The 57,671-nt window shown below is 59.7% G+C and carries 49 protein-coding genes, 1 tRNA gene and 1 pseudogene (1 of these 51 running past the window's edge); 24 read left to right on the plus strand and 27 right to left on the minus strand.

Going from position 1 to position 57,671, the window contains the following annotated elements:
- Window positions 1–30 precede the first annotated feature (30 nt).
- Window positions 31–106, plus strand: a tRNA-Lys gene (locus AACY11_RS17095).
- Between the two features lie 271 nt (window positions 107–377).
- Window positions 378–1,436, plus strand: coding sequence for a quinolinate synthase NadA (gene nadA / locus AACY11_RS17100; protein ID WP_201228252.1), 1,059 nt, complete (start codon window positions 378–380; stop codon window positions 1,434–1,436).
- A gap of 136 nt (window positions 1,437–1,572) precedes the next feature.
- On the opposite strand, the gene AACY11_RS17105 is transcribed toward nadA, so the two are convergent.
- From AACY11_RS17105 to arcD (AACY11_RS17160), 12 genes are all read right to left on the minus strand, one after another.
- A complete protein-coding gene (locus AACY11_RS17105; protein ID WP_339465249.1) occupies window positions 1,573–2,061 on the minus strand; it encodes an RDD family protein in 489 nt (162 codons plus the stop codon).
- A 97-nt stretch (window positions 2,062–2,158) separates the two neighbouring features.
- The gene (locus AACY11_RS17110; RefSeq protein WP_003227496.1) at window positions 2,159–2,371 is read right to left on the minus strand and encodes a cold-shock protein; all 213 of its coding nucleotides are present in this window, start codon (window positions 2,369–2,371) and stop codon (window positions 2,159–2,161) included.
- 405 nt (window positions 2,372–2,776) lie between these two features.
- Window positions 2,777–3,901: a glycine cleavage system aminomethyltransferase GcvT gene (gene gcvT, locus AACY11_RS17115; protein ID WP_339495390.1), complete on the minus strand. Its 1,125-nt coding sequence runs from the start codon at window positions 3,899–3,901 to the stop codon at window positions 2,777–2,779.
- A gap of 41 nt (window positions 3,902–3,942) precedes the next feature.
- Window positions 3,943–5,319 carry an L-serine ammonia-lyase gene (locus tag AACY11_RS17120; protein ID WP_339495391.1) on the minus strand — a complete coding sequence of 459 codons (1,377 nt, stop codon included), beginning with the start codon at window positions 5,317–5,319 and terminating at the stop codon, window positions 3,943–3,945.
- A gap of 202 nt (window positions 5,320–5,521) precedes the next feature.
- On the minus strand, window positions 5,522–8,374 hold the full coding sequence (gene gcvP, locus AACY11_RS17125) for an aminomethyl-transferring glycine dehydrogenase (protein ID WP_339430968.1): 2,853 nt from the start codon (window positions 8,372–8,374) through the stop codon (window positions 5,522–5,524).
- Between the two features lie 11 nt (window positions 8,375–8,385).
- Entirely contained in the window at window positions 8,386–8,769 is a 384-nt protein-coding gene (gene gcvH / locus AACY11_RS17130) for a glycine cleavage system protein GcvH (protein ID WP_339430967.1), read from the minus strand.
- 437 nt (window positions 8,770–9,206) lie between these two features.
- Complete coding sequence (locus AACY11_RS17135) at window positions 9,207–10,715, minus strand: sigma-54-dependent transcriptional regulator (protein WP_339430966.1); 1,509 nt, start codon at window positions 10,713–10,715, stop codon at window positions 9,207–9,209.
- A 199-nt stretch (window positions 10,716–10,914) separates the two neighbouring features.
- Window positions 10,915–11,277: a DUF5064 family protein gene (locus AACY11_RS17140; protein WP_339495392.1), complete on the minus strand. Its 363-nt coding sequence runs from the start codon at window positions 11,275–11,277 to the stop codon at window positions 10,915–10,917.
- Window positions 11,278–11,339: 62 nt separating this feature from the next.
- On the minus strand, window positions 11,340–12,269 hold the full coding sequence (gene arcC / locus AACY11_RS17145) for a carbamate kinase (RefSeq protein WP_339430964.1): 930 nt from the start codon (window positions 12,267–12,269) through the stop codon (window positions 11,340–11,342).
- A gap of 191 nt (window positions 12,270–12,460) precedes the next feature.
- Window positions 12,461–13,471, minus strand: coding sequence for an ornithine carbamoyltransferase (locus AACY11_RS17150; protein WP_339430963.1), 1,011 nt, complete (start codon window positions 13,469–13,471; stop codon window positions 12,461–12,463).
- A 112-nt stretch (window positions 13,472–13,583) separates the two neighbouring features.
- The gene (arcA, locus tag AACY11_RS17155; RefSeq protein ID WP_339465252.1) at window positions 13,584–14,840 is read right to left on the minus strand and encodes an arginine deiminase; all 1,257 of its coding nucleotides are present in this window, start codon (window positions 14,838–14,840) and stop codon (window positions 13,584–13,586) included.
- A gap of 35 nt (window positions 14,841–14,875) precedes the next feature.
- Window positions 14,876–16,303 carry an arginine-ornithine antiporter gene (gene arcD / locus AACY11_RS17160; protein WP_339495393.1) on the minus strand — a complete coding sequence of 476 codons (1,428 nt, stop codon included), beginning with the start codon at window positions 16,301–16,303 and terminating at the stop codon, window positions 14,876–14,878.
- Window positions 16,304–16,729: 426 nt separating this feature from the next.
- Between arcD (AACY11_RS17160) and arcD (AACY11_RS17165) the strand changes: the two genes are divergently transcribed.
- A complete protein-coding gene (gene arcD, locus AACY11_RS17165; protein WP_339430960.1) occupies window positions 16,730–18,157 on the plus strand; it encodes an arginine-ornithine antiporter in 1,428 nt (475 codons plus the stop codon).
- A 149-nt stretch (window positions 18,158–18,306) separates the two neighbouring features.
- Here the strand turns inward: arcD (AACY11_RS17165) and AACY11_RS17170 are convergent, their stop codons facing one another.
- The 9 genes and pseudogenes from AACY11_RS17170 to gap form a co-directional block, all read right to left on the minus strand.
- Complete coding sequence (locus AACY11_RS17170) at window positions 18,307–19,656, minus strand: CoA transferase (protein ID WP_339430959.1); 1,350 nt, start codon at window positions 19,654–19,656, stop codon at window positions 18,307–18,309.
- 129 nt (window positions 19,657–19,785) lie between these two features.
- The gene (locus tag AACY11_RS28445; RefSeq protein ID WP_401159821.1) at window positions 19,786–20,541 is read right to left on the minus strand and encodes a methyl-accepting chemotaxis protein; all 756 of its coding nucleotides are present in this window, start codon (window positions 20,539–20,541) and stop codon (window positions 19,786–19,788) included.
- A 102-nt stretch (window positions 20,542–20,643) separates the two neighbouring features.
- Window positions 20,644–21,924 (minus strand): annotated as a pseudogene (locus AACY11_RS28450) (PDC sensor domain-containing protein); the annotation flags it as partial.
- A 187-nt stretch (window positions 21,925–22,111) separates the two neighbouring features.
- Window positions 22,112–22,507: a YbaN family protein gene (locus AACY11_RS17180; RefSeq protein WP_339430957.1), complete on the minus strand. Its 396-nt coding sequence runs from the start codon at window positions 22,505–22,507 to the stop codon at window positions 22,112–22,114.
- A gap of 70 nt (window positions 22,508–22,577) precedes the next feature.
- Window positions 22,578–23,174 carry a biliverdin-producing heme oxygenase gene (locus AACY11_RS17185; RefSeq protein ID WP_339495395.1) on the minus strand — a complete coding sequence of 199 codons (597 nt, stop codon included), beginning with the start codon at window positions 23,172–23,174 and terminating at the stop codon, window positions 22,578–22,580.
- 110 nt (window positions 23,175–23,284) lie between these two features.
- Window positions 23,285–25,870, minus strand: a complete 2,586-nt coding sequence (locus AACY11_RS17190; RefSeq protein WP_339495396.1) for a TonB-dependent receptor — start codon at window positions 25,868–25,870, stop codon at window positions 23,285–23,287.
- 122 nt (window positions 25,871–25,992) lie between these two features.
- Complete coding sequence (locus AACY11_RS17195) at window positions 25,993–26,958, minus strand: FecR family protein (RefSeq protein ID WP_339430954.1); 966 nt, start codon at window positions 26,956–26,958, stop codon at window positions 25,993–25,995.
- 124 nt (window positions 26,959–27,082) lie between these two features.
- Window positions 27,083–27,601 carry an RNA polymerase sigma factor gene (locus tag AACY11_RS17200; protein ID WP_339430953.1) on the minus strand — a complete coding sequence of 173 codons (519 nt, stop codon included), beginning with the start codon at window positions 27,599–27,601 and terminating at the stop codon, window positions 27,083–27,085.
- A 190-nt stretch (window positions 27,602–27,791) separates the two neighbouring features.
- Complete coding sequence (gene gap / locus AACY11_RS17205) at window positions 27,792–28,793, minus strand: type I glyceraldehyde-3-phosphate dehydrogenase (protein ID WP_339430952.1); 1,002 nt, start codon at window positions 28,791–28,793, stop codon at window positions 27,792–27,794.
- Between the two features lie 220 nt (window positions 28,794–29,013).
- Between gap and edd the strand changes: the two genes are divergently transcribed.
- From edd to AACY11_RS17260, 11 genes are all read left to right on the plus strand, one after another.
- Window positions 29,014–30,840, plus strand: coding sequence for a phosphogluconate dehydratase (gene edd / locus AACY11_RS17210; RefSeq protein WP_339430951.1), 1,827 nt, complete (start codon window positions 29,014–29,016; stop codon window positions 30,838–30,840).
- Window positions 30,837–31,796: a glucokinase gene (locus tag AACY11_RS17215; RefSeq protein WP_339495397.1), complete on the plus strand. Its 960-nt coding sequence runs from the start codon at window positions 30,837–30,839 to the stop codon at window positions 31,794–31,796. The genes edd and AACY11_RS17215 overlap by 4 nt, the downstream gene beginning before the upstream one ends.
- Window positions 31,797–31,910: 114 nt before the next feature.
- Complete coding sequence (locus tag AACY11_RS17220) at window positions 31,911–32,642, plus strand: response regulator (RefSeq protein ID WP_221730715.1); 732 nt, start codon at window positions 31,911–31,913, stop codon at window positions 32,640–32,642.
- Window positions 32,632–34,101, plus strand: coding sequence for an ATP-binding protein (locus AACY11_RS17225; protein WP_221730716.1), 1,470 nt, complete (start codon window positions 32,632–32,634; stop codon window positions 34,099–34,101). The genes AACY11_RS17220 and AACY11_RS17225 overlap by 11 nt, the downstream gene beginning before the upstream one ends.
- A 227-nt stretch (window positions 34,102–34,328) precedes the next feature.
- Window positions 34,329–35,588, plus strand: a complete 1,260-nt coding sequence (locus AACY11_RS17230) for a D-mannose isomerase (protein WP_339495398.1) — start codon at window positions 34,329–34,331, stop codon at window positions 35,586–35,588.
- Between the two features lie 131 nt (window positions 35,589–35,719).
- On the plus strand, window positions 35,720–37,021 hold the full coding sequence (locus AACY11_RS17235; RefSeq protein WP_339430948.1) for an ABC transporter substrate-binding protein: 1,302 nt from the start codon (window positions 35,720–35,722) through the stop codon (window positions 37,019–37,021).
- Between the two features lie 156 nt (window positions 37,022–37,177).
- Complete coding sequence (locus tag AACY11_RS17240) at window positions 37,178–38,086, plus strand: carbohydrate ABC transporter permease (protein WP_339430947.1); 909 nt, start codon at window positions 37,178–37,180, stop codon at window positions 38,084–38,086.
- A complete protein-coding gene (locus AACY11_RS17245; protein WP_221730720.1) occupies window positions 38,079–38,924 on the plus strand; it encodes a carbohydrate ABC transporter permease in 846 nt (281 codons plus the stop codon). Before AACY11_RS17240 ends, AACY11_RS17245 begins: the two co-directional genes overlap by 8 nt.
- 2 nt (window positions 38,925–38,926) lie before the next feature.
- Entirely contained in the window at window positions 38,927–40,087 is a 1,161-nt protein-coding gene (locus AACY11_RS17250) for an ABC transporter ATP-binding protein (RefSeq protein ID WP_339430946.1), read from the plus strand.
- A 106-nt stretch (window positions 40,088–40,193) separates the two neighbouring features.
- Window positions 40,194–41,543 (plus strand): carbohydrate porin, encoded by a 1,350-nt coding sequence (locus AACY11_RS17255; RefSeq protein ID WP_221730722.1) that lies wholly within the window; start codon window positions 40,194–40,196, stop codon window positions 41,541–41,543.
- A 114-nt stretch (window positions 41,544–41,657) separates the two neighbouring features.
- Entirely contained in the window at window positions 41,658–42,512 is an 855-nt protein-coding gene (locus AACY11_RS17260; protein ID WP_339430945.1) for a D-hexose-6-phosphate mutarotase, read from the plus strand.
- Between the two features lie 147 nt (window positions 42,513–42,659).
- On the opposite strand, the gene AACY11_RS17265 is transcribed toward AACY11_RS17260, so the two are convergent.
- Complete coding sequence (locus tag AACY11_RS17265; protein ID WP_171057240.1) at window positions 42,660–43,520, minus strand: MurR/RpiR family transcriptional regulator; 861 nt, start codon at window positions 43,518–43,520, stop codon at window positions 42,660–42,662.
- A gap of 226 nt (window positions 43,521–43,746) precedes the next feature.
- On the opposite strand from AACY11_RS17265, the gene zwf reads away from it, so the two are divergent.
- From zwf to AACY11_RS17285, 4 genes are all read left to right on the plus strand, one after another.
- Window positions 43,747–45,213: a glucose-6-phosphate dehydrogenase gene (gene zwf, locus AACY11_RS17270; protein WP_339430944.1), complete on the plus strand. Its 1,467-nt coding sequence runs from the start codon at window positions 43,747–43,749 to the stop codon at window positions 45,211–45,213.
- Window positions 45,200–45,913 (plus strand): 6-phosphogluconolactonase, encoded by a 714-nt coding sequence (gene pgl / locus AACY11_RS17275; RefSeq protein ID WP_339495399.1) that lies wholly within the window; start codon window positions 45,200–45,202, stop codon window positions 45,911–45,913. Before zwf ends, pgl begins: the two co-directional genes overlap by 14 nt.
- A gap of 17 nt (window positions 45,914–45,930) precedes the next feature.
- A complete protein-coding gene (locus AACY11_RS17280) occupies window positions 45,931–46,596 on the plus strand; it encodes a bifunctional 4-hydroxy-2-oxoglutarate aldolase/2-dehydro-3-deoxy-phosphogluconate aldolase (protein WP_075945403.1) in 666 nt (221 codons plus the stop codon).
- Between the two features lie 188 nt (window positions 46,597–46,784).
- Window positions 46,785–47,510 (plus strand): intradiol ring-cleavage dioxygenase, encoded by a 726-nt coding sequence (locus AACY11_RS17285; RefSeq protein WP_339430942.1) that lies wholly within the window; start codon window positions 46,785–46,787, stop codon window positions 47,508–47,510.
- Between the two features lie 5 nt (window positions 47,511–47,515).
- Here AACY11_RS17285 and AACY11_RS17290 read toward each other — a convergent pair whose 3' ends face one another.
- Entirely contained in the window at window positions 47,516–48,697 is a 1,182-nt protein-coding gene (locus tag AACY11_RS17290) for an aminotransferase class V-fold PLP-dependent enzyme (RefSeq protein WP_339495400.1), read from the minus strand.
- Between the two features lie 29 nt (window positions 48,698–48,726).
- Window positions 48,727–48,963 carry a DUF3820 family protein gene (locus tag AACY11_RS17295; RefSeq protein WP_003227425.1) on the minus strand — a complete coding sequence of 79 codons (237 nt, stop codon included), beginning with the start codon at window positions 48,961–48,963 and terminating at the stop codon, window positions 48,727–48,729.
- A 205-nt stretch (window positions 48,964–49,168) separates the two neighbouring features.
- Here AACY11_RS17295 and AACY11_RS17300 point away from each other — a divergent pair, with 205 nt between their 5' ends.
- Window positions 49,169–49,636 (plus strand): ferritin-like domain-containing protein, encoded by a 468-nt coding sequence (locus AACY11_RS17300; protein ID WP_339495401.1) that lies wholly within the window; start codon window positions 49,169–49,171, stop codon window positions 49,634–49,636.
- 123 nt (window positions 49,637–49,759) lie between these two features.
- Here the strand turns inward: AACY11_RS17300 and AACY11_RS17305 are convergent, their stop codons facing one another.
- Both AACY11_RS17305 and AACY11_RS17310 read right to left on the minus strand, forming a co-directional pair.
- Complete coding sequence (locus tag AACY11_RS17305) at window positions 49,760–50,230, minus strand: MaoC family dehydratase (RefSeq protein WP_071553717.1); 471 nt, start codon at window positions 50,228–50,230, stop codon at window positions 49,760–49,762.
- Between the two features lie 42 nt (window positions 50,231–50,272).
- A complete protein-coding gene (locus AACY11_RS17310; protein ID WP_339430939.1) occupies window positions 50,273–51,217 on the minus strand; it encodes an alpha/beta hydrolase in 945 nt (314 codons plus the stop codon).
- Window positions 51,218–51,456: 239 nt separating this feature from the next.
- Here AACY11_RS17310 and fadD2 point away from each other — a divergent pair, with 239 nt between their 5' ends.
- Together fadD2 and fadD1 are read left to right on the plus strand one after the other, a co-directional pair.
- Window positions 51,457–53,145, plus strand: a complete 1,689-nt coding sequence (gene fadD2, locus AACY11_RS17315) for a long-chain-fatty-acid--CoA ligase FadD2 (RefSeq protein ID WP_221730730.1) — start codon at window positions 51,457–51,459, stop codon at window positions 53,143–53,145.
- A 360-nt stretch (window positions 53,146–53,505) separates the two neighbouring features.
- On the plus strand, window positions 53,506–55,203 hold the full coding sequence (gene fadD1 / locus AACY11_RS17320) for a long-chain-fatty-acid--CoA ligase FadD1 (protein WP_339430937.1): 1,698 nt from the start codon (window positions 53,506–53,508) through the stop codon (window positions 55,201–55,203).
- A 77-nt stretch (window positions 55,204–55,280) separates the two neighbouring features.
- Here fadD1 and AACY11_RS17325 read toward each other — a convergent pair whose 3' ends face one another.
- Window positions 55,281–55,658 (minus strand): hypothetical protein, encoded by a 378-nt coding sequence (locus AACY11_RS17325; RefSeq protein ID WP_007969330.1) that lies wholly within the window; start codon window positions 55,656–55,658, stop codon window positions 55,281–55,283.
- 196 nt (window positions 55,659–55,854) lie between these two features.
- Here AACY11_RS17325 and AACY11_RS17330 point away from each other — a divergent pair, with 196 nt between their 5' ends.
- The 3 genes from AACY11_RS17330 to def all read left to right on the plus strand — a co-directional run.
- A complete protein-coding gene (locus AACY11_RS17330) occupies window positions 55,855–56,046 on the plus strand; it encodes a CsbD family protein (RefSeq protein ID WP_339430936.1) in 192 nt (63 codons plus the stop codon).
- Between the two features lie 164 nt (window positions 56,047–56,210).
- A complete protein-coding gene (locus AACY11_RS17335) occupies window positions 56,211–57,161 on the plus strand; it encodes a YihY/virulence factor BrkB family protein (protein ID WP_339430935.1) in 951 nt (316 codons plus the stop codon).
- 2 nt (window positions 57,162–57,163) lie between these two features.
- Window positions 57,164–57,671: the 5' portion of a peptide deformylase gene (gene def / locus AACY11_RS17340; RefSeq protein WP_339495402.1), read on the plus strand. The gene runs 32 nt beyond the window's last position; the window shows 508 of its 540 coding nt (coding positions 1–508); the start codon lies at window positions 57,164–57,166; the stop codon falls past the right edge of the window.

Consider the following 57,671-nt stretch of genomic DNA (forward strand, 5'->3'; position numbering starts at 1 on the left):
AAATCAGTATTATACGCGCCACCACACAGCGGGTCGTTAGCTCAGTTGGTAGAGCAGTTGGCTTTTAACCAATTGGTCGTAGGTTCGAATCCCACACGACCCACCATATTTGGCGGTTTAGAAAATCCGGAAGGCCCACGAAAGTGAGGATTTCCGGGTTTTTTTTTGCCTGCAATTCGGGCACATGTTCCTTCACTGTCCACAGTTCTGACACAGGTCAGAATCATCTTTTGTATCCTCCGGATATTCTGTAGCCTTGCGCAGCTTCAACGTTGTCCGTGCCTGATACTACTCACTCTCCCGGCGGTACCCTCAAGCGGTCCGGAGCCGGGTGTATACTCGACTTTCGCGCGAAAGCGCCTGCAGGTCTTGCGAACATGACGCAGATTTCCGAACGCCTTCTGGTTCAAGCCCACCTCGATGCCAAACAGCCCAAACCGCTGACTGCCGAGGAAGAGGCCTACTACCGTTCCGCCATTGCCGCCGAGCTCAAGGCTCAGGACGCTGTGCTGGTGGCCCACTTTTATTGCGATCCGGTGATTCAGGCCCTGGCCGAAGAAACCGGCGGCTGTGTGTCCGACTCCCTGGAGATGGCTCGCTTCGGCAACGCCCACCCGGCCAAGACTGTAGTAGTCGCCGGTGTGAAGTTCATGGGCGAGACCGCGAAGATTCTCAATCCTGAAAAACGTGTGCTGATGCCAACCCTGGACGCGACGTGTTCGCTGGATCTGGGTTGCCCGGTCGACGAGTTTTCGGCGTTCTGCGATCAACATCCGGAGCGCACGGTGGTGGTTTATGCCAACACCTCCGCCGCCGTTAAGGCTCGGGCTGACTGGGTCGTGACGTCGAGTTGCGCGCTGGAGATCGTCGAAAGCCTGATGGACAACGGCGAGACCATCATTTGGGGGCCGGACAAGCACCTAGGCACCTACATCCAGCGCAAGACCGGCGCCGACATGCTGCTGTGGGACGGTGCCTGCATCGTTCACGAAGAGTTCAAGTCCAAGCAGCTCGAAGACATGAAAGCGTTGTACCCGGACGCAGCCATTCTGGTGCACCCGGAATCGCCGACGTCGGTGATCGAGCTGGCAGACGCCGTTGGCTCTACCAGCCAGTTAATTGCTGCTGCGCAGAGCCTGCCGAACAAGACGCTGATCGTCGCCACCGACCGGGGTATCTTCTATAAGATGCAGCAGCTATGCCCGGACAAGGTCTTCATTGAGGCGCCAACGGCCGGTAACGGCGCCGCGTGCCGCAGTTGCGCACATTGCCCTTGGATGGCCATGAACACCCTTGAGCGCACGCTCAGGAGCTTGAAGGAAGGGACGAACGAGATCTTTGTTGATCCGGCGCTGATTCCGCAGGCGATTCGGCCACTCAAACGCATGCTGGATTTCACCCAGGCAGCGCGGATGAAGCTGGCGGGTAACGCCTGAGATCTTTCTGCCACGCACAAAAACCAGTGGGAGCGGGCTTGTTCGCGAATGCGGTACCTCAGTCGACTCAGATAGAGACTGATGCACCGCTTTCGTGAGCAAGCCCGCTCCCACTTTGGTTTTCGGTCTTTGGAAATTATTTGTGCTTCTTGGGGATCCGGACGATGCGGGTATCGGAATAGATGTCGTGCCAGGTGCGCTTCTGCTTGTCGTACAGCGACCAGAAGAACCCAAGCCCCACGCACAGCCACGAAGCGATCGACACCATGAAGCGCAGCAGCGCCTGCCACAGGCTGATCGCGCTGCCGTCGGCGTTCTGCACACGAATCCCCCACACTTGCATACCCAGCGTCTGCCCGCCGTGGGTCCAGAACTTGGCGAAGAACGCGAACAGCACCAGCAGCAGTACCGTAGAGTAAAGCGGATCGCCATCCATTTTCCCGGCGTCGGTCAGCACGCGCAGGCGTTCTTCACCGATGATTGCCGCCTGGATCAGCTTGTAAACGAATCCGGTGACGATCAGCAAGGCAGTACACAGCAGGAAGTCATAGAACATCGCTGCCAGTCGACGGCCAAGGCCAACGGCAGGAAAGTCGCCCTGGGGAGTGAGCAGATGTTTCGACATGGCAGCCTCTGGACGCAAATGGAAGCGCCATTTTACGGATTCGCGCACACAAAAAAGCCCCTGATATCAATATCAGGGGCTTTTTCGTTACAGAAGATCAGGCTTCTGCTTGTACTTCGTCAGCCTGCATGCCTTTCTGGCCCTGCACAGCAACGAAAGTCACTTTCTGGCCTTCTTTCAGGCTTTTGAAGCCGTTGCCCTGAATGGCACGGAAATGCACGAACAGATCCGGACCGCTTTCTGGAGTGATAAAACCAAAACCTTTCTCGTCGTTAAACCACTTGACGGTACCGCTCTGACGTGTGGACATTTCTTATTTCCTTTGACGCAAAAAATTAATGACAGTCTCCTTCTCATGAAAGAGTACTGGGGCTGGTTGCAGGAGAGTAAGAAGACGTCGAACGGGATGTAGCTAACTTGTAGGCTACTGCCCAGGTCACGATTCCAAGCTGACCCATGCAAACACAGTGGGGAAACTCTACGCCAACTTCGGGAGAAAAAACAAGCCCTGTGAAGTGCCCGGTTTTGCTGAGCCTGCAGGAACTTAATCGGTTGGTTAGTACAGGCTTAGATGATGGGCTTGTTCAGTTGTTTTCGAACGTTATAAGCAACGTTCATATTCGAATCGATTGATAGATGGTGCACTGTTTTATGGCGATTGCGTTACACATTAGTGCACGCATAACGCAATCGCGTTACTTATAGAAACAGTCAATCAGCCGCGATAGTAGCGTTGTGGAACAAATGGCATTTTGCTTACAAGCATTTGCACCTTTTTCCCACGAACAATGGCCCAAACCGGTGTCTCAAGCGTGACATACGCGCTGTCGAGGTAACCCATCGCCAACGGCCCACCCAACGTCGGACCAAAGCCGCCACTGCAGACGCTGCCGATGATGTCGCCCGCCTCATTGACGATTTCTGCGCCTTCACGCACCGGGGTGCGTTCCTGCGGCAGCAGGCCGACGCGCTTGCGGGCGACGCCATTGTGTTGCTGTGCGAAAACGTTCGATGCCCCCGGGAAACCGCCGGCCCGCGCGCCATCGGCGCGACGTGGCTTGGAGATCGCCCACAGCAGGCTGGCTTCAATGGGTGTGGTTTCGGTGTTCATGTCGTGGCCGTACAGGCACAGGCCGGCTTCCAGGCGTAGCGAATCACGAGCGCCGAGGCCGATGGCCTGAACGTCCGGTTCAGCCAGCAAGGCGCGGGCGAGTTTTTCGGCATCGGCGGCCGGCACCGAGATTTCGAAACCGTCTTCACCGGTGTAACCCGAACGGCTGACAAAGCAGTCGACACCCAGCAGATTGACGCGGGCGAACTGCATAAAGGTCATGTGCGCCACTTGCGGAGCAAGGCGCGCCAGCACGGTAGCGGCCGCCGGACCTTGCAGGGCGAGCAGGGCGCGTTCTTCGAACAGCGCCGTAATGGTGCACTGATCGCCGATGTGTTTTTGCAGGTGAGCCAGATCCTGATCCTTGCACGCGGCGTTGACCACCAGGAACAACTCGTCGTTACCGAGGTTGGCCACCATCAGGTCATCGAGAATGCCGCCGTTGTCATTGGTGAGCATCGCGTAACGTTGCATGCCTACTGGCAGATCGATGATGTCTACAGGCACCAACGTTTCCAGGGCCTTGGCGGCATTGGCACCTGTCAGGCGAATCTGGCCCATGTGCGAGACGTCGAACAGTCCGGCCTGCTCGCGGGTGTGCTGGTGTTCCTTCATCACGCCCAGCGGGTATTGCACCGGCATGTCGTAGCCGGCGAATGGCACCATGCGTGCGCCGAGTTCGATGTGCAGAGCGTGCAGCGGGGTTTTCGACAGTTGTTCGGTAGACATCTTCAACTCCTGAAAAATGTGCAGCCGCCGATGCGCAAGCATCAGCATTCGATAATGTTGACCGCCAGACCGCCACGGGCGGTCTCCTTGTATTTGCTTTTCATGTCGGCGCCGGTCTGGCGCATGGTGCGGATGACCTTGTCGAGCGAGACGAAATGCTGTCCGTCGCCACGCATGGCCATGCGCACTGCGTTGATCGCTTTCACCGAGCCCATGGCGTTGCGCTCGATGCACGGCACCTGCACCAGCCCGCCAATCGGGTCGCAGGTCAGGCCGAGGTTGTGTTCCATGCCGATTTCCGCGGCGTTCTCGACTTGCTGCACGCTGCCGCCCAGCACTTCGCACAACGCGCCGGCCGCCATTGAGCAGGCCACGCCGACCTCGCCCTGACAGCCGACTTCGGCGCCTGAGATCGAAGCGTTTTCCTTGTACAGAATGCCAATGGCCGCCGCGGTCAGCAGAAAACGCACCACACCGTCTTCATTGGCGCCGGCAATAAAGCGCATGTAGTAATGCAGCACAGCCGGAATGATCCCCGCCGCACCGTTGGTGGGTGCCGTTACCACGCGTCCGCCATTGGCGTTTTCTTCATTGACCGCCAGCGCATAAAGGTTGACCCAGTCGAGCACTGACAATGGATCGCGCAACGCTGATTCCGGGTTCTTGCACAGTTGCCGATGCAGCGCCGCCGCGCGCCGTTTGACCTTCAAACCACCGGGCAAAATCCCTTCGTTGCGGCAACCCGCCGTCACGCAGTCCTGCATCACTTGCCAGATGTTCAGCAGGCCAGCGCGGGTTTGCGCTTCCGGGCGCCAGGCGCTCTCGTTGGTCAGCATCACCTGGCTGATCGACAGACCATAGGTGCTGCAATGACCGAGCAGGTCCTTGGCGCTTTTGAACGGGAAGGTCAGCGGTGTGGCGTCTTCGACGATGCGATCGGCACCTGCGGCGTCTTCATCGACGACAAAACCCCCACCGACCGAGTAGTACTCGCGGCTGCGGATCTGGATGCCCGCCGTGTCGAACGCACGGAAGATCATGCCGTTAGGGTGATAGGCCAGCGGCTTGCGGATCATCGCCAGGTGTTCTTTCTCGTTGAACGCGATGCTGTGTTCACCGAGCAGATTCAGGCGAGCGTTGCTGCGGATTTCTTGCAGGCGGGCGGCGACGGTTTCGGTGTCGACGGTGTCCGGGTGTTCACCCTCAAGGCCGAGTAACACGGCCTTGTCACTGCCGTGGCCTTTGCCGGTGGCGCCGAGCGAGCCGTACAGCTCGACGCGCACGCTGGCGGTGGCAGTCAGCAGGTTATCCCGACGCAGCCCTTCAGCGAAGCGCGCAGCGGCGCGCATCGGGCCGACAGTGTGGGAGCTGGAGGGGCCGATGCCAATCTTGAACAGGTCGAACACGCTTAACGACATGAGTGGTTCTCCGGTTTCTTGTTATAGGAATTGGCGAAATATCAGGTTTGTAGCATTGCCTGTGGGAGCGGGCTTGCTCGCGAATTCGGTGGGTCATTCAATACAAATGTGACTGATTCACCGCATTCGCGAGCAAGCCCACTCCCACATTGGATCTGTGGTGTTGTTGAGAGTGGGGGCAAATAAATGCCCCCACACAGGTTTAAGCGTAGCTTTCGATCGACGGGCAGGCACAGATCAGGTTGCGGTCGCCAAACACGTTGTCGACGCGACCGACTGGCGGCCAGTATTTGCCTTCGATCAACGACGCCACCGGGTACACCGCTTGCTCGCGGCTGTACGGGTGAGTCCACTCGCCAACCAGTTCGGCTGCGGTGTGCGGCGCGTTCTTCAGCGGGTTGTCGTCCTTGTCCAGGGTGCCGTTTTCCACCGCGCGGATTTCTTCGCGGATGCGGATCATGGCGTCGCAGAAGCGGTCCAGTTCTTCTTTGGATTCGCTTTCGGTCGGCTCGATCATCAGCGTGCCGGCAACCGGGAACGACATGGTCGGGGCGTGGAAGCCGAAGTCGATCAGGCGCTTGGCGACGTCATCGACGCTGATGCCGCTGCTGTCTTTCAACGGGCGCAGATCAAGGATGCATTCGTGCGCCACCAGACCGTTGCTGCCGGTGTACAGCACTGGGTAGTGCTCTTCGAGGCGACGGGAAATGTAGTTGGCGTTGAGGATCGCCAGTTGCGAAGCGCGCTTGAGACCCGCGCCGCCCATCATGCGAATGTACATCCAGGTGATCGGCAGAATGCTCGCGCTGCCGAACGGTGCTGCGCAGACCGCGCCTTCCTTGCGCTCCATCTGGGCGTGGCCCGGCAGGAACGGCGTCAGGTGCGACTTGACGCCAATCGGGCCGACGCCCGGGCCGCCACCGCCGTGGGGGATGCAGAAGGTTTTGTGCAGGTTCAGGTGCGAAACGTCGCCGCCGAACTTGCCTGGCGCGCAGAGGCCGACCATGGCGTTCATGTTGGCGCCGTCGATGTACACCTGACCGCCGTTGTCATGAATGATCCCGCAGATTTCGCGGATGCCTTCTTCGAACACGCCGTGGGTCGACGGGTAGGTGATCATCAGCGCGGCGAGGTGTTCGCGGTGCTCGATGGCCTTGGCGCGCAAGTCTTCGATATCGACGTTGCCACGGGCATCGCACGCGGTCACCACCACGCGCATGCCGGCCATGTTGGCGGTGGCCGGGTTGGTGCCGTGGGCGGACGAGGGGATCAGGCAGATGTCGCGGCGCTCGTCGCCACGGCTCTGGTGATAAGCGCGGATCGCCAGCAGGCCAGCGTATTCACCTTGCGAACCGGCGTTCGGTTGCAGCGAGATCGAGTCGTAACCGGTGGCGGCGCAGAGCATCGCTTCCAGCTCAAAGGTCAGTTGCTGATAACCGGCGCTTTGTGCGGCTGGCGCGAACGGGTGCAGGGCGCCGAACTCGGCCCAGGTCACCGGGATCATTTCGCTGGCGGCGTTGAGTTTCATGGTGCACGAGCCCAGCGGGATCATGGTGCGATCCAGTGCCAGGTCCTTGTCCGCCAGTTTGCGCAGGTAGCGCATCAGCTCGGTTTCCGAGTGATAGCGGTTGAACACCGGGTGGCTGAGGATCGGCGACAGGCGTACCAGTGCAGCAGGAATGGTGCTTTGAACCGAAGCGGCAAGAGCAGCGAAGTCCGGCAGGGTCTTGCCGTCGGCGAACAGTCCCCACAGGGTTTCGATGTCAGCCGACGTGGTGGTTTCGTCGACCGACAGACCGATACGCTGAGCATCGACGACGCGCAGGTTGATCTGCTGGGCGTGAGCCTTGTCGTGCAGCGCGGCGGTTAGCGCGCCAGTGGCCAGAGTCAGGGTGTCGAAGAAGCTTTCCTGCTCGACCTTCTGGCCCAGCGCGGTCAGACCCTTGGCGAGGATCGCGGTCAGGTGATGCACGCGGTTGGCTATCTGGGTCAGGCCTTTCGGGCCGTGGTAGACGGCGTACATGCTGGCGATGTTGGCCAGCAGCACTTGCGCGGTGCAGATGTTGGAGGTGGCCTTCTCGCGACGGATGTGTTGCTCGCGGGTCTGCATCGCCAGACGCAGCGCTGGCTTGCCGAAACGGTCAACCGACACACCGACCAGACGGCCCGGCATGTCGCGCTTGTACGCATCTTTCGTCGAGAAGTAAGCCGCGTGCGGGCCACCGAAGCCCAGCGGCACGCCGAAACGTTGAGCGCTGCCGATCGCAACGTCAGCGCCGAACTCGCCTGGAGCGGTCAGCAGGGTCAGGGCCAGCAGGTCGGCCGCCACGGCCACCAACGCGTTGGCCGCGTGGAAGCGTTCGGTCAGTTCGCGGTAATCGAACACATCACCGTTGCTGGCCGGGTATTGCAGCAGCGCACCGAAGAATGGGGTGACGTCGGTCAGTTCACGCTCATCGCCCACCACCACGTCGATGCCCAGCGGCTCGGCACGGGTGCGCAGCACGTCGAGGGTTTGCGGGTGGCTGTGGATCGAGGCGAAGAAAGCGTGGCTGCCCTTGTTCTTGCTCAGGCGTTTGCAGAACGTCATGGCTTCGGCAGCGGCGGTGGCTTCGTCGAGCAGCGAGGCGTTGGCGATCGGCAGGCCGGTGAGGTCGCTGATCAGGGTCTGGAAGTTCAGCAGCGCTTCGAGACGGCCCTGGGAAATTTCTGGCTGGTATGGGGTGTAAGCGGTGTACCAGGCCGGGTTTTCCAGCAGGTTACGCAGGATCGGCGACGGCGTGTGGCAGTTGTAGTAGCCCTGGCCGATGTAGGTTTTGAACAACTGGTTTTTGCCGGCGATGGATTTGATCATCGCCAGGGCGTCGGCTTCGCTCAGGCCGTCGTCCATGCCGAGCACGCTGGTGCCCTTGATGCTTTCCGGGATGACGCTGGCGCTCAGGGCTTCAAGCGAATCGAAGCCGAGGCTGTTGAGCATGGCTTGTTCGTCACCGGCGCGCGGGCCAATGTGACGGGCGATGAATTCGTTGGCGGTGCCAAGGTTTACTTGAGTCATGTCGATTGTCCTCAGGCTTCGGCTTGGGCTTTGATCAGGCGGTCGTAGGCGTCTTGATCGAGCAGTTTGGCGACGGCCGAAGCATCGGCTGGCTGGAAGCGGAAGAACCAGCCTTCGCCCAGCGGATCTTCGTTGACCAGCTCAGGGCTGTCTTCCAGCGCTGGGTTGGTGGCCAGGACTTCACCGTCGAGGGGCATGTACACGCCACTGGCGGCTTTCACTGACTCCACGGTGGCGGCTTCAGCGCCTTTTTCGTAAGTCTGCAGCTCAGGCAGTTGCACGAACACCACGTCGCCCAGGGCGTTCTGCGCAAAAGCCGTGATGCCGACAGTGACGCTGCCGTCGGCTTCAGTGCGCAGCCATTCGTGATCTTCAGTAAAACGCAACTCGCTCATGGAAACTCCTCAGGGGGCCAGACTCGTCTGGTGGACGCGGTGGAAGGCTGGGGCGGTAAAGCCCTTATTGATGAAGGGTTCGTTAGCAAGAACGCGGCCAATGTTGATTTATCGTTATAAATCAATTTCTTGAACGTTTTGTGTTGATTGAGTGATGGTGCGTCTGTAGCGAAATCGCTACAGCGTAGGGCAAGGAAAAAAGCTTAACGGGATCAAAGCCTTGCACAGCGGCGATCGGAGGAGGGTGTAGCGATATCGTTCCGCTGTAGCGCTTTCAGTACAGATGCAGGTCGTTTTTGAGCGGATTTTAAAATCCGGAGCATTACTCCTGTGGGAGCGGGCTTGCTCGCGAAGACGCTGGATCAGGTGAAATCTATGGCGACTGACACGACGCCTTCGCGAGCAATCCCGCTCCCACAGGGTTGATCGAGCAAGGCTTAAAGTTTGTTGGGGATGCCGTACTTGCGCAGTCGATGGGCGATGGCCGTGTGCGAGGTTTGCAGGCGACTGGCCAGTTGGCGGGTCGAGGGGTAGCTGACGTAGAGTTTTTCCAGCAGCGATTTCTCGAAGGCTTCGACCGCTTGTTCGAGGCTGTCGACGTCGCTGTCGGTCTGACGCGCGACCGAGGTCCCGGCGATGTCGAGGTCGCCGATATCCACCAGACTGCTTTCGCAAATCGCGGCGGCGCGGAAAATCACGTTCTGCAACTGGCGGACATTGCCCGGCCAACGGTTGCCGAGCAGCGCCGGGTAAGTACCGGGGGCGAGGCGACAGACCGGGCGCTGAATCTGCGCACACGCCTGCTGCATGAAATAACGCGCCAGCAACAGAATGTCCTGACCGCGCTCTCGCAGCGGCGGCACTTCGACGTTAAGCACGTTGAGGCGATAGAACAGGTCTTCGCGAAACAGCCCCTCGCTGACCATTTTTTCCAGATCGCGGTGGGTGGCGCTGAGGATGCGTACGTTGACCTTCACCTCGCGATCACCGCCGACCCGGCGGAAGCTGCCGTCATTCAGGAAACGCAGCAGTTTTGCCTGCAAGTACGGCGACATCTCGCCGATCTCGTCGAGGAACACCGTGCCCTGGTTGGCCAGTTCCATCAGCCCCGGTTTGCCACCGCGTGCCGCGCCAGTAAAGGCACCAGGGGCGTAGCCGAACAGTTCGCTTTCGGCGAGGTTTTCCGGCAGGGCCGCGCAGTTGAGTGCGAGAAACGGCGCGCTGTGCCGCGCACTGATGGCGTGGCAGGCGCGGGCCACCAGCTCTTTGCCGGTGCCGGTTTCGCCCTGGATCAGCAACGGCGCATCAAGGGCGGCAACGCGCTGTGCGCGAGCCTTGAGGGTGCGGATTGCCGGGGATTCGCCAAGCAACGCGTCGAACCCTTCGGCGTGGTCGTGGTGCAGCGCCGAGAGCTGTTCGCCGATGCGGTTGGGTTGATACAGGGTGAGCAGGGCGCCGGCGTCAGTGATCGGTGTGGCGTCGAGTAATAGCGTCTGGCCGTTGACGGTGATCTCGCGCAGCGGCAGGCGGAAGCCGTTTTCGAGCAACGTGTCGAGCAGGCCCGGATCGCTGAACAGCTCAGCGACAGTTTCACCGGCCGGTTCGCGACCGTACAACGCAATCAATGCCGGGTTGGCCAGCAGCACCTTGCCGGCGCTGTCGAGGGCCAGCACCGGGTCAGTCATCGCCGCGAGCAGCGCATCAAGCTGCAAGTGCCGACGCTGGCCCGGGAGGATGTCGACCACTTTCACCGCTTGCACACCGTGCACGCTGAACAGCGCGTCACGCAGTTCTTCCAGCACCTCAGGGCTCAACGTCGGGGCGTCGATGTAGACGTTCGGCGGGATCATTTCCACCGCATCCAGATTGAGATTGCGCCCGCCGAGCAGGGCCAGGACTTCCTGGGTGATGCCGACGCGGTCGATGAAGCTGACGTGGATACGCATGGGGCGGTTCAGTGTTCTGCAATGCGGAGGGTGGCAAGTATGCCTTGGGGCGGGGCAATGGTGAAATCGGCGGCGATTTTCCGGTCGATCTGGTTGCCCTGTGGGAGCGGGCCTGCTCGCGAATGCCGTGGCTCAGCCACATTGATATCGCCGGACACGACGTCGTCGCGCGCGAGCCCTCTCCCACAGGGACGCCGGGTTATTCGAGGTGTTCGGGCTTCACCGGATCCCCGGATTTCATATTCAACTGCGCCCGAACATCTTCAAACATCGCGTCGTAGTGCTTGTGCACCGAGCCAATGCTGGCATGCGTCTTGGGAATCCCGTACTTCTCGGCAATTCTGGTCATGTTTCTGGCGAAGTTGTAAGCCTGATCCTTGGGCAGGAAGAACGTCTCTTTCATGTCCTTGCCCTGAATGCTGCCGTGCATCGTGAACTGCATTCCTTTGCCCTCTTTGGGATCGGTGAACACTTCGTAGTCAAGGCACAGGTCGTAGCTGACATCGTCCTTGTTCAGCGCGTGCCGTTCGATGTGCAGATGACCGGGTACAAACTGGGCCATGGATCTCTCCTTTCAAGGCATGGGAGAAGGGCAGACCTTACGCCTGCCCCCGGAGTTTCTGATTATCGATAAGTGATACCGGGTTTCGCTGTGCTGACTCGCGTACCCGCATTGCCCTGGACAATCGCTTCGATGTCCGCCAGCGAGCCGATTACGGCGACCTTGCCAGTATGGCGGGCGAATTCGCAGGCTGCCTGTACCTTGGGCCCCATGGAGCCGGCGGCAAAGCCCAGGCGCTCCAGTTCGTCCGGATGCGCTTGGGCGATGGCTTTCTGGCTGGGTTTGCCGAAGTCGATGAACGTGGCGTTGACGTCGGTGGCGATCACCAGCAAATCCGCGTCCAGTTGTTCGGCCAACAGCGAGGAGCATAGATCCTTGTCGATCACCGCCTCGATGCCCTTGAGTTTGCGGTGTTCGTCATAGAGGGTCGGGATGCCGCCACCACCGGCGCAAATCACGATGCTGCCCTTTTCCAGCAGCCACTTGATCGGGCGGATCTCGAAGATGCGTTTGGGCCGAGGACTGGCCACTACACGGCGGTATTTATCGCCGTCCGGCGCAATCGCCCAGCCTTTTTCAGCGGCGAGTTTTTCCGCTTCAGCCTTGTCGTAAACCGGGCCGATGGGTTTGCTCGGGTTCTGGAACGCCGGGTCGTTGGCGTCGACTTCGACTTGGGTCAGCAGGGTGGCGAACGGCACTTCGAAGTCCAGCAGATTGCCGAGTTCCTGTTCGATGATGTAGCCGATCATGCCTTCGGTTTCGGCACCGAGCACGTCCAGCGGGTACGGGCTGACGGAGGTATAGGCCGCCGCTTGCAACGACAGCAGGCCGACTTGCGGGCCATTGCCGTGGGCGATGACCAGTTGATTTCCGGGATGGATCCTGGCGATTTGTTCGGCGGCGACGCGGATGTTGGCGCGCTGATTGTCAGCGGTCATCGGCTCGCCACGGCGAAGCAGGGCGTTACCGCCCAACGCTACGACGATACGCATGGTGCAGTCCTTCTCAGACAGAGGAATGGCAAACGACTCGATCTTGCTGTCGGAACCGGGCCCTTGTGGGAGGGGGCTTGCTCTCGAAGGCGGTGTGTCAGGCTCCATCAATGTCGCCTGATATCGCCCCTTCGCGAGCAAGCCCGCTCCCACATTTACAGCCGGTTTCTTCAGTGAGAGCGGGCCGGGTCTTAGAGATCAGCCAGCGTCGACACCAGAATCGCCTTGATGGTGTGCATGCGGTTTTCCGCTTGCTCGAAGGCGATGTTGGCCGGGGATTCGAAGACGTCTTCGGTCACTTCAACGCCATTGGCCAGGTGCGGATAGCGCGCGGCGATGTCTTTACCGACCTTGGTTTCGCTGTTGTGAAACGCCGGCAGGCAGTGCATGAATTTCACGCGCGGGTTGCCGGAGGCTTTCATCATTTGGGGGTTGACCTGGTACGGCAGCAGTTGCTCGATGCGCTCGTCCCAGGCGTCCACCGGCTCACCCATCGACACCCAGATGTCGGTGTGGATGAAGTCGACGCCCTTGACCGCTTCTTTCGGGTCTTCGGTGATGGTGATGCGTGCGCCGCTTTCTTCGGCGAACGCCATGCACTGGGCGATGAAGTCAGCGTGCGGCCACAGCGCTTTCGGCGCGGCGATACGCACGTCCATGCCAAGCTTGGCGCCGATCATCAACAGCGAATTACCCATGTTGTAGCGAGCGTCGCCGAGGTAGGCGTAGCTGATCTCGTGCATTGGCTTGTCGCTGTGTTCACGCATGGTCAGCGCGTCGGCGATCATTTGCGTCGGGTGGAATTCGGCGGTCAAACCATTGAACACCGGCACACCGGCAAACTTGGCCAGCTCTTCGACGATTTCCTGCTCAAAACCACGGTATTCGATGGCGTCGAACATTCGGCCGAGAACGCGGGCGGTGTCTTTCATGCTCTCTTTGTGGCCGATCTGCGACGACACCGGATCGATGTAGGTGACGTGGGCACCCTGGTCGTGGGCCGCGACTTCGAATGCGCAACGGGTGCGGGTCGAGGTTTTTTCGAAGATCAGCGCGATGTTCTTGCCTTGCAGGTGTGGACGCTCGGTGCCGGTGTACTTGGCACGTTTGAGGTCGCGGGACAGGTCGATCAGGTAGTTGATCTCGCGAGTGGTGTGGTGCATCAAACTCAGCAAGCTGCGGTTGCGCATATTAAAAGCCATGATGGATCTCCTTGCCCGACACTGTGAAAGCGACTGCAGGCTGTGCGCCTTCGCCTTTTCTTTCCTGCGCTCGCTACGCGTTCACAGCGTCGGGTCGTCATTAGTCAAAAAATTAATAGTCGATCGGGTCGCGGATGATCGGGCAGGTCATGCAGTGGCCGCCGCCACGACCACGGCCCAGTTCCCCGGCACTGATGGTGATGACCTCAACGCCCGCCTTGCGCAGCAGGGTGTTGGTGTAGGTGTTGCGGTCATAGCCGATGACCACGCCCGGCTCCACGGCTACCACGTTGTTGCCGTCATCCCATTGCTCGCGTTCGGCGGCGAAGCTGTTGCCGCCGGTTTCCACCACACGTAGCGCTTTGAGGTTGAGGGCTTTGGCCACGGTGTCGAGGAAGCTCGATTCTTCGCGGCGGATATCGATGCCGCCCTGTTTGCTTTCGTCAGGTCGCAGAGTGAACGCCACGATCTGGTTGACCACTTCCGGGAATATCGTCACCAGGTCGCGGTCGCAGAAGCTGAACACGGTGTCCAGGTGCATCGCTGCGCGGGACTTCGGCAGGCCGGCCACGATGACTTTCTCCACGGCTTTGTTCTTGAACAGGTTCAGCGCCAGTTGGCCGATGGCCTGGCGAGAAGAACGCTCGCCCATGCCGATCAGAACGACACCGTTGCCGATCGGCATGACGTCGCCGCCTTCAAGGGTCGCGCTGCCGTGATCCTTGTCCGGGTCGCCGTACCAGATCTCGAAATCGGCGTTGGTGAATTGCGGGTGGAATTTGTAGATGGCGGTGGCCAGCAGGGTTTCCTGACGACGCGCCGGCCAGTACATCGGGTTCAGCGTCACGCCACCGTAGATCCAGCATGTGGTGTCGCGGGTGAACTGGGTGTTGGGCAGCGGCGGCAGAATGAAGCTGGAGTGGCCGAGGAAGTCGCGGAACATCTGAATGGTCTTGCCACCGAAGCTGTCCGGCAGGTCATCAGCGGAGACGCCGCCGATCAGGTATTGGGCAATGTGCCGTGGTTCGAGGCTGTGCAGCCAGGACTTCACTTCGCTGATCAGGCCCAGGCCCACCGAATCGGCGGTGACCTTGCGGTCGAGGATCCAGTCCAGTGCCTCAGGGATGGCGACGATATCGGTCAGCAGGTTGTGCATTTCCAGCACGTCGATCTCGCGTTCACGCATCTTGGTGACGAAGTCGAAGTGGTCGCGTTTGGCCTGGGCGACCCACAGCACGTCGTCGAACAGCAGTTCATCGCAGTTGTTCGGGGTCAGCCGCTGATGGGCCAGACCTGGGGAGCAAACCATGACTTTGCGCAGTTTGCCGGCTTCGGAATGGACGCCGTACTTAACTTTTTCCGTGGTCATTTCAGTGATCCTCCAGATAACAAATCAATCAGGTGCTACAGAGTCAGGAAGCCGTCATACAAGCCGTAGGCTGCCACCAGGGCACCGACGACCACAGCGGCGAAAATCAGCTTCTCGACGTTCGTGAAAACAGGTTGTTTGAGTTCCAGTTTGGCCTTGGCGAACAGGATCGCGCCCGGGGCGTAGAGCAGGGCCGAGAGCAGCAGGTACTTGATCCCGCCGGCATACAGCAGCCAGACCGCATAGATCACGGCGATCGCGCCGATGATCAGATCCTTGCGCCGTTCGGCGGCGAAGCCTTGGTAGGTTTCGCCGCGCACCGCCAGCAGCAGGGCATACGCCGCCGACCACAGGTAGGGCACCAGAATCATCGACGTGGCGAGGTAGATCAGCGACAGGTAAGTGCTGGCCGAGAACAGGGTGATGATCAGGAAAACCTGCACCATCGCGTTGGTCAGCCACAAGGCGTTGACCGGGACGTGGTTGGCGTTTTCCTTGCGCAGGAACGCCGGCATGGTGTGGTCTTTGGCGGCGGCGAACATGATCTCTGCGCACAGCAGCACCCACGACAGCAGCGCCCCCAGCAGCGAGATGATCAGGCCGACGCTGATCAGCACTGCACCCCAGTGACCGACCACATGTTCAAGCACGGCGGCCATCGACGGGTTCTGCAGTTTGGCCAGTTCCGGCTGAGTCATGATGCCCAGCGACAGCACGTTCACCAGCACCAGAAACAGCAGCACGGTGATGAAGCCGATCACGGTGGCCTTACCGACGTCGGAACGTTTTTCCGCCCGCGCCGAGAAGATGCTCGCGCCTTCGATGCCGATGAACACCCACACGGTGACCAGCATCATGTTGCGCACCTGGTTCATCACGCTGCCCAGATCAGGGTTTTTCACGCCCCAAATGTCAGCAGTGAAGATGTCCAGTTTGAACGCGAAGACGGCGATCAATACAAACAGCAGCAGTGGCACCACCTTGGCGACGGTGGTCACCAGGTTGATGAACGCCGCTTCCTTGATCCCGCGCAGCACCAGAAAGTGCACCGCCCACAGCAGCACGGACGCGCCGATCACCGCGGCGACGGTATTGCCCTCGCCAAACACCGGAAAAAAGTAACCGAGCGTGCTGAACAGCAAAACAAAGTAGCCGACGTTACCCAGCCAAGCGCTGATCCAGTAACCCCAGGCCGACGAGAACCCCATGTAATCGCCGAATCCGGCCTTGGCGTAGGCGTACACGCCACCGTCCAGGTCAGGCTTGCGATTGGCGAGGGTTTGGAAAACAAAAGCGAGGGTGAGCATGCCGACAGCGGTAATGGCCCAACCGATCAGCACCGCACCGACGTCGGCACTGGCGGCCATGTTTTGTGGCAAAGAGAATATCCCGCCACCGATCATTGATCCGACTACCAAGGCAACCAATGCGCCTAATCGTAGTTTTCCGGGAGTTTCAGACATTGCATGACTCCATTGCAGGAGAGAAGAGATCACAGCGTAGTTCTGTTATCTGTTCAAACTGCTGACGTGGATCAGTTGAAGGTCACATTTCATTGTTAATGAATGACTTATGAAATGACTGATGGCATAAAGCTTTCGCCGGAAAGTCCCGTTCCAGAGGCTTTCGATCAATATGATTGAGAATTGTCCTTGTTTCTTTGGAGCTATGACGCTAGTTCTTTTTCAGGGTTTGGCAAATTTCAGCATCTGTTTTCAGTACAGAATCGAATAATCCGGATCAGCGCGTAGAAAGTGCACGGCCGTTTTCTATAAAAGGCGCTAATCGGTGTTATTCAATAAACGTAATTGCGCTTTACCCGTTTAGTTAAATAGCGACTATGTGATGAGTGAGCGGCCACCGTCGATCCGGGAAAAAGGAAGATTGAAATGTCGCAACCGACGCAAAAGCTGCAACTGGGGGCGTTGATCGCCCTGGTGGTGGGTTCGATGATTGGCGGGGGAATTTTTTCCCTGCCGCAGAACATGGCGGCGCACGCCGATGCCGGGGCGATTCTGATCGGCTGGGGGATCACCGCGATCGGCATGTTGACCCTGGCGTTCGTGTTCCAGACCCTGGCCAATCGCAAGCCCGAACTGGACTCAGGCGTTTATGCCTATGCCAAGGCCGGATTTGGCGACTACATGGGGTTTTCCTCGGCGTGGGGTTACTGGATCAGCGCGTGGCTGGGCAACGTCGGTTATTTCGTTCTGCTGTTCAGCACCCTCGGCTACTTCTTTCCGGTGTTCGGCCAGGGCAACACGCCCATCGCTATCGGCTGCGCGTCGGTGCTGCTGTGGGGCGTGCATTTTCTGGTGCTGCGCGGGATCAAGGAGGCGACGTTCATCAATCAGGTGACCACGGTGGCCAAGATTGTGCCGCTGATCCTGTTCATCGTCATCGCCGCCCTGGCGTTCAAGGCTGACATCTTCACCCGTGATATCTGGGGCCACAGCAATCCGAGTTTCGGCGGGGTGATGGATCAGGTACGCAACATGATGCTGGTGACGGTGTTCGTGTTCATCGGCATCGAGGGCGCCAGCGTGTACTCGGCGCGGGCGCAGAAACGCAGCGACGTTGGCCGTGCCACGGTGATCGGTTTCATCGGTGTGCTGGCGCTGCTGGTGCTGGTCAACGTGTTGTCGCTGGGGATCATGAGCCAGCCGGAACTGGCGACCCTGCAGAATCCGTCACTGGCGGCGGTGCTGGAACACATCGTCGGGCCGTGGGGCGCGTTGCTGATCAGCATTGGCCTGGCGGTCTCGTTGCTGGGCGCATTGCTGTCGTGGGCGTTGCTCTGTGCCGAAATTCTTTTCGCCACGGCCCGGGACAAGACCATGCCGGCGTTCCTGAAAAAGGAAAACGCCAACCATGTACCGGTCAATGCGTTGTGGCTGACCAACGTGATGATCCAGATTTTCCTGTTGATCACGCTGTTTTCGGCCGGCACCTACACCCGTCTGATTTATCTGGCGTCGTCGATGATTCTGGTGCCGTACCTGTGGTCGGCCGCCTACGCCGTGCTGTTGAGCGGACGCGGCGAAACCTACGAACACGCCTCGGCCGAGCGCACCAAGGACCTGCTGATCGGTGGCATCGCCCTGTGTTATGCGGTGTGGTTGTTGTACGCCGGCGGGGTGAAATATCTGCTGCTGTCGGCGCTGTTGTATGCGCCGGGGGTGATCCTGTTTGCCAAGGCCAAGCATGAACAGGGCGAGCCGCTGTTCACCCCTGTCGAGAAGGGGATTTTCACCTGCGTGATCATTGGCGCGGGGCTGGCGGCTTACGGTTTGTACAGCGGGGTGCTGTCGTTGTGAGGCTGACGAGCCGCACAGATTGACCCTGAATCGCAGGTGTCGGTGCGGCCGTCTTCTCGAGCAAGCCCGCACACACACTCAATCGCGTTCCGTCAGAAGAAACTCGGTCAAATGTGGGCGCGGGCTTGCTCGCGAAGGGGCCCGAAAGTTCATCGCCACTGCGCTTGATGCGAACCCAGTTCGGTGGCCGGCAACGCCCACTGCAGCGGTGTGCCGCTGATCTTCACCGGCACTTGCACGCGATGCGCCGGCCCCCACGGGGTCTGTTCCACGAGCAGGCCCTTATCCTGATCATCTTCGGCGCGTAGCGCTTCATCGGTGCCCCGTCCATGCTCGATCAACAGCTTCGCCGTACGCGCCAGCGACAACCGTGCCGATCCTGCGCGACCACTGCGCAACCGTTCGCTGAGCAAGGTGATCGTACTCGCCGCCATCAGATAACCGGTCGCGTGATCCAGCGCCTGCACCGGTAAAGGCGTCGGTTTGTCTGCGTGCTGCCAGCGCTGTCCCGCCTCGGCGATGCCGCTGCTCATTTGCACCAGGCTGTCAAAGCCGCGGCGGTTGTGCCACGGGCCGCTCCAGCCATAGGCATTGAGGCCGACGTCGATCAGCCCCGGCGCCAGTTGCCGCCGCCGCTCAACGCCAAACCCAAGGTTCTCCAACGCATCGGCGCGGTAGCCGTGCAGCAGAATGTCGGCGTCCTGCAATAACGTCTCGAACACCGCGCGATCCGCCGGCACCTGCAAATCCAGGCGGGCGCAGCGCTTGCCGAGCGTCACCTCCGGCACAACCCCGGGTTCGTTCCAGGTCGGTGGATCAATACGCAGCACGTCGGCGCCGAGACCGGCGAGGAACCGGCTGGCGGTCGGGCCGGCGAGTACGCGGGTCAGGTCCAGAACCTTGATCCCGGCCAACGGTTGCGCCACCGAGCCCTGCCAGGTTTTGCCGCATGGGTGCTGATCGCAGATGAAATGGACGAGCGGCTCGGCATTCACCGCCAACCCTTGCGGATGCTGTTGCCACTGCGCCCAGTTGCGCATCTGCGCGGCACAGCCCTTGGCGTCAACGACTGCTTGCTCCAGATCCTGGCTGTTCCATTGCGCGACTTTTGCGGCCATCGCTGCACGATCGGCACAGATACCCAGCACGCTCTCAGCGGCAGCACGATGATGCGGGGCGTTGGTGTGCAGGCGAATCCAGCCGTCCCGGGTGGCATAGTCACCGGCGATGGGGTCCCACAGCGGCGGCACTTGCCAGCCAATCGGGCGCAGCGAGGTGGCGAACCAGAACGAGGCTAACCGGCGGTCGACTTCAACGGCCGGCAAACGGCCCGTCTGTTGATTGAGCAATTGGCTGATGGCCTGCCCGGCAACGGCAATGCTGGCGCAGGCCAGGTCGGTCACGGCGAACGCCGAGGGCAGGGCGCCACTGGCGGTGAAGGCAATCGGCGTGTGCGGCAGGCCGAGTGCGGCTTGAATGGACGTGAGTAAATCAGTCATCGAAGGCCCTCCGGAGCGAGAGGGCGATGATAGTGCAAAACGTTGTCTGGTCAGATGAAAGTGCTGACGGATGAACGCTGACCCTGTGGGAGCGGGCAAGCCCGTTCCCACAGGTGGCCGTGGCGATGTTCAGACGCGGAACTGATCCATCAACTTCATCTGCTGGCTGGCCAGGGCATTGAGCTGGCTGCTGATTGCCGCCGATTCAGTGGCTTGCTCGGTCAAGGTTTCAGTCACCGTACGGATCGCCGAAACGTTGCGATTGACCTCTTCGGCCACGGCGCTTTGCTGTTCGGCGGCGCTGGCGATTTGCAGGTTCATGTCGCTGATCACGGTCACCGCATCGCTGATCTTGCCCAGCGCATCCACAGCCTGACGAATCTGCCCGGCGTTGTTGTGCGCCTGGGTCTGGCTTGAATGCATGGTCGCGACCACGCCACGGGTGCCGGTCTGGATGCGTTCGATGACCACGCGAATTTCTTCCACCGAGTCCTGGGTACGTTTGGCCAGGTTGCGCACCTCGTCTGCCACCACCGCAAAGCCGCGACCGCTCTCACCGGCGCGGGCCGCTTCGATGGCCGCGTTAAGGGCCAGCAGGTTGGTCTGTTCGGCGATGCTGCGGATCACTTCCAGCACCGAGCCGATCTGCTCGCTGTTGACCGCCAACTCCTCGACTTCGGTCACCGCTTTGCTGACTTCGTCGGCCAGTTGGCTGATATCGCGGGTGCTGCGTTCGATGATCGACATACCGTCCTTCGCCGACTGGTCGGCTCCTTTCGCCGCATTGGCCGCGTTCGAGGCACTGTTGGCAACATCGTGGGCGGTGGCGCTCATTTCGTTGGACGCGGTGGCGACCTGGTCGATTTCGCGGAACTGCACCTGCATGCCTTCACTGGTCTGGCGGGCAATTTCCGAGGACTGATCAGCGGTGCCACGGGCTTCGGTGATGCTCTGCTTGATCTGGGCTATGGTCGGTTGCAGTTTGTCGAGGAAACGGTTGAACCAGTTCACCAGCTCGCCCAGTTCATCCTTCTTGGTGTAGTCCAGACGTTGAGTCAGATCGCCTTCGCCGCTGGCAATGTTTTTCAGCATCTGGGCGACGCTGTTGATCGGGCGGGTGACGCCCGAAGCGGTGAGCCAGATCAGCAGCAGGCCGATCACGCCGGCCACAACGGCCACCAACAGCGCCGTGATCATGCCGGTTGTGTGCGCCTCATCCAGCACTGCTTGCAGCTTGACCGCGTCGGCCAGCAACACTTGTTTGGGCAGATCAATGACCACGCCCCAGGCCCGGGAGTTGCCGATCGGATCGACCGGATACACCGCACGGATCAGGCCGCCCTGTTCGAGAATCTTCGGTGTGCCGCTGCCGATCAGTTGCAGCACGTCTTTGCCATCGGCACCGAGGGTGTCGATGATCGTCTTGCCGACCTTGGTGGCGTCGGCACTGTCGGCCCCCAGCACACCGCTGCCCGAGACAATCAGTATGTGCCCGGCGTTGTTGAACAAGTCACGCTGGGAGTCCACTGCGGCGGCCTGCAGGGCGTTGAGGGCGATGTCGACACCGACCACGCCGATGGCTTTGCCGTCGACGATCAAGGGCACGGAAATGGTCGTCATGAGCATTTCCTTGCCGCCGACAGTGTCGGCATAAGGGTCGAGCAGGCAGGTGCGCTTGTTGTCGCGGGGGCAGGTGTACCAACTGTTGTACGGCGTACCGCTGACACTCAGCGTGGTTTTGGTCATGTCTTCTTCGACCATGACCGTGTTCAGCGCCGAGCCGGCGGCGCGGCTCCAGTAACTGGCAAACCGTCCGGCTTCGTTGGATTGACGGGCGGCGTCATTGGCAAACTCGCCGTCCTTGCCGTCCAGCGCGTTGGGTTCGAATGCCAGCCAGATGCCGAGCACTTTGTCGTTGCGCTCGAAGGCCGTTTTCAGGCTCTGGTTCAACTCTTCACGCAGCGCGCCAGCCTCCAGTGAACGCTTGGCGGCCATCACGCGCATGTCCTTGATCTGGTCGGCCAGCGCCGTGATCACGGTCAGGCTTTCGCCGAAGGTTTTCTGCACACGCACCGCTTGCTCGGCGGCTTTGGCTTGCAGCAGGTTCTCCACGCTGGCGGTGAGCATCTTGCTGCTGGAGTGGCTGACCAGTTTGTCGTTCTGGTTGGTCTGGTAAATGTTCATGCCGACGATCAGCGCGACCACACCGAGCAGGCACAAACCAGAGAGCAGGACGATTTTCAGGCGAATGGAAAGAGAGTCGAACATGGGCGTTCTCGCGAATGAATGAGCGGTTGGCCACGGCGGGAGTGACCCTGATCGCCAAATCCATTCAGCGCCTTTCAATGCACATCGGCGCGAGGCGGGGGCGCATGAGGGCAGTGTCGACGAACGGTCATCGTTAAACGTTTGCGCAGGAGAATGTGCCGAAAAAAGGCTTGATTACAGGGAAGTTTCAGCGTGGTGACGGGGTGGTTTCCGGTCGCGACCAGATCCACAGGTTGCCCAGGCTCATCCCGGCAATGGCCAGATAGACCGGCCAGCCGTGATCGAGCAGCACCAGCATCAACGTCGCACACAGCAGCATGCTGATCGTGGCGCTGACCTTGGCCTTGCGCGCAATGATCTTGCCGTTGCGCCAATTGCTCAGGATCGGTCCGAACAGCCGATGGTTCTCCAGCCAGGCGCTCAGGCGCGGCGAACTGCGGGTCGCCGCCCAGGCCGCGAGCAGGATGAACTCGGTGGTCGGCAGGCCGGGCACGACGATGGCGATCAGGCCGATGCCGAGGCTGACATAGGCCAAGAGGCCGAACAGCAGGCGGGCGAGTTTGGAGGAGGCGGGTGGCGGCATGGGCTCAGCGCGTGGTTTATGAAGCTGGATCGGGATCTTACAGGCTTATGCAACTCCCAGAGGGGAAGTGTCAGGCCATTTCTGCTTCAGTCGCATAAGCCCGTTCCAGCAGCACGGTGAAGCGGTTAAAGGCGTCGATTGCGCCTTGCTCCACGTCGGCCTCTTGCTCTGCGGTGAACACCAATGAGTCGAGGGTTTTGACGAAACGCTTCCAGCCTTCGGCGCGTCCACCTTGCGGTTCACCCAAGTGACGGGCACCAAAGGTTTCGCTCAATTGCAGCGCCTCGGCGCGTTTGATCAAAAACGCCGCGCCGAGTTTGGAACCTTCGCAGACGAAGAGCCAGCCCAGGGCGCGGGCCTTGCTTGGATTTTTCAGCGCGCCGGCCACTGGGGCCGGCACGTCGGTGTGCAGATCCGCCAGGTCAGCCTTGGCCGCTTCGGCGCGGCACCGAGCCGGCAAGTCAGCCATGATCGCGGTCAGTTCGGCATCGTTGTACAGCTCAACCAGTTCCGACTGGAACAGGTACTGCGCAACGACAAAACGGGCGAAGTTGGCGCGGGTTTCGAACGGTGCGTGGGCTTTGACCAGCGCGTCGAGCTTGGTGTGCGGTGCGTGAGTGATCTGGTTCAGGCGTTGCGAACGCAGGGCTTTTCCCGAAGGGGTCATGAGTTGTCCTTGATAGAAGAGGCGCTTGATAACGAGACGAACGGGCCAGCGCTGGCGCGTAAAAAAACTCACGGCGCGGTGCGTGTACACGCGCCGTGAGGTCGGCCGGGTCAGATGTCCCAGATCAGATTGATCGCGAAGTTGCGGCCCGGTTGGGTCAGTCGATCAAGGTTGGCCGGTTGCGTTACCGAGGCTTCGCCGACGCTGTCGTAACCGCGCACGTCATCCCACAGCCAGTATTTCTTGTCGGTCAGGTTGTAAATGCCGCCGCTGACGGTGACGTCGTTGGTGACTTTGTAGAACCCGGTCAGATCCAGAATGCCGAAGCCCGGCGACTTGAACTGGCTGCTGACGCCATCCGGCGATTTGAAGTTGCTGTCGTCGACACGATCCTTTTTCTTCACCACGGTCCAGCTCAGCAGGCCGCCGTAGTGGTCCTGGTCGTAACCCAGGCCGAACACGCCGGTCAGCGGGTTGACGCTGTTGAGCGGTTCGCCGTTGTCGTTGTTGCGACCATAGGCATAGGCAATCGAGCCTTGGGTGTACAGGCCTTGTGGGGCGCCAAACGAGTCCAGGTTCAGACGGCCTTTGACTTCCGCCCCCTTGATGGTCGCGTGCTTGATGTTGTTGCTCTGGAAGGTCAACGCGTCGTCGCCCGGCTTGACCGCGTCTTCATTAATGAAGTCGCGGTACTTGTTGTAGAACACCGCCACGTCGAACGAGCCGGATTCGAAATTGCCGCGCAGACCGGTTTCATAGCTTTTGCTTTTTTCCGGCTCAAGGCCCGGATTCGGCGCCACGGTGTAACCGGTGGTGTTGTTCTCGAAGCGACCGTACAGCGCTTTCGCGGTGGGTGTGCGCAAGCCCTCGGCGTACTGACCGTACCAGGTGTAGTGCTCGTTAAAGGCGTAGGTCAGGCCGAATTTGGGCGAGACCTTATGCCAGGTCTTGTTCTTGTCGCTGACCGTCCCCTGGCGATCGGCGTTTACGGTATTGAGGAATTGCTCGGTGATGTGCGGCTTGAGCTCGGTGTAGTCGTAGCGCAGGCCCGGCAGGAAGGTCCAGTCGTTCCAGCTGATCTGATCCTGAGCAAACACGCTGTAGGTGTTGATGGTCGGGTCCGGGAAGTCGCTGGCCTTCTTCAGTACGTCAGCGGCACTGGTCGCTCCGATTGCGCTGCAGCCACGCCCCACGGCCAGGCACTTGCCGTCGCCGCTGCGTGAGCCGGTGACTTTCTGTTGCTTGAGGGTGGTGCCGTAGGTCAGGACGTGATCGGTCTCACCGAGGGCGAAAGCCTTGTCCAGTTGCGCATCGAACACCCACTGCTTTTCCTCGTAGATCGTGTCGCGAGTACGCAGCACTTTGCGGGTCATCGGGTAGTAATACTCTTCGGTGCGCTGGTCAGTCTTGGCGATCTGGTGGTTCAGGCTCCACTTCACGTTGTCGACCAGCAGGCTGTCGAGGGCGAAGCTGTGTTCGATGCCGAAACGCTCGCGAGTGATCGTGTCGTTGCCGGTGCGCCACTGGTACATGCCGCCGGGCAGCAGGCTGTCGGGGATGGTCGGGGCGCCATTGAAGTACGGGCCGCCGTAGGCGCTTTTCTGATCGGTGTCGCGGTCGTCCTTGTACTTTTCGTAGGTCAGGCCCAAGCGCGAATCTTCGTTGTAGTTCCAGCCGATCTTGGCCAGTACGTTGCTTGCCTTGACGTCTTCCGGGTTGGCGGCGGTGCGCTCAAGGCCTGTGCCGTGGTTGCTGCCGTAGGCATCGATTTCATGGCCGTCACGCTGGCTGTAATGCAGCAAACCGTCGAACTGATCGGCACGGCCGGCTACGGTGGCGGACTTCAACCAGCTCTCATCGGCCGAGCTGTAACCGGTTTTAAGGCGGGCGCCGACGTCTTTGCCAGGCTTGATGATGTCGTCCGCATCGAGGGTGTAATAGCTGACCGCGCCGCCGATGGCGTTGCTGCCGTACAGCACCGAGGCCGGGCCACGGAGGATCTCGACGCGTTTGACGATTTCCGGGTCGACGTAGTTGCGTTGGGTCTTGGCGTACGGGCCGTTGAAGAACCCGTCCGGTACTTCGACACCGTCAACCTGAGTCAGGATGCGGTCGCCATCGATGCCGCGGATGTTGTAACCGCTGATGCCGCCACGCTGGCCGGCGCCGCCGACGGAGACGCCCGGCTCATAGCGCACCAGATCCTTGAGGGTGTTGACGTTGTTGTGATCCAGTTCTTCACGGGTGTGCACACTGACGGTGGCCGGCACGCTCTTGACCGATTGTTCCTGACGGGTGGCGCTGATGGTCACTTGATCCAGATTCAGTGCGCCGCTGGTACGGCGCATCTCCAGCACGACGTTGTTGTTGCTCAACGTGCGAAAGCTCAGGTTGGTCCCCACCAACAGGCGCTCCAGGGCTTTTTCCGGTGACAGCGAGCCACGCACGCCCGGCGACGACACGCCCTGAGCCAATTCTGCCGGCAGGCCGACTTGCCAACCCGTGACGGCGGTGAAGGCATTCAGTGCCGACACCAGCGGTTGCTGGCCAATCGAGAACGAGTAATCACCCATGTTGCGTGTCGGTTGCTCGGTGGCAGCCATGAGCGGTGCGGTGCCGGCCATGAGGATGGCAGCGGTCAGCAGCGACAACACGCGGGAAGGGGAAGCAGTCTGGCGGGTAAGGCGAGAGGACATCGATAGCGCTCCGTGTCGCACGAATCTTTATAGGTGCTGATTGGCGTCCGAAGATGCGAATCAATTGCATTGGCTATAACGAGACGAACGCGCTTTGGCTATCGAGTAAAAATAATTCTCATTTAGTTCAGGATCACCAGCGCCGGGAATTCCTGCAGGCGCGCCGAGGTGATGTGAGCGAGGGAACGCACCACGTCCAGTGGCTGGTCGAGGCGGTAATTGCCAGTCACGGCGACATCAGCCAACTGCTCGTTGGTGTTGATGATCCAGCCCGGATAGTAGCGGCGCAGTTCGGCCAGCACCTGATTCAGCGGACAGTTCTCGAACACCAGTCGGCCTTGCACCCAGGCCAGATCGGTCGATGCATCAAGTTTGGCCGGGCGGTCGAATCCGTTGGGGCCGATGCGAATACTTTCACCGGCAGACAAACGCACCCGGGCATCGTTATGCGTAGCGCGCAAATCGACATCGCCGCGTTGCACGTTGACCTGCGCTACGCCGTCCAGGTAACGCACGGCGAAGGCGGTGTCATGCACGCTGGCCTTGACCGGGCCTGCGTCGATTTCCAGCGGTTGCTTGCGGCTGCCGGCAACCTCGAAAAACGCCTCGCCCTGGAACAACCGCGCGACGCGCTGTTGATCGTTGATGGTGCTGGAGAATGCCGAATTGGTGTTGAGCAGGACTTTCGAGCCGTCCTCCAGTTGCAGACGCTGACGCTCGCCGACCACGGTCAGGTGATCGGCCTGGATGCGCAGGGGCACATTGCTGAAACTGAACAGACCGAGCAGCAATACCGCAGCGGTGGCCAGTGGTTTCCAGTGTGGACGCAGACGGCTGAGGACGCTGACTTTCGCAGGCGCCGCCGCCAGGGTTTGCGCGCACTGAGCGATCTGCGGGCCATCCCAGATCGCCTGGGCTTTGGCGAACGCCTCGGCATTCAACGGATCGGCCGCCAGCCAGGCATGAAATTGCCGGGTCTGTTCCTCGTCCGGGCTGCCGAGCACGATGAGCCAGTCCAGTGCCTGGTCCATTGCGTTTGCAGCGTCCCGCGCCGATTCCGGCGAAGGCGAGCGGTGGGTGTCCGTCACGGTGTTTCCTCGGCAGTGTCTGCGCACGGCTGTTTTTTTAGTGAAGCGTAAAAGTCGGGCAAGGGTAACAAAGCACAAAGCTCAGTGCAGTCGAACCTGGCGCTTACGGAAAGAGCCTACAGCCTCAGTCGCCATTCAAGCGTTCGGCGACACCGATGCAAATGGTCATGATCAGTTTCAATTCTTTTTGCACGGTGCTGAGCGACACCTTCAGTTCGTCGGCGATTTCCTGATAGCTGTGCCCGTGCAGACGGCTGAGGATGAAAATCTGCTGCTGACGGGGGCTCAATTGACTGAGACTCACGTTCAAGCGTTCGAGCAATTGTTCGGCGTGGGCGGCGTCTTCGGCGCTGCTGGCAGGGGCGGCGATGCTGTGCACGACGTCCTGCGGCACGTCATCGACCATGGTGCGCGAATGGATCTTGCGCGCACGCAAATGATCCAGCGCCAGATTGCGCGCGGTCTGGAAGACAAAGGGTTCGAGGTGGTCGATGGCCCGCTCGCTCAGCGCCCGCGTCACGCGCAGGTAGGTTTCCTGCAACAGGTCTTCAGCGGTGCTGTGATTGTTGACCATCCGTTCCAGCGTGCGCAGCAACGAAGTGCGCTGGGTGAGGAAGACATGGTTGAAGCGCGATTGACTCACGGGAGGACCTGATCCATTTGAGGCGAATGATAATGCTTATCATCCAGTCAAATGGTCAAGCCTTGATTTCAGATTGAAATCGCCAACCTGCGGGAGCGGGCTTGCTTGCGAGGCGTCGTGTCAGGTGACTCATCGATCGATTGAACCACCGCTTTCGCGAGCAAGCCCGCTCCCACATGGGGAGTGCGGCTTACTCCGCGTTGCACAACGCCAGGCAGTTATCCAGCATGCGGTTGGAGAAGCCCCACTCGTTGTCATACCAGGCCAGCACCTTCAGCAGTTTGCCGCTGGATTTGGTGTGGTTGGCGTCGAAGATCGACGACAGCGGGTTGTGGTTGAAGTCGCTGGAAACCAGCGGCAAGGTGTTGTAGCCGAGAATTTTCGAATGCTGGCTGGCAGCCTTGAGCAGCGCGTTGACTTCCTCGGCGCTGGCTTCTTTCTTCAACTGCACGGTCAGGTCCACCAGCGACACATTGATCACCGGTACACGCACGGCCATGCCGGTCAGTTTGCCGGCCAGTTCCGGCAGCACCAGGCCCACCGCTTCAGCGGCGCCGGTTTTGCTCGGGATCATGTTCTGCGTGGCCGAGCGCGCGCGGTACGGGTCGGTGTGGTAGACGTCGGTCAGGTTCTGATCGTTGGTGTAGGCATGAATGGTAGTCATCAGGCCGCTTTCGATCCCCAGCTCGCGGTGCAACACCTGCGCCACAGGCGCCAGGCAGTTGGTGGTGCACGAAGCGTTGGAGATGATCTGGTGCGACTGGCGCAGAATGTCGTGGTTCACACCATAGACCACGGTGGCGTCGGCGCCTTTGGCCGGGGCCGAGATGATGACTTTGCGCGCGCCGGCAGTAATATGCGCGGCGGCTTTGGCACGGTCGGTAAAGAGCCCGGTGCATTCGAACACCACGTCAATTTTTTCCGCCGCCCATGGCAGTTCGGCCGGGTTGCGAATGGCACTGACGGCAATGCGGTCGCCGTTGACGGTCAGGCTTTCGTTGTCATGCGCCACTTCGGCGTCGAACGTGCCATGAACGGTGTCGTATTTGAGCAGATGCGCGTTGATCGAGCTGTCGCCCAGATCGTTGATGGCGACGATCTGCAAATCCTGTCGGTAGCCTTGGGTATACAGTGCGCGCAGGACATTACGGCCGATGCGGCCAAAACCATTGATTGCGATTCGAAGAGTCATGAAACAGCGCCGCCGTCGTTTTGTTGTTTGAATTACAAGATTATTCGCATAAAAATAGAAAACAAGCCTTTTTAGTGGCAATATTTTGTTTTATCTACAACGAGTGACCTGAATCAACTGGTCCGAATGATCAAAAACACCGTCTGTCATTCCAACAACAACGGTGTTTGATCAGCATAGACAATCAGGTCGCCACATCCGTTAGCCTGGAGTTCTACACATGCATCCCCGCGTCCTTGAGGTCACCGAACGGCTTATCGCCCGCAGCCGCGCCACGCGTCAGGCTTACCTTGCACTGATTCACGGCGCCGCGACTGACGGGCCGATGCGCGGCAAGCTGCAATGCGCCAACTTCGCCCACGGCGTGGCCGGGTGCGGCAGCGAAGACAAGCACAGCCTGCGGATGATGAACTCGGCGAATATCGCCATTGTTTCTTCATATAACGACATGCTCTCGGCGCATCAGCCGTACGAAGTATTTCCGGAACAAATCAAAAATGCCCTGCGCGAAATCGGCTCGGTCGGCCAGTTTGCCGGCGGTACTCCGGCGATGTGCGACGGCGTGACCCAAGGCGAGCCGGGCATGGAGTTGAGCCTGCCGAGCCGCGAAGTGATCGCCATGTCCACGGCGGTGGCGTTGTCGCACAACATGTTCGACGGCGCGCTGATGCTCGGCATCTGCGACAAGATCGTGCCGGGCCTGATGATGGGCTCGCTGCGTTTCGGTCATCTGCCGACAATCTTTGTGCCGGGCGGGCCGATGGTCTCGGGCATATCCAACAAGGAAAAAGCCGACGTCCGGCAGAAGTACGCCGAAGGCAAGGCGACCCGCGAAGAGCTGCTGGAATCGGAAATGAAGTCCTACCACAGCCCGGGCACCTGCACCTTCTACGGCACGGCCAACACCAATCAGTTGCTGATGGAAGTCATGGGCCTGCACCTGCCAGGCGCCTCCTTCGTCAACCCGAACACACCGCTGCGCGACGCCCTGACCCGCGAAGCCGCGCATCAGGTCACGCGCCTGACCAAACAGAACGGCAACTTCATGCCGATCGGCGAAATCGTCGACGAAAAGTCGCTGGTCAACTCGATCGTCGCCCTGCACGCCACCGGCGGTTCGACCAACCACACCCTGCACATGCCGGCCATCGCCATGGCGGCAGGCATTCAATTGACCTGGCAAGACATGGCCGACCTCTCCGAAGTCGTGCCAACCCTCAGCCACGTCTATCCGAACGGCAAAGCCGACATCAACCACTTCCAGGCGGCGGGCGGCATGTCGTTCCTGATCCGTGAACTGCTCGAAGCCGGGCTGCTGCACGAAGACGTCAATACCGTGCTCGGCCATGGCTTGAGCCAGTACACCAAAGAGCCGTTCCTTGATAACGGCGAACTGGTCTGGCGCGAAGGCCCGATCGAAAGCCTCGACGAAAATATTCTGCGTCCAGTGGCCCGTGCCTTCTCCTCGGAGGGTGGTCTGCGGGTGATGGAAGGCAACCTCGGACGCGGCGTGATGAAGGTGTCCGCCGTGGCGCTGGAAAACCAGATCGTCGAAGCACCGGCCATGGTGTTCCAGGATCAGCAGGACCTGGCCGACGCGTTCAAGGCCGGTTTGCTGGAGAAGGATTTTGTCGCGGTGATGCGCTTCCAGGGGCCGCGTTCCAACGGCATGCCGGAACTGCACAAGATGACGCCGTTCCTTGGCGTGCTGCAGGATCGTGGCTTCAAAGTCGCGCTGGTGACTGACGGGCGCATGTCCGGCGCCTCGGGGAAAATCCCGGCGGCGATTCACGTCAGTCCTGAAGCTTATGTCGGTGGGGCTTTGGCGCGGGTGCAAGAGGGCGATATCATCCGCGTCGATGGCGTCAAAGGTACTTTGGAACTCAAAGTGGACGCCGAAGAATTTGCCGCGCGCGAACCCGCCAAAGGCCTGTTGGGCAACAACATCGGCAGCGGTCGCGAACTGTTCGGCTTCATGCGTATGGCCTTCAGCTCGGCGGAGCAGGGCGCCAGCGCCTTCACTTCTGCCCTGGAGACGCTTAATTGAAACTGGCTTTGGTCGGTGACATCGGAGGCACCAACGCGCGGTTTGCGTTGTGGAAAAACCAGCAACTGGCATCGGTTCAGGTGCTGGCCACAGCCGACCACGCCAGCCCGGAAGAGGCAATCAGCCTGTACCTGAGCGGCCTCGGTCTGGCGCCGGGTTCGATCGGTTCGGTGTGCCTGTCGGTGGCCGGCCCTGTCAGTGGCGATGAATTCAAGTTCACCAATAATCACTGGCGCCTTAGCCGCACGGCGTTCTGCAAGACCTTGCAGGTCGAGCAACTGCTGCTGATCAACGACTTCTCGGCGATGGCGTTGGGCATGACCCGATTGCAGCCCGGCGAATTCCGCGTGGTGTGCGAAGGCACGCCGGAGCCGTTGCGTCCGGCCGTGGTGATCGGCCCAGGCACAGGCCTTGGCGTCGGCACCTTGCTCGATCTCGGTGACGGTCGTTTTGCCGCGTTGCCGGGCGAGGGCGGTCACGTTGATCTGCCGTTGAGCAGCCTGCGTGAAACCCAGCTGTGGCAGCACATCCATAACGAGATCGGCCACGTCAGCGCGGAAACCGCATTGAGCGGCGGCGGCTTGCCTCGGGTTTACCGGGCGATCTGCGCGGTGGATGGGCATGAGCCAACACTCGATACGCCGGAAGCGATCACCGCTGCAGGATTGGCGGGTGACCCGATTGCCCTGCAAGTGCTGGAGCAATTCTGCTGCTGGCTCGGGCGTGTGGCCGGCAACAACGTGCTGACCACGGGCGCGCGCGCCGGGGTATTCATCGTTGGCGGCGTGATTCCACGCTTTGCCGATTTCTTTGTCCAAAGCGGTTTCGCCCACAGCTTTGCCGACAAGGGTTGCATGAGCGATTACTTCAAGGGCATTCCGGTGTGGCTGGTGACAGCGCCGTATTCCGGCCTTGTCGGTGCCGGTGTGGCCCTCGATCAATCGATTCGGGCCTGAAACACGGCCAGAAATGTGGGCGCGGGCTTGCTCCCACAATGGTTCTGTGGTGTTTGTACGTTCGATGCTTGAGGCATAATCCGCCCCAATTCCAACAACAAGGATGCCTTCGAAGTGAGCTCAGTCAACAAGTCGATTTTGTTGGTCGATGACGACCAGGAGATACGCGAGTTGCTGGACACCTACCTGACCCGCGCCGGGTTTCAGGTCCGGGCCACAGCCGATGGCGCCAGTTTTCGTCAGGCGCTCAACGAGGCACCGAGCGATCTGGTGATCCTCGATGTCATGCTGCCCGATGAAGACGGTTTCAGCCTGTGCCGCTGGGTGCGTCAGCATCCGCGTCAGGCGCAGGTGCCGATCATCATGCTCACCGCCAGTTCCGACGAAGCCGATCGAGTGATCGGTCTGGAACTGGGCGCCGACGATTACCTTGGTAAACCGTTCAGCCCTCGTGAGCTGCAAGCACGGATCAAAGCCTTGCTGCGTCGGGCGCAATTCGGTCAGGAGCGCAGCGGCAGTGAAGTGCTGGCCTTCGATGAATGGCGGCTGGACATGGTCAGCCATCGGCTGTTCCACACCGACGGTGAGGAAGTGATTCTTTCCGGCGCCGATTTCGCCTTGCTCAAACTGTTCCTCGATCACCCGCAGGAAATCCTCGACCGCGACACCATCGGCAACGCCACCCGTGGCCGTGATCTGATGCCCCTCGATCGTATCGTCGACATGGCGGTCAGCCGTTTGCGCCAGCGCCTGCGCGATACGGAAAAACCGCCGCGACTGATCCGCACGGTGCGCGGCAGCGGCTACCAATTGGCAGCCAATGTGGTTGCCGGCAATGGTCACTGAGTCCCTGCGCAAGCTCGCAGCCAGAGCGCCGGTGCCGCGTTCGCTGTTGGGGCGGATGTTGTTGCTGACGCTTCTGGCGATGCTGTTCGCCCAGACGTTGTCGAGTGTGATCTGGGTATCGCAACTGCGTGCCACGCAACTGGAAGGCTTGGTCACCAGCGCCCGCAGCCTGGCGCATTCGATGACGGCCAGCGTCAGTTATTTCCGTTCGCTGCCGGTGGCGTATCGGCCGCTGGTGCTCGACCAGTTGCGCAGCATGGGCGGCACCCGTTTTGTCGTGACGCTCAACGACAAACCGCTGGGCATGGACGTGTTGCCGGTCACGCCGCGTAAAGCCGCCGTGATGAAAGCCGTGGATGAAGTGCTGCGTCAATCGCTGGGACAGGACACCGACATTTCCGTGAGTTTCGTCAGCCCCGAGGATCTGCGGATTTTCAACGCGGGGCTCAAACTCGATGAGTTGCCGCGCTCCTGGGCGCATTACGCGCTGACGCTGGAACCGGTCAATCCGCCCGTGCTGGTCACCCAGATTCAAATGGCGCCGGGCGAATGGCTGTACATCGCCTCCTTGTTGCCCGAGCCCTACACCAGTCTTGAAGAGCAAGGCCTGCCGTCGCAGCAGGTGTGGTTCATTGTCCTCACCAGCGGTTTTCTGCTGTTGTTCATCGGTTTGCTGGTGCATTGGCAAAGCCGACCGCTCAAGCGCCTGGCGCGGGCCGCGCGGGAGATGTCGCTGGGCGCCGATGTCGAACCGGTGGCCGAGGGCGGCGGCAGTGAAGTGGTCGAGGTGGGCCGTGCGTTCAACGCCATGCGCGAGCGCATCAGCCGTTATCTGACCGAACGCAGCCAGTTGTTCAGCGCGATTTCCCATGACCTGCGCACACCGATCACCCGCCTGCGCTTGCGCGTCGAGTTGCTGGAAGACGAACAGTTGCAAGCCAAGTTCGGTCGCGATCTCGACGAGCTGGAGTTGCTGGTCAAAGGCGCATTGCAATGCGTGAAAGACACCGACATCCACGAGAACATCGAACCGGTGGATCTCAATCATGTGCTCGATTGTCTGGTGGAGCCGTATCTGGCACCGAACGGCAATGGCCGCGTGACCCAGAACGGACGAGCGCTGGCGGCGTATCCGGGAAAACCGTTGGCGCTCAAGCGTTGCATCGGCAACCTGATCGACAACGCGTTGAAGTACGGACAGAACGCGCATCTGCACATCGATGACGACGAGCATGCGTTTGTCCTGCACGTCGACGATGAAGGGCCGGGCGTGCCGCAGCAGCGCCTGGAGCAGGTGTTCGAGCCGCACTTTCGCTTGGCGGGGCAGCAGCAGGGTTACGGATTGGGCTTGGGGATTGCGCGCAACATCGCCCATAGCCATGGCGGTGAGGTGACGTTGCAGAATTTGCGTGAGGGTGGGTTGCGGGTGACGTTGCAATTGCCACGCAGTGCCGACTAGATAGACCGCGTTATTGTTCTTCGCGAGCAAGCCCGCACACAGGTGACTGTATTTCATCTGGAGAAACGCGGTCCCCTGTGGGAGCGGGCTTGCTCGCGAAGGCGTCGGCCCATTCAACATCAATATCCATGTCACAGGTTGGTGACAAAACCTGTCCCCTTCGTTACAAGCCCGCCCCGGCCCGTTGTTTAGACTGCCCGCCGTCATAACAACAAAAAAGGCCACCCATGGATATCTTTCACCCAGGCTTCAGCAGTTGGCTGAACGCCCCTGCCCATCAGCAATGGCTCGCTGCCGAAGGCCTGCGCCTGCTGGATTTTGCCAAGGCGGCAAAACTGCCCGAAGGTTTTGGCAATCTCGACGAGCGCGGCCAGTTGCCTGCGAACGCCCAGGCCGAAACCATGAACACCGCACGCATGACTCACAGTTTCGCCATGGCCCATATTCAGGGCCTGCCAGGGTTCGCCGAGCTGGTCGATCACGGCATCGCGGCCCTGCGCGGGCCGTTGCGCGACGCGCTGCACGGTGGCTGGTTCGCGGTCGCCGAACACCGCGATGGCAACACGGGCAAGAACGCTTATCTGCACGCCTTCGTCGCCCTGGCGGCGAGTTCTGCGGTGGTCGCGCAGCGCCCCGGCGCGCAAGCTTTACTCGATGACGCGATCGACATCATCGACACGTATTTCTGGAGCGAAGAAGAGGGCGCCATGCGCGAATGCTTCAATCGCGACTGGAGCGAAGAAGAAGCCTATCGCGGCGCCAACAGCAACATGCACGCCACCGAAGCTTTCCTCGCGCTGGCCGACGTCACGGAAGATCCGCGCTGGCTGGTGCGCGCCCAGCGCATCGTTGAACGCGTGATCCACGGCCATGCTGGCGCCAATGGCTACATGGTCATCGAGCACTTTGACCGCGACTGGCAACCGCTGCGCGAGTACAACCAAGACAATCGCGCCGACGGTTTTCGCCCTTACGGCACCACCCCAGGCCACGGTTTTGAGTGGGCGCGGCTGCTGCTGCATCTTGAGGCCGCGCGGGTGCAGGCCGGTATGCTCACACCCGGCTGGCTGGCGACCGACGCGCAGAAACTGTTCGAAAACAACTGCCGTCACGGTTGGGATGTCGATGGTGCGCCGGGCATTGTTTACACCCTCGACTGGGACAACAAAGCCGTGGTCCGCCATCGCCTGCACTGGACGCATGCCGAAGCCAGCGCCGCGGCCAGTGCCTTGCTCAAACGCACGGGCGAGGCGCAGTACGAAACCTGGTATCGGCTGTTTTGGGATTTTTGTGAAAGCCATTTCATTGACCGCTGCAACGGCAGTTGGCACCACGAACTCGACTCACATAACCGCCCAAGTGCCGATATCTGGCCGGGCAAACCCGATCTGTATCACGCCTGGCAAGCCGTACTGATCCCTCGTCTACCCTTGTCGCCGAGTATGGCGAGTGCGCTGGCGCAGTTGTCCCAGAGCGCTGCTATGTAATCAGTCATGTAACCATGTCGTGACATTCGCGCGTCCCTTCGTTACCTGCGAAGCGAAACGTCCTGTTTAAACTCCTGTGCAGCGCAAGCACCAGACTTGCAACGCATAACAACAAGAAAGGTACATCTCAGATGAATGCGATTTCTCGCCTCGCTACTGTCATTTCTGTCGCCTCCCTGTTCCCGCTCGCAATTCTGCCCCTCAGTGTGTCCGCTGCCGAATCCAAAGGTTCGGTGGAAGTCGTGCATTGGTGGACGTCCGGTGGTGAAAAAGCCGCTGTTGATGTACTCAAGGCCCAAGTCGAAAAAGACGGTTTCACCTGGAAAGACGGCGCTGTCGCCGGTGGTGGCGGTGCGACTGCCATGACCGTACTGAAAAGCCGTGCTGTCGCTGGCAACCCTCCAGGCGTTGCCCAGATCAAAGGCCCGGACATCCAGGAATGGGCGTCGACCGGTCTGCTCGACACTGACGTGCTCAAGGACGTCGCCAAAGAAGAGAAGTGGGACAGCCTGCTCGACAAGAAAGTCTCCGATACCGTGAAGTACGACGGTGATTACGTGGCCGTTCCGGTGAACATTCACCGCGTCAACTGGCTGTGGATCAACCCGCAAGTCTTCAAGAAAGCCGGTATCACCAAGAACCCGACCACCCTCGAAGAATTCTACGCCGCCGGTGACAAGCTCAAGGCAGCCGGTTTCATTGCGCTGGCCCACGGCGGTCAGCCTTGGCAGGACAGCACCGTGTTCGAAGCCGTTGTGCTCTCGGTCATGGGTGTTGATGGTTACAAAAAAGCCCTGGTCGATCTGGACAACGCTGCGCTGACCGGCCCGGAAATGGTCAAGGCCCTGACTGAACTGAAGAAAGTCGCGACCTACATGGACGTCGACGGCAAAGGTCAGGACTGGAACCTGGAAGCGGCCAAGGTCATCAACGGCAAGGCCGGCATGCAGATCATGGGTGACTGGGCCAAGTCCGAGTGGACCGCCGCCAAGAAAGTCGCTGGCAAGGATTACGAGTGCGTAGCCTTCCCGGGCACCGACAAGGCGTTCACCTACAACATCGACTCCCTGGCGGTGTTCAAGCAGAAAGACGCCGGCACTGCCGCGGGTCAGAAGGACATTGCCAAAGTCGTGCTGGGTGAGAACTTCCAGAAGGTCTTCAGCATCAACAAAGGCTCGATCCCGGTGCGTAACGACATGTTGAACAACATGGAGAAGCTCGGTTTCGACTCCTGCGCACAAACTGCAGCCAAAGACTTCCTGGCAGACGCCAAGTCCGGCGGCTTGCAGCCGAGCATGGCGCACAACATGGCGACCACGCTGGCGGTGCAGGGGGCGTTCTTTGATGTCGTGACCAACTTCATCAACGACCCGAAAGCCGATCCGGCCGATACCGCCAAGAAACTCGGCGCAGCGATCAAGTCGGCCAAATAAGCGTCGTTAGCACAGGCCCCTCCTGTGGGAGCGGGCTTGCTCGCGAAGGCGTCGTGTCAGTTGCTCCATCCGTCGACTGACACACCGCCTTCGCGAGCAAGCCCGCTCTCACAAGGGATCTCACTGTAGTTTTTATTCCCTGTACTGGATTTCCCCATGAGTTCTGTTGCTGTGTTCAGCAAGGCCTCGCCGTTCGATGCATTGCAACGCTGGCTACCCAAACTGGTGCTGGCGCCGAGCATGTTCATCGTGCTGGTGGGCTTCTATGGCTACATCCTGTGGACGTTCGTGCTGTCGTTCACCACTTCGACGTTCCTGCCCAACTACAAGTGGGCCGGTCTGGCGCAATACGCGCGGTTGTTCGAGAACGACCGTTGGTGGGTCGCAAGCAAGAACCTCGCGGTGTTCGGTGGCATGTTCATCGGCATCACACTGGTGATCGGCGTGTTGCTGGCGGTGTTCCTCGACCAGCGTATTCGCCGCGAAGGTTTCATTCGCACCATTTACCTGTACCCGATGGCGCTCTCGATGATCGTCACCGGTACCGCGTGGAAATGGCTGCTCAACCCGGGCATGGGTCTGGACAAATTGTTGCGTGACTGGGGCTGGGAAGGCTTCCGTCTCGACTGGCTGATCGACCCGCATCGCGTGGTGTATTGCCTGGTGATCGCGGCGGTCTGGCAGGCCTCGGGCTTTATCATGGCGATGTTCCTCGCCGGCCTGCGTGGCGTTGATCAGTCGATCATTCGTGCTGCACAGATCGACGGCGCGAGCATGCCGACCATCTACTGGAAAGTGGTACTGCCAAGCCTGCGTCCGGTGTTCTTCAGTGCGGTGATGATTCTGGCGCACATCGCGATCAAGAGCTTCGACCTGGTTGCAGCGATGACGGCCGGTGGCCCGGGTTACTCCTCCGACCTGCCAGCGATGTTCATGTATTCCTTCACCTTCAGTCGCGGCCAGATGGGCATGGGCTCGGCCAGTGCGATTCTGATGCTCGGTGCGATTCTGGCGATCATCGTGCCTTACCTGTACTCCGAGCTGAGGACCAAGCGTCATGACTAGTCTCGCTGCCAAACCTGCGATCAGCCTGAGCCGCATCGCGATCTACGCGGTGCTGATCCTCGCCGTGTTCCTTTACCTGATTCCGCTGGTGGTCATGCTGTTGACCAGTTTCAAGACCCCGGAAGACATCAGCACCGGCAACCTGCTGAGCTGGCCGACCGTGGTCAGCGGTATTGGCTGGGTCAAGGCCTGGGCCACGGTTGATGGTTACTTCTGGAACTCGATCAAGATCACGGTTCCGGCCGTGATCATCTCTACTGCCATCGGTGCGTTGAACGGTTATGTCCTGTCGATGTGGCGCTTTCGCGGTTCGCAGTTGTTCTTCGGTCTGCTGCTGTTCGGCTGCTTCCTGCCGTTCCAGACCGTGCTGCTGCCGGCCTCGTTCACCCTCGGCAAGATGGGCCTGGCGAGCACCACCACCGGGCTGGTGTTCATCCACGTCGTTTACGGGCTGGCGTTCACCACGCTGTTCTTCCGTAACTACTACGTGAGCATTCCCGACGCGCTGGTCAAAGCTGCACGCCTTGATGGCGCAGGCTTCTTCACCATTTTTCGGCGGATCATTCTGCCGATGTCGACGCCGATCATCATGGTTTGCCTGATCTGGCAGTTCACGCAGATCTGGAACGACTTCCTGTTCGGTGTGGTGTTCTCCAGCGGTGATTCGCAACCGATCACGGTGGCGCTCAACAACCTGGTCAACACCAGCACCGGGGCCAAGGAATACAACGTGGACATGGCAGCGGCGATGATCGCCGGCCTGCCGACCCTGCTGGTCTATGTGGTCGCAGGCAAGTATTTCGTGCGCGGGCTGACGGCCGGCGCAGTCAAGGGGTAATCATGGCTACGCTCGAACTTCGTAACGTAAACAAGACCTATGGTGCCGGCCTGCCGGACACCTTGAAGAACATCGAACTGTCGATCAAGGACGGTGAGTTCCTGATCCTGGTCGGCCCGTCGGGCTGCGGCAAGTCGACCCTGATGAACTGCATCGCCGGCCTGGAAACCATCACCGGCGGCGCGATCATGATTGGCGACCAGGACGTCAGCGGCATGAGCCCAAAGGATCGCGACATTGCCATGGTGTTCCAGTCCTACGCGTTGTACCCGACCATGAGCGTGCGCGAGAACATCGAGTTCGGTCTGAAGATCCGCAAGATGGCGCAGTCGGCGATCGATGAAGAAGTCGCTCGCGTGGCCAAGCTGTTGCAGATCGAACACTTGCTCAACCGCAAGCCCGGTCAGCTTTCCGGTGGTCAGCAACAGCGTGTGGCGATGGGCCGTGCACTGGCGCGTCGGCCGAAGATCTATCTGTTCGACGAACCGCTGTCTAACCTCGACGCCAAGCTGCGCGTCGAGATGCGCACCGAAATGAAACTGATGCATCAGCGCCTGAAAACCACCACGGTTTACGTGACCCACGATCAGATCGAAGCGATGACGCTGGGCGACAAAGTGGCGGTGATGAAGGACGGCATCATCCAGCAGTTCGGTACGCCAAAAGAGATCTACAACGACCCGGCCAACCTGTTCGTGGCGAGCTTCATCGGTTCGCCGCCGATGAACTTCATCCCGCTGCGTTTGCAGCGCAAGGACGGTCGTCTGCTGGCACTGCTCGACAGTGGCCAGGCGCGTTGCGAGTTGCCGATGGGCATGCAGGACGCCGGTCTTGAAGATCGCGAAGTGATCCTCGGCCTGCGCCCGGAGCAGATTGTTCTGGCCAGCGACGAGGGCAATGGCCTGCCGAGCATTCGCGCCGAAGTGCAGGTGACCGAGCCGACCGGCCCGGACACGCTGGTATTCGTCAACCTCAACGACACCAAGGTCTGCTGCCGTCTGGCACCGGACGTGGCGCCGCAGGTGGGCGAGAACCTGACGCTGCAATTCGATCCGTCGAAAGTGTTGCTGTTCGATGCCAAGACTGGCGAGCGGTTGGGTGTTGCCGGTCAGGCGCAGTCCGAAGCGCGGTCTGCCAACGTGGCCCAGTTCAAAGGCCGCTGAAGAACAAAATGTGGGAGCACGCGGTGGATTGCCTGTAATCCATCGCACTTTATGTAAACCGCGTTAGATAAAAACAGTTAATAACAATAAAGACGAGGATGTAGGGATGAAAAAGAAACACGTCAATGCCCGGTTGATCTGCCAAGTGTCAGCAGCGGCAGCCTTGGTGCTGGCCGGCAATGCCATGGCCGCCGATGCGTTCAGCTCCGATTCCAAATGGATGACGGGCGACTGGGGGGGTGAGCGGACCAAGCTGATCGAGCAGGGTATCGACATCAAGGCCGATTACGTTGGGGAAGTCGGTGGCAACCTGCACGGTGGCTACAACGACGACAAGACCGGCCGCTACAGCGACCAGTTCGGTTTGGGCGTGGCACTGGATCTGCAAAAACTGTGGGGCTGGGACAACACTCAGGCCAAGATTCAACTGACCAACCGTAACGGTCAAAACATCTCCAACGACCGCGTGGGCGACCCGCGTGCCGGCACCTTGAGCTCGTCTCAAGAAGTTTACGGCCGTGGCCACATGGTGCGTCTGACCCAGCTGTGGATTCAGCACCAGTTCTTCGACAACAAGCTCGACGTCAAGGCCGGTTACTTCGGTGAAGGCGAAGACTTCAACACCTTCCCGTGCGAGTTCCAGAACCTGGCGTTCTGCGGCTCCCAGGTGGGTAACTGGGCGACCAACATCTGGTACAACTGGCCCGTCAGCCAGGCCGCGATCCGCGTGAAGTACAACATCAACGACGAGCTCTACGCGCAGATCGGTGCGTACAACCAGAACCCGTCGCAACTGGAACACGGCAACGGCTTCAAGCTCAGCGGCAGCGGCACCAAAGGTACTGTTCTGCCGGTCGAACTGGTCTGGTCGCCGAAGGTCAACAGCCTGCCGGGCGAATACCGCGTCGGTTACTACAAGAGCACCGCTGATGCCAGCGATGTCCGCGAAGACATCAACGGCAACGACGCTGCAACCACCGGTAACGCCTACCGCACCCACAGCAGCAAGCACGGCTACTGGTTCGTGGCGCAACAGCAACTCACCAGCCACAACGGTGACGCGACCCGCGGTCTGAATATCGCCGCCAACGCCACGTTCCACGACAAGGACACCAACTTCATCGACAACTATCAGTCGGTGATGTTTGTCTACAAAGGCCCGTTCGACGCGCGTCCAAAAGATGACATCGGTATCGGCGCTGCGCGTATTCACGTCAACGATGACGTGAAGAAAAACGCCGAACTGCTCAATGCATCCAACGGTGTTTCGGATTACGACAACCCGGTGTTCTCGCCGATTCGTGAAACCGAATACAACTACGAGATCAACTACGGCTTCCACGTCACTAACTGGCTGACCGTACGTCCTAACCTGCAATACATCACTCATCCAGGTGGAGTGGACGCAGTGGACAACGCTTTGGTCGCCGGTCTGAAAATTCAGTCGGTGTTCTAACGCGTCTGCGATAAGCTCCTCTCTATGTGCGCATATTTGCGGACAGCCAAGGCTGTCCGCTTTTTTTTGGGGGCAAGCGCACCCCTATGAAAGACGAGTTCAGGATCGTGGCCAATGCATGAGCATCCGCTGCAACGCTTTTTCAGATCCTTGCGCGAACAGCCGGTGTTCGCCTGGGAGCGCTATCAGATGCGCGACGTGTTGGTGATCGATCATCCGCTGTGTCAGGCGGTGTTCAGTCGTCAGGGCGCGCAGTTGCTGCATTTTCAGCCACGCGGGCAAAAGCCGTGGTTGTGGTGTGCGGCGAAATGGCCACATGTCGGTGCCATTCGCGGTGGGGTGCCGGTGTGCTGGCCGTGGTACGGCCGCCATCCGAGCGAAAACGCGTGGCCGTCCCATGGCTGGGCGCGGCTGCTCGACTGGAAATTGCTCGACAGCAGCAGCGCCGAGGATGGCGTGCGCCTGCACTGGCAATTGCAACTGTGCGATTGGCAGGTCGATCTGCACGCGCACTTGGGCGAGCGCATGGAGTTGCGTCTGAGTACCGAGCATCAGGACGACATGCCGTGTCAGTTGAGCCAGGCGTTGCACGCTTACTGGCGTATTGGTGATGTCGGTGAGATAGCGCTGTCCGGCCTCGAAGGCGCGCAGGGTTATGACCAGTTGAACCGTCAGGTTTGCCAGCAGGAAGGCGAGTTGCGGGTCGAGGGTGGCTGCCAGCGGGTGTTCCAGCACGACGGCGAGTTACAGCTCAAGGATCACGCCTGGCAGCGCGAGTTGTGCATTGACACCGGTGACACGGCGGACACGGTGGTCTGGCATCCAGGCTCACGGCCGCTGTTGGGCGTGAGTTGGGATGAGATCTCGGAATTTGTTTGTGTTGAAGCGGCGACGGGCGGGACGGACAGCCTGCATCTGGCGCCGGGGGTTAAGGCGCATTTGAGTTTGCAGGCGTGGGCTGCGGCCTGAATTTGTGGTGAGTCGCCTGACGGTTTCGCGAGCAAACCCGCTCCCACATTGGACCTTCAATGAACACAGGATTTGTGTTCAAAACAGATCCCCTGTGGGAGCGGGCTTGCTCGCGAAGAGGCCGGATCAATCAGCCGAGATTTTGGATCAGTTGAACTCGTCACCCACCGGATACCGGCTCGCATTCAAGCTCTCTTTGATCTTGCGCAGATGCGGCTGGAAATCGACCCCGCGACGCAAGGTCATACCGGTCGCCAGCACATCCAGCACGGTCAACTGAATGATCCGCGAGGTCATCGGCATGTAGATGTCGGTGTCTTCCGGCAGCGGAATGTTCAGGCTCAGCGTACTGGCCTTGGCCAGCGGCGAGTTCTCGGCGGTCAGACCCAGCACCGAGGCGCCGTTCTCCCGGGCAATGCGCGCCACTTCCACCAGTTCACGGGTGCGGCCGGTGTAGGAAATGATCACGAACAGTTCGCCGGTGTGAGCCACCGAAGCGATCATCCGCTGCATCAGCACATCGGCATGCGCCGTCACCGCCAGGTTGAACCGAAAGAACTTGTGCTGCGCATCCAGCGCCACTGGCGCTGACGCACCGAGGCCGAAGAAGTGGATTTGCCGCGCCTGAATCAACAGGTCGACGGCGCGGCTGATCAGGTTCGGGTCCAGCGCCTGGCAAGCGCTGTCCAGTGACGCAATGGCACTGCCGAAAATCTTCTGCGTATAGGCTTCGGGATTGTCATCGGCTTCCACCGCACGGCTGACATAGGCCGCGCCGCTGGCCAGGCTCTGGGCCAGTTGCAGCTTGAGTTCGGGGTAGCCGCTGACGCCGAACGAACGGCAGAAACGGTTGACCGTCGGCTCGCTCACCGACGCGGCCTGGGCGAGGGCGGCGATGCTGAAGCGGGTGGCCTGCTGCGGGTTGAGCAGGATCACCTCGGCGACTTTGCGTTCGGCCTTGTTCAGGTCTTCAAGGCGACTCTGGATCTGTTCCAGTAAGTTTCGCACGCGGTCCATATGGAATTCCTAATTCACCTGCGCAAAGGTGCGCCGGGCTATGCAAATTGGGCCTTTGATATGGCCCGTAACGGTGGCCTATCCTACTGATGGCTCCGACCGACCACCACTCGGAATCTGTATTCTGTGAAAATGTTGTGGTTATTACTACATTTTCCCTTGAGTGATGCCTTGAAAAAAGGTATTTGTAGCTTAACTTGATAAAAGAACAAACATCATGCCTTCGATTACGGTTGAACCGTGCACCTTTGCCTTGTTCGGCGCTCTTGGCGATCTGGCCCTGCGCAAGCTGTTTCCTGCCCTTTATCACCTCGATGGCGCCGACCTGTTGCACGAGGACACGCGCATTATCGCGCTGGCCCGTGAAGCCGGCTCCGAGCAGCAGCACATGGCGTTCATCGCCGATGAACTGCGCCGCTACGTCGGCAAGGAGTTGGACGAGGCCGTCGCCGAGCGCTTTCTGGCGCGCCTGACCTACCTGCACGTCGACTTTCTCAAGGCTGAAGATTATGTAGCGCTGGCCGAACTGGCGGGCAGTTCGCAGCGCATGATTGCCTATTTCGCCACGCCGGCGGCGGTGTACGGCGCTATCTGCGAGAACCTGGCGAACGTCGGTCTGGCGCAAAACACCCGCGTGGTACTGGAAAAGCCGATTGGCTCCGATCTCGAATCCTCGCGCAAAGTGAACGATGCCGTGGCGCAGTTCTTCCCGGAGAACCGCACTTATCGTATCGACCACTACCTGGGCAAAGAGACCGTTCAAAACCTGATCGCCTTGCGTTTTGCCAACAGCCTGTTCGAAACCCAGTGGAACCAGAACTACATTTCCCATGTGGAAATCACGGTGGCCGAGAAGGTCGGCATCGAAGGCCGTTGGGGTTACTTCGACAAGGCCGGTCAGCTGCGCGACATGATCCAGAATCACCTGTTGCAACTGCTCTGCCTGATCGCCATGGATCCACCGGCCGATCTGTCCGCCGACAGCATCCGTGACGAAAAAGTAAAAGTGCTCAAGGCGCTCGCGCCGATCAGCCCGGAAGGCCTGACCACTCAAGTGGTGCGCGGCCAGTACATCGCCGGTCACAGTGAAGGCAAGTCCGTACCGGGCTACCTCGAAGAGCCGAATTCCAATACCCAGAGCGACACCGAAACCTTCGTCGCCCTGCGTGCCGACATCCGCAACTGGCGCTGGGCCGGCGTGCCGTTCTACCTGCGAACCGGCAAGCGCATGCCGCAAAAGCTGTCGCAGATCGTCATCCACTTCAAGGAACCCTCGCACTACATCTTCGCCCCCGAGCAGCGCTTGCAGATCAGCAACAAACTGATCATCCGCCTGCAACCGGACGAAGGCATTTCCTTGCGCGTGATGACCAAAGAGCAGGGCCTGGACAAAGGCATGCAACTGCGCAGCGGCCCGCTGCAACTGAATTTCTCCGACACCTGGCGTAGCGCGCGGATCCCCGATGCCTACGAGCGGCTGTTGCTGGAAGTGATGAACGGCAATCAGAACCTGTTTGTCCGTAAAGATGAAATCGAAGCCGCGTGGAAGTGGTGTGACCAGTTGATCGCCGGATGGAAAAAATCCGGTGACGCGCCCAAGCCGTACGCGGCCGGGTCGTGGGGGCCGATGAGTTCCATTGCATTGATCACGCGGGACGGGAGGTCGTGGTATGGCGATATCTGATGTGAAACTGCCCGAGGGCGTGAACGCCCATGAATTCAAGAGCCCGGCGACGCTGGCCGAAGGCTTGGCGCTTAACGTTGCCAAGCAACTGACCGATGCTATTGCTGCACGCGGCAACGCTGTGCTGGTGGTGTCCGGCGGTCGTAGCCCGGTGGCGTTTTTCCAGCACCTGGCCAAGCAGGCACTGGACTGGTCGAAGGTCGTCGTGACCCTCGCCGACGAACGCTGGGTGCCGGTCGAACACGTCGACAGCAATGCCGGTCTGCTCAAGCAGTACCTGCTCAAAGGCCCCGCCGCCAAGGCGCAATTTCTGAGCCTTTACAGCGCTGCGGCGAATGTCGAACAAGCCGCCGAGCAGGCTGACCGTCTGCTCGCCGAGTTGCCGCCGATTGACGTGTTGGTGCTGGGCATGGGCGACGACGGTCATACCGCCTCGCTGTTTCCCGATAGCCCGAACCTCACTGAGGCGTTGCAGGTCGACGGCACCCGCCGTTGCTGGCCGATGCTGGCGCCCACCGTGCCGCATCAGCGCCTGAGCATGAGCCGGGCGCTGCTGGCGTCGGCGAAGCACAAGATTCTGTCGATTTCCGGTCAATCGAAACTGACCACCCTGAATGCCGCGCTGGCATCCGACGATGTCGCTGCCATGCCGGTTCGCGCGTTTCTGCAACCCACGTTAGAGATTTACTGGTGCCCATGAGCCAAGGAACAGCCGCTATGAAAAACCCATCCCCGACCGTTTCCATGGCGGACAAAGTTGCCCTGATCGACAGCCTCTGCGCCAAGGCGCGGATCCTGCCGGTGATCACCATCGCTCGTGAACAGGACGTGCTGCCACTGGCCGACGCCCTGGCCGCAGGTGGCCTCACCGCGCTGGAAGTGACCCTGCGTTCGCAGTTCGGTCTCAAGGCCATCCAGATCCTGCGCGAACAGCGTCCGGAACTGATGACCGGTGCCGGCACCGTGCTTGATCGCAACATGCTTGCGGCGGCCGAAGCGGCGGGTTCGCAATTCATCGTCACCCCAGGCATCACCCGCGACCTGCTGGAAGCCAGCGTCGACAGCCCGATTCCGCTGTTGCCGGGCATCAGCAACGCCTCCGGCATCATGGAAGGCTACGGTTTGGGCTATCGCCGCTTCAAGCTGTTCCCGGCTGAAGTGAGCGGTGGCGTGGCGGCAATCAAGGCCCTTGGCGGCCCGTTCGGTGAAGTGAAATTCTGCCCGACCGGCGGCGTGGGCCCTGCCAACATCAAGAGCTACATGGCGCTGAAAAACGTCATGTGTGTAGGCGGTAGCTGGATGCTGGATCCGGAGTGGATCAAGAACGGCGACTGGGCACGCATTCAGGAATGCACCGCCGAGGCATTGGCGCTGCTGGACTGATGCTTGTGGATTGACAGCTTTACCTGACACTTCGTTGTGTGTTCTACGGCTTTACGGTGCGCTTGGTCGGTGCACCGTTTTTTTTTGCCCTGAAAAAGTCGCAGATACATTGCTCGATACATAGTTACCGCACCGAGTTTTGCGCACGACGCTAATCTGCGCTCTTCTTATGGAAGAGAGCACCTGTCATGGATCGAGATCCCGCATCCCCATCACCGCAACCTGTATATCAACTGGCCCCCGAGCAAATCGCCGGGCCGTATTTTCGCAATCCCAAACTGTTGCGTCGCAACATCAGCGAAGGTGCTGAAGGCCTGCCGTTGATCCTGCGCCTGACCATTGTCGATGCAATGACCGGTGAGCCGGTCAGTGGCGCCCTCGTGGACATCTGGCATTGCAATGCGCGAGGGGCCTATTCGGGCTGGAGCCGGATCAATCCCGATCTCGAAGTCGAGGTTGAAGATATCGGCTCGATCCCGCGCACCGACGACCACACCTACCTGCGTGGCAGCCAGTTTTGCGATCAAAAGGGCAGGGTACGTTTCACGACGATCTATCCGGGATTCTATGCCGGTCGCACGCTGCACATTCATGTCGCGGTGCGTATGGTTGCCGGCAGTGAATACCTTGATGAGCGTTGTGTGGCGTGGGTGGGGCAGTTGTACTTTCCCGAGGTCGTTTCACGCTCGGTGCTCAATGCCAAAGCCTATCGGGGGCGGGCATCGTTGCCGCTGGACAACGGCCAGGACAGTATTTACGCCGGTATGGGCGGCGAAGCCTCGACCCTCGCTGTCTGGCCGATCGGTCGCGACTCCCACGAGGACGGCTATTTCGGCCACCTCACCCTCGGCATCGACACCTTTGCGGTGTCGACGCAGATCAGGCCCGAGGACTTCGACAAGTACACCGTATAGCCGCGTTAACGCAGCTCGTTGAGCGCACGGGTCAACAACTGCATGTCGGCAGACGTGGTGGTCAGCCCCGGCGTGATGCGAATGCACGGTCCACAGGCTGCGCCAGTGCGCACAACGGTAAACAGGTTGTAGTCGTTGAGCAGTCGCTCAGCCATCGCCTGTTGATCGTCGTGGCGGGTGAAACGCATAGAAGTGATCCCGCAAAACAGCCGTGGATCGTCCGGGGTCATGACTTCAATGCCCGGCAAGTGCCGCACCGCGCTGACCCAAAGATTGCGCAGGTAATTGAGGCGTGCACCTTTGGCCGGTGCGCCGCCGAGCGAACGGTGCTCCTCGAATACCAACGGGAGGCTCATCAGCGCTGGAATATTGGGCGTGCTGTAGGAAGTGCGGCTGCGGATATCGTTGACCGGATAGTGGATCTCGCCCATGTCCGGATCGATGTCGGCCAGGCGCTGCGGGGCGATATAGAGAAAGCCAAGGGTCAGGGGCGCGCCGATCCATTTGTGCAGGTTGTAGCCGGCGAATGCGATGCCCATTGCTTCCAGATCGAACTCGATCTGGCCCAGGGCATGGGCTCCGTCGAGGATGATGTCGACGCCGTGCTCCTTGGCCAGCGCGGCAATAGCCTGCACCGGCATCACCAGGCCGGTGCGATGGGTGACATGCGTCAATGCCATCAGCTTGAGTTTTGGGTGGCGGATGAACACCTCACGGTAGGCCTGCAGCAAACTGTCGAAACTCGCCGGGTGCGCGTGGGCAATCTCGATCACCTCTACACCGCGATGTTTTGCCAGCCAACGCATGGCGCCTTTTACCGTGTCGTATTCCAGGTCACAGATCAGCACTTGATCGCCCGGTTGCAGGCGGTTGTAGTTGCGGATCAGCGATTGCAGGCCTTCGGTGGCGTTTCGTGTGAAGGCAACGCTTTGCGCGCGTACGCCCATCAACTCGGCCAGTTGCGCGCGAATGTCGAGGTTGTCGTGCTGTTCGAAGCGTTGGCGCACATACACCGAGTTGCTGTTGTTGATCCGCTCGATGTTGCGCTGGTACTCCTCGATCACCGTGCGCGACATGCGCCCGAAGTAACCGTTTTCCAGGTTCACGGGGCCGGGTTGAGCGTCATAACGATCGGCGAACGTCTGCCAGAAGGCTTCGTCACGGGCGCGGCGGGTGTTGTCGGGCATGGTTGGCAAGCTCTGTAGAGGAGGGCGCGTCAGTGGCGCGGGGCAGGTTTGCCGTGTTTTGCGCGTAGCGGTTCGAGCAAGTCAGAGAGGCCGTTGTGGTCGATTTCCTGCATCAAGGCCAGCAAGCCACCGAGTTCACCGTGGGGGAAACCTTCGCGGGCGAACCAGTTGAGATAAGGCCCCGGCAGGTCGGCAATGATCCGGCCCTTGTATTTGCCAAAGGGCATTTCGCGGGTGATCAACAGTTCGAGTTTTTCGGGATTCATCAGTGAGATCGTCTGGCTTCAAATCAGAGTGGAAAATACAGGCATTCTGCATGCAGGCCAAATGACAGATCATGCAAATATCCTTGATACAGATAGTTCACTTACATTTAAAGCATTGATATATAAAGATTTTTTATTAATAGAAAACTGGCACGCACACTGCAATATCCCTTGCATCTTCAACCAACCGCAAGGAATTGAAAAAATGACTGACATGAATAAAGAAGCCATCTCTGTACTCAATGACCTGATTGAAACCAGCAAAGACGGTCAGGAAGGGTTCAAGACTTGCGCTGAAGACATCAAGCATCCTGAACTCAAAACGCTGTTCACGACCCGCTCTGCCGATTGCGCTACCGCCGCTGCGGAACTGCAAGCTGAAGTGCGCAAACTGGGCGGTAATCCGGAAACGTCCACCAGTGTCAGCGGTGACCTGCATCGCCGTTGGGTCGACGTCAAAGCGATGTTTACCGGCAAGGACGAAGAAGCTGTGCTTAACGAAGCCGAGCGCGGTGAAGACCATGCGCTGAAGGCTTATCGTGAAGCCATGGAGAAAATCAACAAGCACAATCTGGTCGGTATTCGCGACCTGGTTGAACGCCAGTACCATGGTGCGCAACGCAACCACGACCAGGTGAAAGCCCTGCGTAACCAGGCTCGCGCTCGTTCGTAAGCCACGCTGAAAAAAACGGTGGGAGCGGGCTTGCTCTCGAATGCGGTGTGTCATGCAACGATGATGTTGCTGACACGACCTCTTCGCGAGCCAGCCCGCTCCCACTTTGTGTTGTGCAGCCAATCAGCCGATGCTGATCGCCGGCAAGGTTGGCAGGGTTACGGTCTGTTGTTTGCGCGGCGCCAGAATCTCAGCTTCGCCATCGACCACTAACTCATCACGCTGGTTGAACACGCGAGTGGCGATCCGCACGCGAAACTTCGGCAGTTTCTCGAGGATTTCCAGGCGCACGGTCAGTGTGTCGCCAATCTTTACCGGCTTCTGAAAGCTCATCTGCTGACCGATATAAATAGTCCCCGGCCCAGGCAATTCGCAGGCAACGGCTGCACTGATCAGCGCACCGCTGAACATGCCGTGGGCGATGCGTTCCTTGAACATGCTGGCGGCGGCAAATTCGGCGTCCAGGTGTACCGGGTTGTGGTCGCCGGACATGGCGGCGAACAACTGAATGTCGCGCTCTTCGACAGTCTTGCTGTAGCTGGCAGTCTGGCCGACTTCGAGGGCTTCGTAAGGGGTGTTGGTAACCTGGGTCATCGGTCTGGGTTCCTGTGACGGATTAAATGAATCCACAAAAAATTATTCGCTGCGATGAGGGCGCGGATGGCTCAGGGCCTGATTGATCCAGGTCAGCACATCGGCGATCACTTCGTCGCGATTGGTTTCGTTGAACAATTCGTGCCGCGCCTGCGGATAGATCTTCAGTTGCAGGTTGTGGCTGCCGGCCGTGCGCAAGGCATTGGCCAGATCTGTCAGACGCTTGCCTTCACTGACCGGATCACATTCGCCGCCGATCACCAGCAGCGGCAGGCCCGGGTCGATCTGGGCGAGAGTGGACGCTTTGCTGATTTGCTGCAAGCCGCCGAGCAAGTCGATCCACAGCTGATTGGTGCAGCGAAAGCCGCACAGCGGGTCGGCAGCGTACTTGTCGACTTCGGCCGGATCGCGGCTGAGCCAGTCGAACGGTGTGCGCACCGGTTTGAATTTTTTGTTGAACGAGCCGAACGACAACCACTCGATCAGCGCACTGCGACCCTTGGCGCCCTGACGCAGTTTTTCCAGGCGGGCGATCTGCCGCGCGGCGCCGTACAGCGCTACCGGTTGAAAGTTCGAACCGCTGAGAATCGCCCCGTGCAGGCTGGCGCTGTGGTGCAGCAGGTAACCTTGGGCCAGGTAGCTGCCCATGCTGTGCCCGAGCAGAATGATCGGTACGCCGGGATGTTGCTGGCCGATGTACTGATTGAGGCTGGCCAGATCACCGACGACTTTGCACCAGCCATCGCTCTCTGCGAAATGCCCCAGGGTGCCGTTTTCGGCGGTTTTGCCATGTCCACGCAGGTCCGGGGCGTACACGCCGTAGCCCTGGGCGCAGAACCTTTCAGCCAGCCGTTGGTAGCGCCCGCTGTGCTCGGCCATGCCATGGGCCAGCAGGATCAACGCTTTCAGCGGAGTCTTGGGCAACCACAGATTGACGAAGAGGCGGCTGCGGTCACTCGCGTCCAGCCATAAAGTGTCGTGGATCATGGCGATTCCTTTGCTCAGAGTCGAAACAGTGTATAGCGCATTCGTTGTTCTTCGTCTGATCAGCCCACACGACGGCAGGAAGATTCATACGATCAATGACGGCTTTGCCCGTATTTGCCTGATTGGCCATAACTGCTAGTGTCCGTGAAGCTCCGCTTTTTGCTTTCTGCTTTCAAGGGATGAACGAGAAATGACAGAAACGCGGCCCCGGATCAGCTCAGGTAAAGAGGACAAGAACAATGCAACCTGATTTCTGGAATGACAAACGCCCGGCCGGCGTACCGCTGGACATCGACATGGGTGAATTCAAGTCGGTGATCGAGGTGTTTGAGCGTTCCTGCAAGAAGTTCGCCGATCGCCCGGCCTTCAGCAACATGGGCGTGACCTTGACCTACGCAGAACTTGAGCGCCAGAGCGCTGCCTTCGCAGGGTACCTGCAAGCGCATACCGATCTTGCGCCCGGGGACCGCATCGCGGTGCAGATGCCCAATGTCCTGCATTACCCGATTGCCGTGTTCGGCGCCTTGCGCGCTGGGCTGATCGTGGTCAACACCAACCCGCTGTACACCGCGCGGGAGATGCGCCATCAGTTCAAGGATTCCGGCGCTCGAGCGCTGGTGTACCTGAACATGTTCGGCCAGAAAGTTCAGGAAGTGCTGGCCGACACCGACATTCAATACCTGATCGAAGCGAAGATGGGCGACCTGATGCCCACAGCCAAAGGCTGGCTGGTCAACACCGTGGTCAGCAAAGTGAAGAAAATGGTGCCGGCGTATTCGCTGCCCCAGGCGATCTCCTTCAAAAGCGCATTGCGCATGGGGCGTGGGCTGGGCATCAAACCCCTGAAGGCCAGCCTCGACGACATCGCCGTGCTGCAATACACCGGCGGCACCACGGGGCTGGCCAAGGGTGCAATGCTGACCCACGGCAACCTGGTGGCGAACATGCAGCAGGTGCGGGCCTGTCTCGCGCAACTGGGCCCTGACGGGCAGCCACTGCTGCGCGAGGGCCAGGAAGTGATGGTCGCGCCGCTGCCGCTCTATCACATCTATGCTTTCACCGCGAATTGCATGTGCATGATGGTGTCCGGCAATCACAACGTGCTGATCACCAACCCGCGCGACATTGCCGGGTTTATCAAGGAACTGAAAAACTGGCGTTTCTCGGCGCTGCTGGGTTTGAACACATTGTTCGTTGCGCTGATGGAACACCCGGATTTCAAGACGCTGGATTTCTCCAGCCTTAAACTGACCAACTCCGGCGGCACCGCGCTGGTCAAAGCCACGGCCGAACGCTGGGAGCAGCTCACCGGTTGCCGCATCACCGAAGGTTACGGCCTGACCGAAACCTCGCCGGTGGCCTGTACCAACCCCTATGGCGACCAGTCGCGTCTGGGTACGGTTGGCCTGCCGGTACCGGGTACGCTGTTGAAAGTCATCAACGATGACGGCGTCGAACAGCCGATGGGCGAGCGTGGGGAGTTGTGCATCAAAGGCCCGCAAATCATGAAAGGCTACTGGCACAAACCTGAAGCCACCGCTGAAGTGCTGGATGCCGAGGGCTGGTTCAAGTCTGGCGACATCGCGGTGATCGACCCGGACGGCTTTGTGCGCATCGTCGATCGCAAGAAGGACATGATCATCGTCTCCGGTTTCAACGTTTACCCGAACGAGATCGAAGATGTGGTCATGGCCCATCCGAAAGTCGCCAACTGCGCGGTGATCGGTGTACCGGACGAGCGTTCGGGCGAGGCGGTTAAGCTGTTTGTGGTGGCGCGCGAAAGCGGTGTAAGTCTTGAAGAGCTCAAGGCTTACTGCAAAGAGAATTTCACCGCCTACAAAGTGCCGAAACACATTGTCTTGCGTGAGTCGTTGCCGATGACGCCTGTAGGGAAAATTCTGCGACGTGAGTTGCGCGATATCGCCTGATCGATAAATAGCCGCGCTTTGCGCGGATCGCGGGCAAGCCACGCACCCACAGGTATCTATGCAGATCTTGTGGATGCAGGCTTGCCCGCGATGCTTTTTGGAGGAATACCCCCGAATTACGGGGCTTTCAGGGTGTTATAGGATTTTTGCTCTAAAATGACCGCTAGAGAGTCTTGAGTCATCAATGTGACTGTAGGGGCCGCTTTTGGCTCTAGTCGACCCTCGGCAAAGCTGCTACTCTCGGCGCGCTTTGTGACGTCTCGGCCTATCCAGAAGCCAGATTCACCAATACAAAACACACACCAATAATAATCGCATCAAATGCGGTGAAGAATTCGCGTTGCTGAGGAGTGGGCTTCCATGATCGAAGACTTTTGGAAGGATAAATACCCGGCTGGAATTGCTGCCGACATCAATCCAGACGAGTATCCGAACATTCAGGCAGTGTTGAAGCAATCCTGCCAACGCTTCGCCAACAAACCGGCTTTCAGCAACCTGGGCAAGACAATCACCTACGGTGAGTTGTACGAATTGTCCGGTGCGTTTGCCGCGTATCTGCAACAGCATACCGATTTGCAGCCCGGTGATCGAATCGCCGTGCAACTGCCCAACGTTCTGCAGTACCCGGTGGCTGTCTTCGGTGCCATCCGCGCCGGGCTGATTGTGGTCAACACCAACCCGCTGTACACCGCGCGGGAAATGGAACACCAGTTCAACGACTCCGGTGCCAAAGCGCTGGTGTGCCTGGCGAACATGGCGCACCTGGCTGAAGCCGTGGTGCCGAAAACCGGCGTCAAACACGTCATCGTCACTGAAGTCGCCGATCTGTTGCCACCGCTCAAGCGCCTGCTGATCAACAGCGTCATCAAGTACGTGAAGAAGATGGTTCCGGCTTATCACCTGCCTAAAGCCGTCAAGTTCAACGACGTGCTGAGCAAGGGGCAGGGCCAGCCAGTGGCTGAAGCCAACCCGGACAGCGGTGATGTTGCGGTGCTGCAATACACCGGCGGCACCACCGGCGTTGCCAAAGGCGCGATGCTGACTCATCGCAACCTCGTGGCCAACATGCTGCAATGCAAAGCGCTGATGGGCTCCAATCTTAATGAAGGTTGCGAAATCCTGATCACGCCGCTGCCGCTGTACCACATCTACGCGTTCACCTTTCATTGCATGGCGATGATGCTGATCGGCAACCACAACATCCTGATCAGCAACCCGCGTGACCTGCCGGCAATGGTCAAGGAACTGTCGAAGTGGAAGTTCAGTGGTTTCGTTGGCCTTAACACGCTGTTCGTGGCGCTGTGCAACAACGAAGGCTTCCGCAAGCTGGATTTCTCCGCGCTGAAAGTCACCCTGTCCGGCGGCATGGCCCTGCAACTGGCCGCCGCCGAGCGCTGGAAAGCCGTGACCGGCTGCGCCATCTGCGAAGGTTACGGCATGACCGAAACCAGCCCGGTGGCGACGGTCAACCCGATCCAGAACATTCAGATCGGCACCATCGGTATTCCGGTGCCATCGACGCTGTGTAAAGTCATCGACGATGCCGGTGTCGAGCAGCCACTGGGTGAAATCGGCGAACTGTGCATCAAGGGCCCGCAGGTGATGAAAGGCTACTGGCAGCGCCAGGACGCCACCGATGAAATGCTCGACAGCGACGGCTGGTTGAAGACCGGTGATATCGCGCTGATCCAGCCGGATGGCTACATGCGCATTGTCGATCGCAAGAAAGACATGATTCTGGTCTCCGGTTTCAACGTCTACCCGAACGAGTTGGAAGACGTGCTGGCGACTCTGCCGGGCGTGCTGCAGTGCGCGGCTATCGGCGTGCCGGACGAGAAATCGGGCGAGGCGATCAAGATCTTCATCGTTGCCAAGCCAGGCGTAACACTGACCAAAGAGCAGGTAATGGAGCACATGCGCGCCAACGTCACCGGCTACAAGGTGCCGCGTTCAGTGGAGTTCCGCGATACGCTGCCAACCACCAACGTCGGCAAGATCCTGCGCCGCGAGTTGCGTGATGAAGAGCTGAAGAAGATCAAGGCGAAGAACGCCGCGTAAAGCAAAAAGCCCTGCAGATGCAGGGCTTTTTGCTTTTGGTCGGGAGAAATTCTGTGCCTGTGAGGCCGTTTTCGCGGTTACTGGCGAAATGGCGCGAAATTCACATTGGTTCCTGCCGGACGCATGTCCTGCAGATACGAATCCTTGTCCGCACTCAATTCCAGGCTCAGCGCCGCTTTGCGCTTGCCCTCGTTGCGAATCACCAGCCCTTCCAGCTTCTCGCGCAGGAACACCGTCGGCACTTTCAGGTGCAGCAGTTCGTCGGTGGCCGGCGTGTGCATCAGCAGGTGAATCCACTCGTACTGACCCACGGCCAGGCGCGTTACCGGCAGGTCGAACCACCAGATGTTGCGGTTGCGGTTCAGTTCGGCGAAGTGGCAGTTGTTGGTGCCGAGCACAGCGCCGCCCAGTTCCTGGTTTCGACGGGCAATGGCCTGCTTTTTATCGAGTTTCATAACATTCCTGCGGGGTCGGTTCCTGGCGCTTGGCGCCCATATGGAGCGCATTCTCAAGGCAACGCCGGCAAACATAAAGCCCAACCTGCATGCTGCGACGAAATGAACCCCTGAAAAAAATGAAACTTGGCGCAAACGGGGTCGGTCAATCCTTACGTAATGACTTTTCCTCGTTAATGCATCAAGGAGAAACACCATGAGTAGCACAGGCGATAAAGTAAAAGGCATGGCCAATGAAGCGGTCGGCAACGTCAAGCAAGGTGTGGGTAAAGCCACTGACAACACCAAACTGCAAGCCGAAGGCACCCTGCAAGAGAAAAAGGGCGAAGCCCAGCAAGCGGTCGGCAAAGCCAAAGACGCCATCAAGAAGGGCGTCGACAAGGCGTAATCGGGCCTTGAACGAAAGACACGAACGGCCATCCAAGGATGGCCGTTTTTGTATCCTCAACAGGCGCTGACCCACCGAGGCTCGCCAAGTAGGCTAACGTGATGTAAAAAACGGCCCCTGAGTCGCCACGACTTCAACCTGTAATGCGGCGAAAGGAGACGCGAATGATATTTCCGGACATGAAAGGTTTGCCCCTGCACCGGGTGATGGTGCGCACCGTGACTGAATTCATCGACGACGAGATGTCGACGTACGCCTCGGCACTGGCCTACCAGATGCTGTTTTCGCTGTTCCCGTTCATTCTGTTCCTGATTGCGCTGATCGGTTTCCTGCACCTGCCGGACTTCTTTACCTGGCTGCGTCTGCAATCGGAACTGGTGCTGCCACCGCAGGCGCTGGAACAGGTAAACCCGGTGATTGATCAGTTACAGCAGTCCAAGGGGGGGCTGCTTTCGGTCGGTATCGTGATAGCCCTGTACACCGCATCTGCCGGCGTGCGCCTGATGATGAGCGCGATGAATGCCGCCTACGATGTGGTCGAAGGCCGGCCGGTCTGGAAGCGTTTTCCACTGTCGATTTTCTACACCGTCGGCATTGCCGGCATGTTGCTGGCCGCCGCCGCGCTGATGGTGCTCGGGCCGCAAGTGATGGGCTGGATCGCCGCGCAGGTTGGCCTGGAAGAAGTCATCGTCACCGTCTGGACCATCGCGCGCTGGCCGGTCATCGTGATTCTGATGATGGTTGCCGTGGCACTGATCTACTACGTGATGCCGGACGTCAAACAGGAATTCCGCTTCATCACTCCGGGTTCGGTATTGGCAGTCGTGGTGTGGATCATTGCCTCACTGGGCTTCGCGTTTTATGTGAAAACCTTCGCCAACTACAACGCAATGTATGGCAGCATCGGGGCGATCATCGTGCTGTTGCTGTACTTCTACATTTCCTCGGCGGTGCTGTTGCTCGGCGCGGAGATGAATGCGGTGATCGAACACATGTCCCACGAGGGCAAGGACTCGGGCGAGAAAGTCCCCGGCGAACTCGACGAACATCCCAAACAACATGTCTCGGGCCTGGGCCGCGATCATTCGCTCAAGCCGGACACTGACGAAGCCTGATCATGATCCGTGAAATCCTCAAAATGGGCGACGAGCGCCTGCTGCGCATCGCCCCGCCGGTACCGGCCGAAATGTTCGACAGCGCTGAGTTGTGGCAACTGATCGACGACATGTTCCAGACCATGGAAAGCGTCGGCGGCGTCGGCCTGGCTGCACCGCAGATCGGTATCGACCTGCAACTGGTGATCTTTGGTTTCGAGCACAGCGAACGGTACCCGGACGCTGAAGCGGTGCCACAGACGATCCTGATCAACCCGCTGATCACACCACTGAGCCCATTCACCGAAGAGGGCTTTGAAGGCTGTCTGTCGGTGCCGGGTTTGCGTGGCGCGGTGGATCGTTATCAGCAGATTCGTTATGAGGGCTTTGATCCGAAGGGCGAGCCGATCGTGCGTATCGCTTCAGGTTTCCACGCGCGAGTGGTGCAACACGAGTGCGATCATCTGATCGGTCGGCTGTACCCGTCGCGCATCACTGATTTCAGCAAGTTCGGCTTCACCGAGGTGATGT

The organism is Pseudomonas sp. RA_105y_Pfl2_P56, from assembly GCF_963970845.1.
Lineage (GTDB): Bacteria > Pseudomonadota > Gammaproteobacteria > Pseudomonadales > Pseudomonadaceae > Aquipseudomonas > Aquipseudomonas baetica_A.

Excerpts from the sequence above, each read along its gene's own strand:
- AACY11_RS17290 (WP_339495400.1), bottom strand. The coding sequence starts at position 48,697 with ATGCCCGACAACACCCGCCGCGCCCGTGACGAAGCCTTCTGGCAGACG.
- fadD2 (WP_221730730.1), top strand. The coding sequence starts at position 51,457 with ATGCAACCTGATTTCTGGAATGACAAACGCCCGGCCGGCGTACCGCTG.
- AACY11_RS17250 (WP_339430946.1), top strand. The coding sequence starts at position 38,927 with ATGGCTACGCTCGAACTTCGTAACGTAAACAAGACCTATGGTGCCGGC.
- gap (WP_339430952.1), bottom strand. The coding sequence starts at position 28,793 with ATGACTCTTCGAATCGCAATCAATGGTTTTGGCCGCATCGGCCGTAAT.
- AACY11_RS28445 (WP_401159821.1), bottom strand. The coding sequence starts at position 20,541 with ATGCAGGTGCAGTTCCGCGAAATCGACCAGGTCGCCACCGCGTCCAAC.
- gcvT (WP_339495390.1), bottom strand. The coding sequence starts at position 3,901 with ATGTCTACCGAACAACTGTCGAAAACCCCGCTGCACGCTCTGCACATC.
- AACY11_RS17300 (WP_339495401.1), top strand. The coding sequence starts at position 49,169 with ATGACTGACATGAATAAAGAAGCCATCTCTGTACTCAATGACCTGATT.
- AACY11_RS17245 (WP_221730720.1), top strand. The coding sequence starts at position 38,079 with ATGACTAGTCTCGCTGCCAAACCTGCGATCAGCCTGAGCCGCATCGCG.
- AACY11_RS17170 (WP_339430959.1), bottom strand. The coding sequence starts at position 19,656 with ATGACTGATTTACTCACGTCCATTCAAGCCGCACTCGGCCTGCCGCAC.
- AACY11_RS17295 (WP_003227425.1), bottom strand. The coding sequence starts at position 48,963 with ATGAATCCCGAAAAACTCGAACTGTTGATCACCCGCGAAATGCCCTTT.
- AACY11_RS17280 (WP_075945403.1), top strand. The coding sequence starts at position 45,931 with ATGAAAAACCCATCCCCGACCGTTTCCATGGCGGACAAAGTTGCCCTG.
- AACY11_RS17150 (WP_339430963.1), bottom strand. The coding sequence starts at position 13,471 with ATGGCTTTTAATATGCGCAACCGCAGCTTGCTGAGTTTGATGCACCAC.
- AACY11_RS17230 (WP_339495398.1), top strand. The coding sequence starts at position 34,329 with ATGGATATCTTTCACCCAGGCTTCAGCAGTTGGCTGAACGCCCCTGCC.
- pgl (WP_339495399.1), top strand. The coding sequence starts at position 45,200 with ATGGCGATATCTGATGTGAAACTGCCCGAGGGCGTGAACGCCCATGAA.
- AACY11_RS17135 (WP_339430966.1), bottom strand. The coding sequence starts at position 10,715 with ATGCGTATCCACGTCAGCTTCATCGACCGCGTCGGCATCACCCAGGAA.
- AACY11_RS17305 (WP_071553717.1), bottom strand. The coding sequence starts at position 50,230 with ATGACCCAGGTTACCAACACCCCTTACGAAGCCCTCGAAGTCGGCCAG.
- arcA (WP_339465252.1), bottom strand. The coding sequence starts at position 14,840 with ATGACCACGGAAAAAGTTAAGTACGGCGTCCATTCCGAAGCCGGCAAA.
- AACY11_RS17335 (WP_339430935.1), top strand. The coding sequence starts at position 56,211 with ATGATATTTCCGGACATGAAAGGTTTGCCCCTGCACCGGGTGATGGTG.
- arcD (WP_339430960.1), top strand. The coding sequence starts at position 16,730 with ATGTCGCAACCGACGCAAAAGCTGCAACTGGGGGCGTTGATCGCCCTG.
- arcC (WP_339430964.1), bottom strand. The coding sequence starts at position 12,269 with ATGCGTATCGTCGTAGCGTTGGGCGGTAACGCCCTGCTTCGCCGTGGC.
- AACY11_RS17235 (WP_339430948.1), top strand. The coding sequence starts at position 35,720 with ATGAATGCGATTTCTCGCCTCGCTACTGTCATTTCTGTCGCCTCCCTG.
- fadD1 (WP_339430937.1), top strand. The coding sequence starts at position 53,506 with ATGATCGAAGACTTTTGGAAGGATAAATACCCGGCTGGAATTGCTGCC.
- AACY11_RS17110 (WP_003227496.1), bottom strand. The coding sequence starts at position 2,371 with ATGTCCACACGTCAGAGCGGTACCGTCAAGTGGTTTAACGACGAGAAA.
- AACY11_RS17330 (WP_339430936.1), top strand. The coding sequence starts at position 55,855 with ATGAGTAGCACAGGCGATAAAGTAAAAGGCATGGCCAATGAAGCGGTC.
- edd (WP_339430951.1), top strand. The coding sequence starts at position 29,014 with ATGCATCCCCGCGTCCTTGAGGTCACCGAACGGCTTATCGCCCGCAGC.
- AACY11_RS17105 (WP_339465249.1), bottom strand. The coding sequence starts at position 2,061 with ATGTCGAAACATCTGCTCACTCCCCAGGGCGACTTTCCTGCCGTTGGC.
- AACY11_RS17260 (WP_339430945.1), top strand. The coding sequence starts at position 41,658 with ATGCATGAGCATCCGCTGCAACGCTTTTTCAGATCCTTGCGCGAACAG.
- zwf (WP_339430944.1), top strand. The coding sequence starts at position 43,747 with ATGCCTTCGATTACGGTTGAACCGTGCACCTTTGCCTTGTTCGGCGCT.
- AACY11_RS17255 (WP_221730722.1), top strand. The coding sequence starts at position 40,194 with ATGAAAAAGAAACACGTCAATGCCCGGTTGATCTGCCAAGTGTCAGCA.
- AACY11_RS17325 (WP_007969330.1), bottom strand. The coding sequence starts at position 55,658 with ATGAAACTCGATAAAAAGCAGGCCATTGCCCGTCGAAACCAGGAACTG.
- nadA (WP_201228252.1), top strand. The coding sequence starts at position 378 with ATGACGCAGATTTCCGAACGCCTTCTGGTTCAAGCCCACCTCGATGCC.
- AACY11_RS17225 (WP_221730716.1), top strand. The coding sequence starts at position 32,632 with ATGGTCACTGAGTCCCTGCGCAAGCTCGCAGCCAGAGCGCCGGTGCCG.
- AACY11_RS17140 (WP_339495392.1), bottom strand. The coding sequence starts at position 11,277 with ATGGCCCAGTTTGTACCCGGTCATCTGCACATCGAACGGCACGCGCTG.
- arcD (WP_339495393.1), bottom strand. The coding sequence starts at position 16,303 with ATGTCTGAAACTCCCGGAAAACTACGATTAGGCGCATTGGTTGCCTTG.
- AACY11_RS17180 (WP_339430957.1), bottom strand. The coding sequence starts at position 22,507 with ATGCCGCCACCCGCCTCCTCCAAACTCGCCCGCCTGCTGTTCGGCCTC.
- AACY11_RS17310 (WP_339430939.1), bottom strand. The coding sequence starts at position 51,217 with ATGATCCACGACACTTTATGGCTGGACGCGAGTGACCGCAGCCGCCTC.
- gcvH (WP_339430967.1), bottom strand. The coding sequence starts at position 8,769 with ATGAGCGAGTTGCGTTTTACTGAAGATCACGAATGGCTGCGCACTGAA.
- AACY11_RS17120 (WP_339495391.1), bottom strand. The coding sequence starts at position 5,319 with ATGTCGTTAAGCGTGTTCGACCTGTTCAAGATTGGCATCGGCCCCTCC.
- AACY11_RS17190 (WP_339495396.1), bottom strand. The coding sequence starts at position 25,870 with ATGTCCTCTCGCCTTACCCGCCAGACTGCTTCCCCTTCCCGCGTGTTG.
- gcvP (WP_339430968.1), bottom strand. The coding sequence starts at position 8,374 with ATGACTCAAGTAAACCTTGGCACCGCCAACGAATTCATCGCCCGTCAC.
- AACY11_RS17285 (WP_339430942.1), top strand. The coding sequence starts at position 46,785 with ATGGATCGAGATCCCGCATCCCCATCACCGCAACCTGTATATCAACTG.
- AACY11_RS17240 (WP_339430947.1), top strand. The coding sequence starts at position 37,178 with ATGAGTTCTGTTGCTGTGTTCAGCAAGGCCTCGCCGTTCGATGCATTG.
- AACY11_RS17185 (WP_339495395.1), bottom strand. The coding sequence starts at position 23,174 with ATGACCCCTTCGGGAAAAGCCCTGCGTTCGCAACGCCTGAACCAGATC.